At 69.0% G+C, this 52823-nt stretch carries 79 protein-coding genes (1 of these 79 running past the window's edge); 42 read left to right on the top strand and 37 right to left on the bottom strand.

Going from position 1 to position 52823, the window contains the following annotated elements:
• Positions 1-697 carry the 3' portion of an aldehyde dehydrogenase family protein gene (locus VET29_RS38065; RefSeq protein ID WP_324930175.1) on the top strand. Its footprint begins 662 nt before the window's first position, so 697 of the gene's 1359 nt are visible here — the last part of the coding sequence; its start codon lies off the left edge, out of view; it ends in the stop codon at positions 695-697.
• A gap of 26 nt (positions 698-723) precedes the next feature.
• Here VET29_RS38065 and VET29_RS38060 read toward each other — a convergent pair whose 3' ends face one another.
• Entirely contained in the window at positions 724-1821 is a 1098-nt protein-coding gene (locus tag VET29_RS38060; RefSeq protein WP_324930172.1) for a hypothetical protein, read from the bottom strand.
• A 433-nt stretch (positions 1822-2254) separates the two neighbouring features.
• On the opposite strand from VET29_RS38060, the gene VET29_RS38055 reads away from it, so the two are divergent.
• On the top strand, positions 2255-3469 hold the full coding sequence (locus tag VET29_RS38055; protein WP_324930169.1) for a hypothetical protein: 1215 nt from the start codon (positions 2255-2257) through the stop codon (positions 3467-3469).
• Here the strand turns inward: VET29_RS38055 and VET29_RS38050 are convergent.
• Positions 3427-4251 (bottom strand): tetratricopeptide repeat protein, encoded by an 825-nt coding sequence (locus tag VET29_RS38050; protein ID WP_324930166.1) that lies wholly within the window; start codon positions 4249-4251, stop codon positions 3427-3429. The two genes, VET29_RS38055 and VET29_RS38050, sit on opposite strands and share 43 nt — an antisense overlap.
• Positions 4252-4378: 127 nt before the next feature.
• Between VET29_RS38050 and VET29_RS38045 the strand changes: the two genes are divergently transcribed.
• Complete coding sequence (locus VET29_RS38045) at positions 4379-5383, top strand: Gfo/Idh/MocA family protein (RefSeq protein ID WP_324930164.1); 1005 nt, start codon at positions 4379-4381, stop codon at positions 5381-5383.
• 13 nt (positions 5384-5396) lie between these two features.
• Here VET29_RS38045 and VET29_RS38040 read toward each other — a convergent pair whose 3' ends face one another.
• Genes VET29_RS38040 through VET29_RS38030 form a run of 3 tightly spaced genes read right to left on the bottom strand, consistent with a single transcriptional unit; the run spans position 5397 to position 9080 of the window.
• Positions 5397-6788, bottom strand: a complete 1392-nt coding sequence (locus VET29_RS38040) for an alpha/beta hydrolase (protein ID WP_324930220.1) — start codon at positions 6786-6788, stop codon at positions 5397-5399.
• A gap of 12 nt (positions 6789-6800) precedes the next feature.
• Complete coding sequence (locus VET29_RS38035) at positions 6801-7754, bottom strand: sodium:proton exchanger (protein ID WP_324930161.1); 954 nt, start codon at positions 7752-7754, stop codon at positions 6801-6803.
• 3 nt (positions 7755-7757) lie between these two features.
• A complete protein-coding gene (locus VET29_RS38030; RefSeq protein ID WP_324930158.1) occupies positions 7758-9080 on the bottom strand; it encodes a DNA-binding protein in 1323 nt (440 codons plus the stop codon).
• A 133-nt stretch (positions 9081-9213) separates the two neighbouring features.
• Here VET29_RS38030 and VET29_RS38025 point away from each other — a divergent pair, with 133 nt between their 5' ends.
• Positions 9214-10110, top strand: coding sequence for an SMP-30/gluconolactonase/LRE family protein (locus VET29_RS38025; protein WP_324930155.1), 897 nt, complete (start codon positions 9214-9216; stop codon positions 10108-10110).
• On the opposite strand, the gene VET29_RS38020 is transcribed toward VET29_RS38025, so the two are convergent.
• Both VET29_RS38020 and VET29_RS38015 read right to left on the bottom strand, forming a co-directional pair.
• The gene (locus tag VET29_RS38020; protein ID WP_324930217.1) at positions 10063-10527 is read right to left on the bottom strand and encodes a nitroreductase/quinone reductase family protein; all 465 of its coding nucleotides are present in this window, start codon (positions 10525-10527) and stop codon (positions 10063-10065) included. The two genes, VET29_RS38025 and VET29_RS38020, sit on opposite strands and share 48 nt — an antisense overlap.
• A 1202-nt stretch (positions 10528-11729) precedes the next feature.
• Positions 11730-12269, bottom strand: a complete 540-nt coding sequence (locus VET29_RS38015; RefSeq protein WP_324930152.1) for a hypothetical protein — start codon at positions 12267-12269, stop codon at positions 11730-11732.
• Positions 12270-12515: 246 nt separating this feature from the next.
• Here VET29_RS38015 and VET29_RS38010 point away from each other — a divergent pair, with 246 nt between their 5' ends.
• The 26 genes from VET29_RS38010 (at position 12516) to VET29_RS37885 (ending at position 29694) form a co-directional block, all read left to right on the top strand.
• Positions 12516-12704 carry a hypothetical protein gene (locus tag VET29_RS38010; RefSeq protein WP_324930149.1) on the top strand — a complete coding sequence of 63 codons (189 nt, stop codon included), beginning with the start codon at positions 12516-12518 and terminating at the stop codon, positions 12702-12704.
• Positions 12701-13003 (top strand): hypothetical protein, encoded by a 303-nt coding sequence (locus VET29_RS38005; protein ID WP_324930146.1) that lies wholly within the window; start codon positions 12701-12703, stop codon positions 13001-13003. The genes VET29_RS38010 and VET29_RS38005 overlap by 4 nt, the downstream gene beginning before the upstream one ends.
• Before the next feature lie 54 nt (positions 13004-13057).
• Entirely contained in the window at positions 13058-13339 is a 282-nt protein-coding gene (locus VET29_RS38000; RefSeq protein WP_324930143.1) for a hypothetical protein, read from the top strand.
• 130 nt (positions 13340-13469) lie between these two features.
• Positions 13470-14564 (top strand): YqaJ viral recombinase family protein, encoded by a 1095-nt coding sequence (locus VET29_RS37995; protein ID WP_324930140.1) that lies wholly within the window; start codon positions 13470-13472, stop codon positions 14562-14564.
• A complete protein-coding gene (locus VET29_RS37990) occupies positions 14561-15376 on the top strand; it encodes a recombinase RecT (RefSeq protein ID WP_324930137.1) in 816 nt (271 codons plus the stop codon). Before VET29_RS37995 ends, VET29_RS37990 begins: the two co-directional genes overlap by 4 nt.
• Before the next feature lie 3 nt (positions 15377-15379).
• Entirely contained in the window at positions 15380-15673 is a 294-nt protein-coding gene (locus tag VET29_RS37985; RefSeq protein ID WP_324930134.1) for a hypothetical protein, read from the top strand.
• A complete protein-coding gene (locus VET29_RS37980; protein ID WP_324930131.1) occupies positions 15670-16008 on the top strand; it encodes a hypothetical protein in 339 nt (112 codons plus the stop codon). Before VET29_RS37985 ends, VET29_RS37980 begins: the two co-directional genes overlap by 4 nt.
• Positions 16008-16220, top strand: a complete 213-nt coding sequence (locus tag VET29_RS37975) for a hypothetical protein (protein ID WP_324930128.1) — start codon at positions 16008-16010, stop codon at positions 16218-16220. The genes VET29_RS37980 and VET29_RS37975 overlap by 1 nt, the downstream gene beginning before the upstream one ends.
• On the top strand, positions 16217-16747 hold the full coding sequence (locus VET29_RS37970) for a hypothetical protein (RefSeq protein ID WP_324930126.1): 531 nt from the start codon (positions 16217-16219) through the stop codon (positions 16745-16747). The genes VET29_RS37975 and VET29_RS37970 overlap by 4 nt, the downstream gene beginning before the upstream one ends.
• Positions 16744-16932 (top strand): hypothetical protein, encoded by a 189-nt coding sequence (locus VET29_RS37965; RefSeq protein ID WP_324930123.1) that lies wholly within the window; start codon positions 16744-16746, stop codon positions 16930-16932. Before VET29_RS37970 ends, VET29_RS37965 begins: the two co-directional genes overlap by 4 nt.
• Positions 16925-17167 (top strand): hypothetical protein, encoded by a 243-nt coding sequence (locus VET29_RS37960; protein WP_324930120.1) that lies wholly within the window; start codon positions 16925-16927, stop codon positions 17165-17167. Before VET29_RS37965 ends, VET29_RS37960 begins: the two co-directional genes overlap by 8 nt.
• Positions 17160-17669: a hypothetical protein gene (locus VET29_RS37955; protein WP_324930117.1), complete on the top strand. Its 510-nt coding sequence runs from the start codon at positions 17160-17162 to the stop codon at positions 17667-17669. Before VET29_RS37960 ends, VET29_RS37955 begins: the two co-directional genes overlap by 8 nt.
• A 1-nt stretch (position 17670) precedes the next feature.
• A complete protein-coding gene (locus VET29_RS37950; RefSeq protein ID WP_324930114.1) occupies positions 17671-17991 on the top strand; it encodes a hypothetical protein in 321 nt (106 codons plus the stop codon).
• A gap of 14 nt (positions 17992-18005) precedes the next feature.
• Positions 18006-18416 carry an Lsr2 family protein gene (locus tag VET29_RS37945; RefSeq protein WP_324930112.1) on the top strand — a complete coding sequence of 137 codons (411 nt, stop codon included), beginning with the start codon at positions 18006-18008 and terminating at the stop codon, positions 18414-18416.
• 32 nt (positions 18417-18448) lie between these two features.
• Positions 18449-19021: a hypothetical protein gene (locus tag VET29_RS37940; RefSeq protein WP_324930109.1), complete on the top strand. Its 573-nt coding sequence runs from the start codon at positions 18449-18451 to the stop codon at positions 19019-19021.
• 15 nt (positions 19022-19036) lie between these two features.
• Positions 19037-19318, top strand: coding sequence for a hypothetical protein (locus VET29_RS37935; protein WP_324930107.1), 282 nt, complete (start codon positions 19037-19039; stop codon positions 19316-19318).
• A gap of 11 nt (positions 19319-19329) precedes the next feature.
• Positions 19330-19788, top strand: a complete 459-nt coding sequence (locus VET29_RS37930; protein WP_324930104.1) for a hypothetical protein — start codon at positions 19330-19332, stop codon at positions 19786-19788.
• A gap of 490 nt (positions 19789-20278) precedes the next feature.
• Positions 20279-21421, top strand: coding sequence for a hypothetical protein (locus VET29_RS37925; protein WP_324930101.1), 1143 nt, complete (start codon positions 20279-20281; stop codon positions 21419-21421).
• 11 nt (positions 21422-21432) lie between these two features.
• Positions 21433-22137, top strand: a complete 705-nt coding sequence (locus tag VET29_RS37920) for an ATP-binding protein (RefSeq protein WP_324930098.1) — start codon at positions 21433-21435, stop codon at positions 22135-22137.
• Positions 22134-23588, top strand: coding sequence for a replicative DNA helicase (locus tag VET29_RS37915; RefSeq protein WP_324930095.1), 1455 nt, complete (start codon positions 22134-22136; stop codon positions 23586-23588). Before VET29_RS37920 ends, VET29_RS37915 begins: the two co-directional genes overlap by 4 nt.
• Positions 23589-23661: 73 nt before the next feature.
• Positions 23662-23904, top strand: a complete 243-nt coding sequence (locus VET29_RS37910; protein ID WP_324930092.1) for a hypothetical protein — start codon at positions 23662-23664, stop codon at positions 23902-23904.
• Between the two features lie 209 nt (positions 23905-24113).
• Positions 24114-25199 carry a hypothetical protein gene (locus tag VET29_RS37905; RefSeq protein WP_324930089.1) on the top strand — a complete coding sequence of 362 codons (1086 nt, stop codon included), beginning with the start codon at positions 24114-24116 and terminating at the stop codon, positions 25197-25199.
• A 22-nt stretch (positions 25200-25221) separates the two neighbouring features.
• Positions 25222-25407: a hypothetical protein gene (locus VET29_RS37900; RefSeq protein WP_324930086.1), complete on the top strand. Its 186-nt coding sequence runs from the start codon at positions 25222-25224 to the stop codon at positions 25405-25407.
• Between the two features lie 66 nt (positions 25408-25473).
• Positions 25474-25728, top strand: a complete 255-nt coding sequence (locus tag VET29_RS37895; RefSeq protein WP_324930083.1) for a hypothetical protein — start codon at positions 25474-25476, stop codon at positions 25726-25728.
• Positions 25725-27125 carry a hypothetical protein gene (locus VET29_RS37890; RefSeq protein ID WP_324930080.1) on the top strand — a complete coding sequence of 467 codons (1401 nt, stop codon included), beginning with the start codon at positions 25725-25727 and terminating at the stop codon, positions 27123-27125. Before VET29_RS37895 ends, VET29_RS37890 begins: the two co-directional genes overlap by 4 nt.
• 25 nt (positions 27126-27150) lie before the next feature.
• Positions 27151-29694: a hypothetical protein gene (locus VET29_RS37885; RefSeq protein WP_324930077.1), complete on the top strand. Its 2544-nt coding sequence runs from the start codon at positions 27151-27153 to the stop codon at positions 29692-29694.
• A gap of 542 nt (positions 29695-30236) precedes the next feature.
• On the opposite strand, the gene VET29_RS37880 is transcribed toward VET29_RS37885, so the two are convergent.
• From VET29_RS37880 to VET29_RS37850, 7 genes are all read right to left on the bottom strand, one after another.
• Complete coding sequence (locus VET29_RS37880) at positions 30237-30800, bottom strand: hypothetical protein (protein ID WP_324930074.1); 564 nt, start codon at positions 30798-30800, stop codon at positions 30237-30239.
• Complete coding sequence (locus VET29_RS37875) at positions 30797-31129, bottom strand: PadR family transcriptional regulator (RefSeq protein WP_324930071.1); 333 nt, start codon at positions 31127-31129, stop codon at positions 30797-30799. The genes VET29_RS37880 and VET29_RS37875 overlap by 4 nt, the downstream gene beginning before the upstream one ends.
• A 1351-nt stretch (positions 31130-32480) precedes the next feature.
• Entirely contained in the window at positions 32481-32900 is a 420-nt protein-coding gene (locus VET29_RS37870; RefSeq protein WP_324930068.1) for a hypothetical protein, read from the bottom strand.
• Positions 32901-32911: 11 nt separating this feature from the next.
• Entirely contained in the window at positions 32912-33241 is a 330-nt protein-coding gene (locus tag VET29_RS37865; RefSeq protein ID WP_324930066.1) for a PadR family transcriptional regulator, read from the bottom strand.
• Positions 33242-33357: 116 nt separating this feature from the next.
• Complete coding sequence (locus VET29_RS37860; protein ID WP_324930063.1) at positions 33358-33543, bottom strand: hypothetical protein; 186 nt, start codon at positions 33541-33543, stop codon at positions 33358-33360.
• Between the two features lie 221 nt (positions 33544-33764).
• Positions 33765-33890: a hypothetical protein gene (locus VET29_RS37855; RefSeq protein ID WP_324930060.1), complete on the bottom strand. Its 126-nt coding sequence runs from the start codon at positions 33888-33890 to the stop codon at positions 33765-33767.
• Positions 33891-34282: 392 nt separating this feature from the next.
• Positions 34283-34906, bottom strand: coding sequence for a hypothetical protein (locus tag VET29_RS37850; RefSeq protein ID WP_324930058.1), 624 nt, complete (start codon positions 34904-34906; stop codon positions 34283-34285).
• Between the two features lie 241 nt (positions 34907-35147).
• On the opposite strand from VET29_RS37850, the gene VET29_RS37845 reads away from it, so the two are divergent.
• The 8 genes from VET29_RS37845 (at position 35148) to VET29_RS37810 (ending at position 38352) form a co-directional block, all read left to right on the top strand.
• Positions 35148-35399 carry a hypothetical protein gene (locus VET29_RS37845; protein ID WP_324930055.1) on the top strand — a complete coding sequence of 84 codons (252 nt, stop codon included), beginning with the start codon at positions 35148-35150 and terminating at the stop codon, positions 35397-35399.
• Entirely contained in the window at positions 35396-36049 is a 654-nt protein-coding gene (locus VET29_RS37840; RefSeq protein WP_324930052.1) for a hypothetical protein, read from the top strand. The genes VET29_RS37845 and VET29_RS37840 overlap by 4 nt, the downstream gene beginning before the upstream one ends.
• An 88-nt stretch (positions 36050-36137) precedes the next feature.
• Positions 36138-36428, top strand: a complete 291-nt coding sequence (locus VET29_RS37835; protein WP_324930050.1) for a hypothetical protein — start codon at positions 36138-36140, stop codon at positions 36426-36428.
• Positions 36425-37039: a hypothetical protein gene (locus tag VET29_RS37830; protein WP_324930047.1), complete on the top strand. Its 615-nt coding sequence runs from the start codon at positions 36425-36427 to the stop codon at positions 37037-37039. The genes VET29_RS37835 and VET29_RS37830 overlap by 4 nt, the downstream gene beginning before the upstream one ends.
• Entirely contained in the window at positions 37036-37536 is a 501-nt protein-coding gene (locus tag VET29_RS37825; protein ID WP_324930044.1) for a hypothetical protein, read from the top strand. Before VET29_RS37830 ends, VET29_RS37825 begins: the two co-directional genes overlap by 4 nt.
• Positions 37533-37835 carry a Thoeris anti-defense Tad2 family protein gene (locus tag VET29_RS37820; RefSeq protein WP_324930041.1) on the top strand — a complete coding sequence of 101 codons (303 nt, stop codon included), beginning with the start codon at positions 37533-37535 and terminating at the stop codon, positions 37833-37835. The genes VET29_RS37825 and VET29_RS37820 overlap by 4 nt, the downstream gene beginning before the upstream one ends.
• Complete coding sequence (locus VET29_RS37815) at positions 37832-38053, top strand: hypothetical protein (RefSeq protein WP_324930038.1); 222 nt, start codon at positions 37832-37834, stop codon at positions 38051-38053. The genes VET29_RS37820 and VET29_RS37815 overlap by 4 nt, the downstream gene beginning before the upstream one ends.
• A complete protein-coding gene (locus tag VET29_RS37810) occupies positions 38050-38352 on the top strand; it encodes a hypothetical protein (RefSeq protein ID WP_324930035.1) in 303 nt (100 codons plus the stop codon). Before VET29_RS37815 ends, VET29_RS37810 begins: the two co-directional genes overlap by 4 nt.
• A gap of 63 nt (positions 38353-38415) precedes the next feature.
• Here the strand turns inward: VET29_RS37810 and VET29_RS37805 are convergent, their stop codons facing one another.
• The 5 genes from VET29_RS37805 to VET29_RS37785 form a co-directional block, all read right to left on the bottom strand.
• Positions 38416-38817 (bottom strand): hypothetical protein, encoded by a 402-nt coding sequence (locus VET29_RS37805; RefSeq protein WP_324930033.1) that lies wholly within the window; start codon positions 38815-38817, stop codon positions 38416-38418.
• Between the two features lie 238 nt (positions 38818-39055).
• On the bottom strand, positions 39056-39850 hold the full coding sequence (locus tag VET29_RS37800; RefSeq protein ID WP_324930030.1) for a hypothetical protein: 795 nt from the start codon (positions 39848-39850) through the stop codon (positions 39056-39058).
• 47 nt (positions 39851-39897) lie between these two features.
• Complete coding sequence (locus VET29_RS37795) at positions 39898-40212, bottom strand: hypothetical protein (RefSeq protein WP_324930027.1); 315 nt, start codon at positions 40210-40212, stop codon at positions 39898-39900.
• A gap of 369 nt (positions 40213-40581) precedes the next feature.
• Positions 40582-40953, bottom strand: a complete 372-nt coding sequence (locus tag VET29_RS37790; RefSeq protein WP_324930024.1) for a hypothetical protein — start codon at positions 40951-40953, stop codon at positions 40582-40584.
• A 153-nt stretch (positions 40954-41106) separates the two neighbouring features.
• Entirely contained in the window at positions 41107-41286 is a 180-nt protein-coding gene (locus VET29_RS37785; RefSeq protein WP_324930021.1) for a hypothetical protein, read from the bottom strand.
• 196 nt (positions 41287-41482) lie between these two features.
• Between VET29_RS37785 and VET29_RS37780 the strand changes: the two genes are divergently transcribed.
• The gene (locus VET29_RS37780; RefSeq protein WP_324930018.1) at positions 41483-42364 is read left to right on the top strand and encodes a helix-turn-helix transcriptional regulator; all 882 of its coding nucleotides are present in this window, start codon (positions 41483-41485) and stop codon (positions 42362-42364) included.
• Positions 42361-42558, top strand: coding sequence for a DUF397 domain-containing protein (locus VET29_RS37775; protein ID WP_324930015.1), 198 nt, complete (start codon positions 42361-42363; stop codon positions 42556-42558). The genes VET29_RS37780 and VET29_RS37775 overlap by 4 nt, the downstream gene beginning before the upstream one ends.
• A gap of 233 nt (positions 42559-42791) precedes the next feature.
• Here the strand turns inward: VET29_RS37775 and VET29_RS37770 are convergent, their stop codons facing one another.
• The 18 genes from VET29_RS37770 to VET29_RS37685 form a co-directional block, all read right to left on the bottom strand.
• The gene (locus VET29_RS37770; protein WP_324930012.1) at positions 42792-43217 is read right to left on the bottom strand and encodes a hypothetical protein; all 426 of its coding nucleotides are present in this window, start codon (positions 43215-43217) and stop codon (positions 42792-42794) included.
• A complete protein-coding gene (locus tag VET29_RS37765) occupies positions 43214-43369 on the bottom strand; it encodes a hypothetical protein (RefSeq protein WP_324930009.1) in 156 nt (51 codons plus the stop codon). The genes VET29_RS37770 and VET29_RS37765 overlap by 4 nt, the downstream gene beginning before the upstream one ends.
• Entirely contained in the window at positions 43366-43788 is a 423-nt protein-coding gene (locus VET29_RS37760; protein ID WP_324930006.1) for a hypothetical protein, read from the bottom strand. Before VET29_RS37760 ends, VET29_RS37765 begins: the two co-directional genes overlap by 4 nt.
• Positions 43785-44054, bottom strand: a complete 270-nt coding sequence (locus VET29_RS37755) for a hypothetical protein (RefSeq protein WP_324930003.1) — start codon at positions 44052-44054, stop codon at positions 43785-43787. The genes VET29_RS37760 and VET29_RS37755 overlap by 4 nt, the downstream gene beginning before the upstream one ends.
• Positions 44054-45721 carry a hypothetical protein gene (locus VET29_RS37750; RefSeq protein WP_324930000.1) on the bottom strand — a complete coding sequence of 556 codons (1668 nt, stop codon included), beginning with the start codon at positions 45719-45721 and terminating at the stop codon, positions 44054-44056. Before VET29_RS37750 ends, VET29_RS37755 begins: the two co-directional genes overlap by 1 nt.
• A gap of 326 nt (positions 45722-46047) precedes the next feature.
• Positions 46048-46542, bottom strand: coding sequence for a hypothetical protein (locus VET29_RS37745; RefSeq protein WP_324929997.1), 495 nt, complete (start codon positions 46540-46542; stop codon positions 46048-46050).
• Entirely contained in the window at positions 46539-46754 is a 216-nt protein-coding gene (locus tag VET29_RS37740; protein ID WP_324929994.1) for a hypothetical protein, read from the bottom strand. Before VET29_RS37740 ends, VET29_RS37745 begins: the two co-directional genes overlap by 4 nt.
• Before the next feature lies 1 nt (position 46755).
• Positions 46756-47007: a hypothetical protein gene (locus tag VET29_RS37735; RefSeq protein WP_324929991.1), complete on the bottom strand. Its 252-nt coding sequence runs from the start codon at positions 47005-47007 to the stop codon at positions 46756-46758.
• Positions 47008-47026: 19 nt separating this feature from the next.
• Positions 47027-47203: a hypothetical protein gene (locus VET29_RS37730; RefSeq protein ID WP_324929988.1), complete on the bottom strand. Its 177-nt coding sequence runs from the start codon at positions 47201-47203 to the stop codon at positions 47027-47029.
• A complete protein-coding gene (locus VET29_RS37725) occupies positions 47200-47994 on the bottom strand; it encodes a hypothetical protein (protein ID WP_324929985.1) in 795 nt (264 codons plus the stop codon). The genes VET29_RS37730 and VET29_RS37725 overlap by 4 nt, the downstream gene beginning before the upstream one ends.
• The gene (locus VET29_RS37720; protein ID WP_324929982.1) at positions 47991-48491 is read right to left on the bottom strand and encodes a hypothetical protein; all 501 of its coding nucleotides are present in this window, start codon (positions 48489-48491) and stop codon (positions 47991-47993) included. Before VET29_RS37720 ends, VET29_RS37725 begins: the two co-directional genes overlap by 4 nt.
• Entirely contained in the window at positions 48488-49363 is an 876-nt protein-coding gene (locus tag VET29_RS37715) for a DUF7221 family queuine tRNA-ribosyltransferase-like protein (protein ID WP_324929980.1), read from the bottom strand. The genes VET29_RS37720 and VET29_RS37715 overlap by 4 nt, the downstream gene beginning before the upstream one ends.
• An 11-nt stretch (positions 49364-49374) precedes the next feature.
• Entirely contained in the window at positions 49375-49668 is a 294-nt protein-coding gene (locus VET29_RS37710; protein ID WP_324929977.1) for a hypothetical protein, read from the bottom strand.
• Between the two features lie 95 nt (positions 49669-49763).
• Complete coding sequence (locus tag VET29_RS37705) at positions 49764-49952, bottom strand: hypothetical protein (RefSeq protein ID WP_324929974.1); 189 nt, start codon at positions 49950-49952, stop codon at positions 49764-49766.
• Positions 49949-50320: a hypothetical protein gene (locus tag VET29_RS37700; RefSeq protein WP_324929972.1), complete on the bottom strand. Its 372-nt coding sequence runs from the start codon at positions 50318-50320 to the stop codon at positions 49949-49951. Before VET29_RS37700 ends, VET29_RS37705 begins: the two co-directional genes overlap by 4 nt.
• A gap of 251 nt (positions 50321-50571) precedes the next feature.
• Positions 50572-50808, bottom strand: coding sequence for a hypothetical protein (locus VET29_RS37695; RefSeq protein WP_324929970.1), 237 nt, complete (start codon positions 50806-50808; stop codon positions 50572-50574).
• Positions 50805-51071, bottom strand: a complete 267-nt coding sequence (locus VET29_RS37690) for a hypothetical protein (RefSeq protein ID WP_324929967.1) — start codon at positions 51069-51071, stop codon at positions 50805-50807. The genes VET29_RS37695 and VET29_RS37690 overlap by 4 nt, the downstream gene beginning before the upstream one ends.
• Positions 51061-51462: a hypothetical protein gene (locus tag VET29_RS37685; RefSeq protein ID WP_324929964.1), complete on the bottom strand. Its 402-nt coding sequence runs from the start codon at positions 51460-51462 to the stop codon at positions 51061-51063. The genes VET29_RS37690 and VET29_RS37685 overlap by 11 nt, the downstream gene beginning before the upstream one ends.
• 182 nt (positions 51463-51644) lie before the next feature.
• On the opposite strand from VET29_RS37685, the gene VET29_RS37680 reads away from it, so the two are divergent.
• Entirely contained in the window at positions 51645-52556 is a 912-nt protein-coding gene (locus VET29_RS37680) for a hypothetical protein (RefSeq protein WP_324929961.1), read from the top strand.
• 72 nt (positions 52557-52628) lie between these two features.
• On the top strand, positions 52629-52823 hold a 195-nt coding region (locus VET29_RS37675; protein ID WP_324929958.1), incomplete at its 3' end, for a hypothetical protein.

The following is a 52823-nucleotide window of genomic DNA, read 5'->3' as shown; positions in this document are numbered from 1 at the left end:
GGTGTACGGCGGCCAGGAGGTCATCGACAAGTACGCGGCCGACCCCACGATCCTGCCGAACGGACCGGGCCGCTCGAAGATCCTGGTCACGGGCGACTGGCGGGACCACGTCGACCTGATCGTCGACTCGGTGAGCGCACAGGGCGGCACGGCCTGCGTCAACACGACGGCCGTGTTCGTCCAGGGCGACCCGGGCCCGGCCGCTGCGGCCATCGCCGAGCGGCTGGCGGCGATCCCCAGCCTGCCACCGGAGGACGACAAGGCGGTGCTTCCGGTGTACCCGCTGGCGACGGCACGGGTCATGGAGAGCTACCTGCTGGCGAAGGCGTCCGGCGCGCGGGCGCACCTCGGCGGTGACGGGGTGGTCGACGAGCTGAGCACCGGCGGCGCGCTGCTGCGGCCCGCGGTGTTCGAGCTGGCCGACCCGTCCGCGGCACAGGCGCGGGTCGAGCTGGGTTTCCCGTGCGTGTGGGTGGTGCCGTGGACGCGCGAGGCCGGCGTCGCGCCGCTGCGGGACACTCTCGTGCTGACCGCGGTCACCGAGGACGAGGGTCTCCTCGACGAGCTCATGGCCGAACCGACCATCCGCAACCTCTACATCGGCGACCACCCGACGTACCTCATGGCCCCGGGCGTCCCCCACGACGGCTACCTTGGCGAGTTCCTCATGCGCAGCAAGGGTGTCATCCGCGACTGAGGCGGGGTGCCGGGCCGGCACCCCGCTCAGCTCAGCTGTTGGGTCTTCGCGCCGCCGGGGTCGGGAGCCGAGCCCGACCGGGTGACCAGGTTCCTTGCCCACACCTCGTTGAAGCCACCGAGGAAACCGACGCCGCCCCAGAAGAAGAAGGCCTTCACACCGGTGTCGTCGTCCGGCACGTTGAACACCGTGACGATGCTTCCGTCGATGAGGAAGAGCAGCGCGGCGGCGAACAGCCAGCCGAGGACGATGCGGAACGCCGCGGTCCGCAGGGTGACGACCCGGTAGTCGATCCTGTCCGTGTTGCTCACCCGCAGGATCGTGCTGACCACCGCGCCCGCGGCGCCGCCACCGATACACACCAGCACGTCCCGCAATGCCGACAATGTCTCGGACGGAATCTCCTGGTTGTCACCGCGCAGGGAAAGGAACAGGCGGATGACGGCAATCGCTATCAGTGCGACCGCGGTGAGCACCACCGCGCTGATGGCGACCCCGAGGTACAGGCCGGTCGCGTAAAGCCTGCGCGCGGTCTGCTCGGCGCGTTCGTTCAGGAAGCGCTTGACCCTGCCCGCCTCCTTTTCGAGCATCTGCTGCGTGTTCTCCGGTTTGTCCTCCGCCACGTGGATGGTGCTGCGAATCATTTCCAGACAGGTGTCCAGATCCCGGCCGCGCAGGTAGAGCTGCGCCTCCAGATAGGCCTTGTTCAGCTCCCCGACGGGCCCCGGGTATGTCTTCCAGAGGGTACTGAGCCGGCCGTCGTGCACGAGTGAGTCCTCACGCAACGGCGTGATCCGCGACCTGCCACCCCAATGGGTCTGCCATTCCGCGCGCTCCTGGAGAAACGCCCGTGCACGATCCTCGGCCGCGGTGACGATGTCCGCCGTCTTCGCCGTGTCGGTCGCCCCGAGTGCCGCGCCGACCGCATCGACGATGATCTTCTGGCAGTCGTTCCTGTCCTGCCGGTGCAGGTACAGCCGCGCCTCGACATAAATCGTGTTGAGCCGTTCGAATATCGGCCGATGTGCCCGGGAAAGCTCGTCGTACTCGGGCAGCCGGCTGCGTAACCGGGAATCGTCGCGCAACGGCTTCGCCGTGCGCCAACGCAGCAACCTTCGCCTCATGCTGGCACGTTCGGGCAGAATCATTTCGCACCCCCACGGTCGACGTTGCCGTCGTTGTGTGTCGTGTACGGGGCTGAAACGGTTACGGTTCGATCGAATTGAGGATCGCGGTGTGTTCGGCCGCCGCCCGCCGCCGCGGCTCCCGTTCCGGTCCCGCCGCCTGCCGCGGCCTCGAACCCGCATCGCCGGCTCAGGTCACCCGGTCACGCCTTGACATCAGCTCGAACGTTTGTTCGACTATGGGGGGAGCCCGACGGTGAGTCCGCGGAGGGGAGGGCCGACTCGTTGTGGGCGATTTCGTCATGAAGTCGTTTTGGAGGTGAATCACCCCGGGCCTCGCCCTCTAATTGCTGAGGATGCCCGGGATGGTGATCTTGCGTGTGCGCTTTGAAAGGTTTGCCGATTTCTGGTCGGGTCGGCCAGTCTTTCCGCCATGCCTGACGCAATGCCCGCCGAGACGGGCCGGTGGTTCCTCGCAGAAGGCATTGACGACCTGCCCGCACATGTGCGCCTTGCCGGGGCGTTCCTGCCGCGCCCTTTACCGTCAATGGTGCGGCTGCAACCGCAGACCTACCGGATTCTCGCGGAGGCGGAACAGGCGATCGGCCGGTTGGACGAGGCCGCGGCACGACTGCCCAACCGTGCCGGTCTCGTGCGGTTGGCACAGCTTCGCGACGTGCACGGCTCCGGCGAGCTCGGCGGCGTCTTCGCGGCATTGCGGGAACTGCTGCTCGCCGATCTGCCGGGCTCGGCCGGCGAGCCTGCGGTCGACCTGAACCTGGCGCGGCACCTACGCGCGAACGACGAGGCGGTGACGTGGGTCCGCGCGGGCGGCTCGCTCAACCTCGCACTGCTGAGCCAACTCGGCGCGATCATCGACGGCTCGCTCGACTCACTGGGCTTCATCGACGGCGAGGACGTGAGCGAGGTCAGCTGGCGCACGTGGCCAGGTCGGCTTGGTGGTCCCGAACCACACGACGCCTACCTGCTGACCGTCCCACCCGGCGCGGAGCTGCAGACCAGCGGCATGCAGTGGTCCGCGTGGGTCGACTCCGGCTGCGAGGCGCCGCTGCTGGCGAGGGTCGGGTTGGGCCACTACCAGCTGTCGGTCCTGTCGCCGGTGGCACACGCCGGCCATCTTTCCCGGCTCTACATCACGCTCGCGCTGATTCGGGAAGGCGCGCTGCGCGACCCGCTGCTGCCCGTGTCCGAATGGCTGAGCCGGCACCGCGACGAATACCGCGACCGTATTCTGGACATGGTGCACAAGGGTGACCTGGACGGATTCCTGGTGTTCTTCGCGTCCGGCATCGCGGCCCTGTGCCACGGCCAACTGCGATTCATCGAGCGCGCGGAGCGAATCAGCGAGGAACACCTCGGCAAGCTGGGCAAACGCATGGACGGAATCGTGCGGGTCACGCGCGACCTGGCCGCCACCCCGCTCACCACGAACCTGCAGATCTCCCGGCGCAACGGCATCACCGTGCAACAGGCCGCCGCCCTGACGAAACAGCTCGTGCGGCTGGGCGTGATCCGCGGCATGAACGGCCGGAACCATCCCCAGGTGTTCACCGTGCCGGAGGTCATGAGCCTGTTCGAGCTGAGCTACCCGACCCCGCCGGACGGCGACGACGACGTGTTCGAGTAGGTCGGCTCGGTCGCCAGCAGCTCCCGGACCTCGTCGGCGGCGGCCTCGTCGACGTCGACGAGAATGGCGAGGGCCTGGCTCCACCGGCGGCGGGCGGCGCCGTGCTGTCCCTGCTCCCACCTGGTGCGCCCACACCACACCAGGACGCGGGCATGGGCCTCCCGCGCGCCAGCGACCTCGCTCAGCACCTCGTCGGCGCGGTCGAAGTACTCCGTCGCCGACCGCGGCCGGCCGGCGGCGTGCATCGTGGCGCCGACACTGGACAGGGCGTCCGCGATGCCGGCGGGGTCGCCGGCATCTTCGCGCAGGTCCACCAGACCCAGGTAGGCGTCGAGCGCCTTGCTCAACCGGCCCCAGTCGCGGTAGAGGTCGCCGAGTGCGCGGAGCACCGCCTGGCCGAGGTCGTCGAGCCCCTCCCGGCGGGTGATCGCCAGCGCGCGCACCCACCGTTCCTCGGCCCGCAACCGGTCACCACCCTCGGCGAACGTGGTGGCGCCCCGGTGCAGCAGGTCGACCAGCGCCACGGGGTCCCGGTCGGCGATGGCGAGCACCTCGCCGGCCTCGGCCAGCTCCGTCCACCAGGCCGGATCCCGCACCAGACCGGCGGCCGGCCAGACCGCGGCCGCGAGCCGGGTCCCGTGCCCGCGCCGCCCGTCCCGGTCACACGCCAGCACCGCGGCCACGACCTCCGCACCGTGCCCGGCCAGCCACGCGCCGACCCGCGCCGGCCCGTGCCGGTCGAGGCTCACCGCCTGAATGAGCTCGCGCGTGTGGTCCGACATGTCGGGTGTCACCACCTCCGTCGGCACCATAATGACCTACGGGCCCGACAAGGGGTTCACGCGACACGGCTGAGGGCCCCATCGCCGGTCCGTTGCCCGAGTACGTCGACCCTGGCAGGTTGCTGGTATGAGTCCACTGAGGACGGCGGTCATCGGCTTCGGGACCGCCGGGCGCGTGTTCCACTCGCCGTTCATCGCCGCGGATCCCGACTACACGCTCCACGCGGTCATGACGAGCCGCCGCGACGAGGTGCGCGCCCGCTACCCCGAGGCCCTCGTGGTGGACAGCGCCGACGCGCTGCTCGACCAGGGGCTGGACCTGGTGATCATCGGCTCGCCGCCGGCCACCCACGCGGAGCTGGCGGACAGGTTCCTCGACGCCGGGGTCGCCGTGGTGGTCGACAAGCCGTTCACCGTCACCTCGGGCGAGGGCCGGGCACTCGTCGAGAAGGCCGACCGCCTCAGCGTGCCGCTGACCGTGTTCCAGAACCGCCGCTGGGACGGGGACTTCCGCACGCTCCAACGCCTGCTGGCCGAGAAGGCGCTCGGCGACGTGTGGCGGTTCGAGTCCCGGTTCGAGTGGTGGAAGCCCGACCGCGGCTCGTCGTGGAAGACGTCGACGCCGGTGACCGAGGGCGGCGGCATCCTGTACGACCTCGGCACGCACGTCATCGACCAGGCAGTGCGGCTGTTCGGCACGGCGGTCCCCGTCTACCAGGAGGTGGCCGGTCGCAGGAGCCTTGGCGGCGACGACGCCTTCGTGGTGCTGGAGCACGAGTCGGGTGTCCGCTCGCACCTGTGGATGAACGGCCTCGCGGCCCAGGTCGGACCGCGGTTCCGGGTGCTGGGCTCCCAGGCTGGCTTCACCAAGCACGGCCTGGACCCGCAGGAGGCCGCACTCCGCGCCGGCGCCCGGCCCACCGACCAGGACTTCGGCCACGAGCCGGCGTCCGCCTGGGGCAGGGTCGGCATCGACGGGGCGACCAGGGCGGTGCCGACGGAGGCCGGCCGCTACGCCGAGTTCTACGTGCTGCTGGCACGCGCCCTGCGGTCCGGTGACCCAATGCCAGTCGACCCGCGGGACTCGGTGCGGGTCGTCGAGCTGGTCGAACGGATCCTGGCGGCGGCGTGACCGCTCGTCGCGGCTACGCGGCCGGACAGCGGGCGCCGGGCCGGGGAACCGTCAGTGCGAGCAGGTAGTCGTCCGCGTAGGCGCGGGTGCAGGCGCTGCGCTGGTACACCGCGTGGCCGGCGCCCTCGTAGGTCACGAGTGCGGTGTTCCGCGGAGCCTGTCGATGGATGTCGAGCGCCCACGCGTACGGCGTAGCCGGGTCGTGCAGTGAGTTCAGCAGCAGGATCGTCGGCGCGTGCGGGATGTTCAGCCGGTGCGGCGGGTTCACCGGTGGCCCGGAGACCCCCATGCACGTCACCGCCTCGTCGTGGCCCAGGGAGCCGCCGAGCATGAGTGGCCCGCGCCGCAGCTCCTCGGCCCGCAGCGCCGAGTACTGCCGGTAGTCCCTGATCCGCAGGGCGAAGTCCTGGCACACGGTCGCCAGCCGGACCGAGTCGTAGTTGTACTCGAACTGTGCCGAGAACGGCGGTTGGCCCGCCGCCGTGTCGGCGATCAGCCGCGCGATGTAGTCGTAGTCCGGGCCGTACAGCTCGCCGAACACCCAGTCCCGCAACCAGTTGCGGGACAACGGTTGCAGGTCGGCGGCGGCGAGCGCCCGCTGCCACGTCGCCAGGACGTCCTGGCCGTGCAGCACGCAGGTGGCCGTGCGGTCGCACCAGCGCACGAACGCCATGAACGCGTCGTCCGCGGCGGCGGCCCGGTCGACCATGAAGTGCCGGAGATCGACGCTGTGGTCGATGTTGCTGTCCAGCACCATCGCACGCACGTGGTCGCCGAACTGCTCGGCGTACTGCTGGCCGAGCAGCGTCCCGTAGGAGATCCCGTGGTAGCTGATCTTCCGCTCGCCGAGCGCGCGGCGGACGGCGTCCATGTCCCGCGCGCCGGTCCCGGTGTCGGCATGGTCGAAGATCGGGCTGTTCTGCGCCCGGCAGCCCGCGATCAGCTGCTTGTCGTAGGCCCGGAAGGCGTCGAACTCGGCCCGGTCGACCGGTTCGCCGCTCGGCCGTGGTCCGGTCGGGTCCGGGCACCGGATGAACTCGCTGCCGCCCGTGCCGCGCATGTCGAAGCCGACGAGGTCGAACCTGGCCAGGACCGCCGGGCTGAAGTAGGTGGTGGTGAGCGCGAACTCCGCGTTCGATGTGCCGGGACCGCCCGGGTTGACCAGCAGCACACCGATTCGGTGCGCCGGGTCGGTGGCCCGGTGCCGCGCCACCGCGAGGTCGACCGTCGCGCCCCGCGGCCGGTCCCAGTCCAGCGGCACCCGCAGGGTTCCGCACTCCCCGTCCGGGAAGTCGATGCACGGGCCCCAGCCGATCGGCTCCGGCGACCACGCCGGCTCCGCCGCCGCGGTGACCGTGCCGGCCGAGAGGAACGCACTGGTCAGGACTGCCGCGAACATCCGCATGGCACGCAAGGCCTAATCCACCTCCGTTGGTACCCCGTCGAATACCCCGTAGCTGACCACCCAGTACGCGACGTAGAGCCCGAGCAACACCCAGCCGTGCCACCGCCGCAGCCGCCCGGTCGACAGGAAGACGGCGGCGGCCCCGGTCAGCACGACCAACACCGGCAGGTGCCAGGAAAGCACATACCGGCCGACCGTGAGACCGCCGGTCAGCAGAATGATCCCGAGCTTTCCGGTGACCGAGAAGACCACACTGCCGATGACGTTCCCGACCCCGATCTCCGGCGCCCCCCTGCGGACCGGCTCGACGGTCAGGAACACGTCCTCGACCGTCAGCACGAGCGTGGCGATGGTCGCGCCGAAGAGCGTGCCGTCGAGCCCGTAGGTCGCCAGGATCCCGCCGGTGCCGATGCCGACGGTCGCGGATCCGACGACGAGCCCGCAGACCGCGAGCACCGCGAACCCGATCCCGGCCCACCCGGCCCGCCTTCCGGTGCTCTCCAACACCTCCGTGTCCCGGAAGACGGGCTTGTCCCGCCGGGGCTCCCGCACGGCGACATAGCCGATGAAGAGCACGAACAGCGCGAGCAGCACGATCCCGTCGACGAGACCGAGCGGCGTCAACGCGAACACGACCATCACCAGCGGCGCGGCGGCGAAGATGACGAGGTAGTCGCGCGGCACCCGCACCTCGGTCGGCGTGAGGATGGCCGCGAGCGCGAGCACGATCCCGACCAGCGAGAGCGCCGTCCCGAACACGGTCCCGAGCGCCACGTCGCCGAGGTCCTCGACGTTGAGCGCGACGCCGAGGAAGACGTCGTCGAACTCGATCCCGGTGAAGACGACGGCGAGCAGGAACAGCGAGATCCGCAGACCGCGGGCGATCGTGACGAGCTGGTCGATCAGCTTCTCCGCGCTGTAGACCAACAGCACCGCGCCGGAGATGAAGACGAAGACGTAGTCCATGGGTCACACGCCGAGCAGCCGTCGTACTTCGGGCGCGTGCCGCCGCGACACCGGGATGAGCTCCGGCGCCCGCGGATCGGTGATGAGGAACAGCTCGCCCTTGCCCCCACGCTCCACCTCGGCGACCCGCCCGAGGTTGACCAGGAACCGCCGGTGCACCCGGCAGAACCCGTGCGCGCGCAGGAGCTGGTCGACGTTGTCCAGCCCGCGAACGGCCGCCTGCAACCGGCCCCGGTCCGTGCTCAGCCACACGGTGTTCCGGTCGGCCTCCGCGTAGCGGATCTCCGACGGCACGAGCACGACCAGCCGGTTGTCCCGCACCCCGATGACCCGCTTCGGCCCGCCGGCGGCCATGCCGGCGGGGTCGGTGTACTCCTCCCCGTCCTGCATCCCGAACTCACAGCACATCCCGACCAGCCGGTTGTCCGCGAACAGTGGCCGCAACCCCACCGCAACCGGGCCGTCCCGCACGACGACCCGCGCGAACCCGCGCCACCGCGGCTGTTCGAGCGACCGCCCGGTGGCCCACCGCACCACCTCGGACAGTCCCGGCACGTCCGGCCGCCACCGCCGCAGCGGCGCGACCACGGGACCGTCGAACGGCATCCCCAGCAGCGACACGGCCGCGGAGTTCGCGACGATCACCCGCCCGCCGAGGTCGAGACACACGTACGGCCCGTCGCCCGCCTCGGCGGCGAACCCGGCGACGACGCTTTGTCCGTCCAGCACCGCCCGCCGGTGCAGGTCAGACTCGACGCTGGCCGCGGCCTTCTCGAGCCAGACCGGCACCTGCTGGGGCAGCCCCGCACCCCACCGCGAGACATCGATCGTCGCGAGCGGGGTGCCGGTGACGACGTCGCGGATCGCGATCCCGGCACAGGCCCAGTCGTGGAAGCCCGCACACCAGTGCTCCGGCCCCGTCACCGTCACCGCGCCACGTTCCTCGAGGGCGGTGCCCATCCCGTTGGTGCCGGTGGTCCGCTCGGACCAGGCCGACCGCGGCGCGAGGTTGCTGTGCTCGGCGCGCCTGCGTGCCTCGGGTGCGCCGTAGGAGGCGAGGATCCGGCCCCATCCGTCGCTGACCGCGACGATCCCGCCCTCGTCGGCCATCTCCCGCCCGGCGAGCGCGGCCAGCCCGCCGACTTTGGTCAGGACCACGTCCTGGTCGAGGCGGTGCTCGTGGCGCTCGACCGCGCCGGGCGCGGACGTCAGCCGCGGGTCGACGTCGTACTGGTCGCGGCACCGCCACCAGGAGGCCAGGATCGCCGGCCGGACGCCGGCGACGGTGTTCTCGCCGGTCGTGAAGCTCTCCCAGGCGCGAGCCACGGTGTGTCGCGTAGATCCCCGGCCTCGCCCACCCGCCGCGCCGATAGCCAACGGAGGCTCCTATGATCAAAGACGTCGTTGTCACAGGGAGTAGCTGTCCAACTATGCCGTGTTTCCGGCCCGTGGGGAAGACATGGAACTGGTCAAGACCGATTTCCTGATACTTGACGAGCGGTTCGCCGGCGTGAACGGCGACGGCCTCATGCGGCGCCTGCACACCGGCTGCCGCTGGACCGAGGGCCCGGTGTACTTCCCCGCCGGCCGGTATCTGCTGTTCAGCGACATCCCGAACGACCGCATGCTCCGCTGGGACGAGACGACGGACCAGGTGGGCGTGTTCCGTCAGCCGTCCGGCTACGCCAACGGGCACACAAGAGACCGCGCGGGCCGGCTGGTGAGCTGCGAGCACGGCAACCGGCGGGTCACCCGCACCGAGCACGACGGCACGGTGACCGTCATCGCGGACCGCTACCAGGGCAAACGCCTGAACAGCCCGAACGACGTGGTCGAACACTCCGACGGCTCGATCTGGTTCACCGACCCGGCCTACGGCATCGACACCGACTACGAGGGCTACCAGGCCGAGAGCGAGATCGGCGCCTGCCACGTCTACCGCGCGGACCCCACGACCGGCGAGGTCAGAATCGTCGCCGACGACTTCGAACGCCCCAACGGCCTGGCCTTCTCCGCGGACGAGACAAGGTTGTACATCGCCGACACCAGACAGACCCCGAGCCACCTCAGGGTCTTCGAGGTGGCCGAGAACGGCACCCTGAGCGGCGGCGAGATCTTCGGCACCAGCGACGCGGGCGGCTTCGACGGCGTCCGAGTCGACACGGCAGGCCGGGTCTGGACCGCCGCCCACGACGGCCTGCACTGTTTCGCCCCCGACGGCACCCTGATCGGCAAGCTCCGGGTCCCGGAGACCTGCTCGAACCTCACGTTCGGCGGCCCCCGCCGCAACGAGCTGTTCGTGACGGCGTCAAGCTCCGTCTACACCCTCCGGGTCAACTTCAACGGCGTCCACTGACCGTTCGCTGAGCACGAAGACCCGGAACTCACGCCCGGCCGCGAGCCGCTTCTCCATCTCGTACCCGGGCCAGATACGCACGGCCAGCTCCCAGAGCTTCGCCAGCTCGTCCTCCCGCGCCCGCCGCGCGACCACGGGCACAACCCGCCCACGGACAAGAATCGTGGCCTCGGGATGCGCCATCAGGTTGAGCGTCCACATCGGATGCTTCGGCCGCCCCCACCCGGACCCGATCAGCACGTACTGGTCCCCGTAGGGCGTGTAAAGCAGGTCACTGGCCCGAGGCAGCCCAGTCTTCCGCCCGGTGGTAACCAACCGCAACGAAGGCATCCCCGCAACCCGAAGCAAACTGACCCGCCCCGAACTGACCCGATGCAACCTGTGGTCGATCCAAATGATCACCGGCGCAAGTTTCATCACCCTGGGGAAACGCCCCAACCACCGAGCCACCGGCGTCAAGAAATTCACGCCAAGACTCTAGATCCGACCGCCCCCACCCCCACCACCGCCCGACGGCACCCAAACCACCACCAAGCCAAACCTAAACCACCGCCTGGGGCACCCAAACCATCACCAAGCAGAGCCCAACCATCGCCTGGGGGCGCCTGAACCATCACCGAGCCGCGCCGCGCCGACACCGCGCACCGTGGGGGGCATGGGGGGCTCGGCCCCCCAACATCATGACGAACCCTCACCTGGAAGGTGCCCCGAAGGGCACCGAACAGGCTTCGCCGAGGGTGAGTGACGGGACTTGAACCCGCCACATCGGCGTGTCGGACCTGCATTTTGCCTGGTCGCCCTTTCTCGATCGCGCGTTTCAGTGCGTTTCGATCCAGCAGATTACGTCTCGGTACGCGGCCTGCATCCCCGCGGGGGATGCGTCGGGGGATGCCTCGGGGGATGCGCGCCAGGGCGCTCACAGAACTGCTCTGGAACGGTTCCGAAATGGCCCGCGGGAACGCGCCGGCGGAAGCGATGCAGAAACGTGGCGCGTTTCCGGCGGTGTCCCGGTCGCATCCCGGCGGCGGCTTCGCGGCAGGCTCGTGCGGTCTCAGGCGGGTCCACGGCAGGTACACCCGGGGGTATCGACTGGGTGAGCAGACCGTACCCGGTTGGGCGTTGTGGCGAGCGCAGGTGTCCTGTTGTTCCAGCTTGTGGGCGCTTGGCTCTACTCACGGTGTCGCGCACCGTCTTGTGATGTCACCTGCTCGGGTGAATATCTGGCGTGGCCTCTGGTCGTTAGCTCCGCGCGTCCGCCACTTGCGGTAGATCGACTGCACTTGCAAGTTCACCCGCATGTCACGCACTCGAAGCGTTAAAGTCGGCATCTGGGGACAGTCCATATTGAATCGCTGCATGGAAAGGACTGGGGGCGGGTCAATGTTAGTCCGACGGAAAAACTTATGGGGAATTGCGACTATGATTGTCGCGCTGCTTTGTGTTGCGAATCGAATTGCTGTTATTCGATTGCGAAAGCGCTTGAGTGAAGTCGAGAAAGACACCCGCGAGATGCGGCCGAAGGTCACGGCCGTGTATGACGTCGAGCGCATGCGCACGGCGTTCAGGTCTTCGGGTCCGCAGACCTCAGTCCCGGTCACGGCAGACGGGGAGTCGTGATGCTAGGGGGCCGAGGTGTCGGCCGCCTGCTGTCGCATCCCTTCCTTGTAACCAGCTTGGTAGCTCATGATCACGTCGCGCGCCAACTGCGGATACTCGGTCCGCCGCAGCACCGTCTGCCACCGCGCGAGCACTTCTACCAGGGACTTAGGCAGGTCGTTGACGTCTTCTCGGGGGAGATGCAGCACGTCTTCGGCCAGCTGGGCGTAGTCGGACTGTCTCAGTTCGCGCGCCCAGCTGGCGAGGAGTTCGACCAGGCTGGTCGGGGAGCCCGCGGCGTGTGCGGGGAGGGGGGTCGCTTCGCCGCCTTCGAGCACAGCGAGCGTGCTGCCGTGCTCCCAGTCCAGGGCGTCGTCGATGGCTCTGGCGACCTCGTCGGTGACGTTCGTGCCCTCGAAGTCCTTGCGGATGTTGCGGAACAGGGTTGTGGAATAACCCGACCGCTCGGCGACAGCCTCCCACGTGATACGCAACTCTTTCACACGGCGTTCCATGCGAACCGCAAGTCGCTCGCGGTTTCGACGGCTGTGCCTGATTTCCATGCGCCGGAGGATATCTGCGCGTGAGGTAATCCTTAACTCTGACAGCCCTTCTGTATCGATTCGGTTGTCCACCTTTTGTCCCGACTGGTGACACCTGGCGCAGACTTGTCCCAACTTGCGACAGCTTGCGATGACTTGCGATATAGTCGCAACGTGACCGCAAGCAGTACCACACCTGCACCCGCGCAGTTACGCACTGTCCCGTTCGTTGGTGCTCGCGTCCGCCAGTGGCGGCACGAGCTGGGCTTGACCGCTGAAGAGTTCGTCGAGCTGGTCAGGGAGCAGGGCAGGCAGTTGTCAGCCTCCGGTCTGACCGCGATCGAGCGCGAGGACAACGGGCCCTTGCCGGGTACCGCGCGGGCCATCGCCGCGGCGCTCGGTCGCAAGGTCCGCGACTTCCATCCCGACGTGACCCCGGAGGAGGTTCGGCCATGACGACAGCACCTGAGCGCTGCCTGACGATCGAGGAGCTGCGCGAGTTCCTGGGGTTCGAGAAGGACCGCGTGATCCGGGAGAACGTGCGGAACAGGTTATGGCCGCACCTGCGGATCGGGCGCAAGATCCGGTTCTCGCCGGACCACGTGTCGGCCATCTTGGCGATGCACGAGCAGGGGCCGGGGGAGTCGGGACCGGCCCGGTCGCCTCGGCGTCGCCGGCCGACGCCCCCTGGGGTCGATCTGTCGTCTCTCCCTATCACGCAGCGGTCCCGAGCAGCGCGAACAGTCCCGGGTTGATTCACACACTACAAATGATGTAGTGTTTGAAACAGCAAGAAGGGAGGCAGGCAGATGCAGTACAACCGAGTGGACAAAGAGACGCCGAGCGACGAGCACGGCCTCGACTGCCTGATCTGCGAGACCGGCCGCTGTGTCACCGACATCTACATCGTCAACCCGGACGGGTACGGCACTACCGAGCACACCTGCGACTACGAGGGCTGCATCCAGCACGTCATCGCCACCAAGCACCACGGCGACGCTGACGTGCTAGTCGAGTTCAGCACCGCGCCGCTGCCCGTCGCCGAGGTCGCCGAGCTGCCCACTGCGCACCCGCAGGTGGTGGCGGCGTGAACGTCTTCTTCTGGGTAGCGGTCGCCGTGGCCGCTGCGAGCGCGCTTGGGCCGCACCTGTGGGGGCTGGCTACCTACCAGCTCCCACGCCTGGTTCGCGCCGTCCACCGCCGTATCACCGGCGGTGGGCAGTGAGCACGCCGATCCTGGACCGCGAGAACCGGCCGAGCACTGCCCGGCCGGTTCCGTCCGAGCTGTTCCCCGGCGTGGTCATCGTGTGCCCCGCGGACGCGCCCGAGGACGTCTGGCTGCGCGAGCGGCTGAACGGCATCGGCGGCAGCGACGTCGCCGCCGCCGTGGGCATCTCGCGCTACTCCAGCCCGTACCGGGTGTGGGCCGAGAAGACCGGTCGCAGCGACCCCGAGCCTGACGAGGCATCCCGCGAGCGCATGCTCTGGGGCCACCTGCTGGAGCCCGTTATCCGCGCTGAGTTCGCGCGCCGCCACCCGGAGTTCATCGTCGTCCCCGGCGAAGGCACCTACGCCCGCGTCGGCGCGCTGTGGCAGCGCGTCAACGTCGACGGATTGGTGTTCGACCGCAAGACCGGCGCACTGCTCGGCGTGCTGGAGATCAAGACCGGCACGCACTGGCAGCTCGACGCCTGGGAGGGCGAGGAGATCCCCGTCTCCTACACCGCACAGGGGCAGTGGGCGAACTGGGTCCTCGGGGAGGAAGCGCAGCGCACGTTCTACGCCGCGCTGCTGGACACCTCGACGTACGTGGAGAAGGTCAATCCGCGTGACGACGAGCTGATTGCCGACCTCGTGGATCTCGCCAGCGACCTGTGGCGGCACGTCGAAGACGACACGTTGCCGCCGATCGACGGGAGCGCAGCCACCACCGAGACGCTGCGCCGGATCAAGGCCCTCGTCGGCGAGCGCGTCGACCTCGACCCGTCCTGGCGCAAGGGCGTCGCACGGCGCGACGAGCTGTCCGAAGAGATCAAGGCTCTCAAGAAGGAACGCGACGAGATCGACAACCAGCTACGCGAAGCCATGGGCACCGCGACCGAGGCGTACCTCGACGGCGAGCCCGTGTTCACCAACCGGCCGACCGCCGGTGGCCGGTCGACCGACTACGACGGCTTCCAGCTCGCCGCGCCTGACCTGTACGAGCAGTTCGTGACCGTGGGCGAGCCCGGCCGGACCCTGCGGCGCAAGACCACCAAGAAGAAGAACACCCGCACCACCACCACCACGCAAGCAGCAGGAGAGAACGCAGCATGAGCAACGCCACCGCACGCAACGAACTCGCCGCCGTCCGAGAGCAGCGCGAGCAGTCCAAGGCCCCGGCCCTGGTGCAGATGCTCGAAAACCCCAGGTGGGCACAGGCGTTCGCCGACGCGTCCCCGAAGGGCGCGGAGGCAACCCAGGTCATCCGCGACGTGATGACCGTCGCCCGCAAGACGCCGAAGTTGCTGGAGTGCAACGCGATGAGCGTCATCGGCGCGGCCATGACCTGCGCGCAGCTCGGGCTGCGGGTCGCGGTCATGGGCCACGCCTGGATCTTGCCGTTCAAGCAGCAGGCGCAGCTGGTCATTGGGTACCAGGGTTACCGCGAGCTGGCGTTCCGCTCGGGCATCGTCGAATCGATGATGGCCCGCCCGGTGCACGAACACGACTTCTTCGAGGTGCACTACGGCGTCGAAGACACGCTGCTGCACCGGCCGCCGAAGCGCGGGACGGAGCGCGGCGAGATCACCGACTACTACGCCATCGTGAAGTACACCAATGGCGGTCACGCGTTCTGGACGATGTCCAAGCAGGAAGTCGAGCGGCACCGCGACCGGTTCGCGTTGCAGAAGGACTTCAAGACCGGCGAGGTCAAGGGGCCGTGGAAGGACCACTTCGACCAGATGGCCGCGAAGACGTGCTTCCTCCAGCTCGCCCGCTGGATGCCCAAGTCCACCGAGATGGCGATGGCGATCGAGGCCGACAACAAGGTCCGCGTCGACACCAGCCCGGACGGCATCCACTCGGGCTACGTGCCCAACCCGGACGGCAGCGAGCCGATCGAAGCCGACGTGGTGGAGGAGTAGCCCATGGACATCACCCGTACGCACGTGTCCATCCTGCGCAAGGTCCAGGACGGACACGTCGGGTGGGAGCCCAACCCGAAGGCGCGGGGCTTCACCCGACGCATGTCCAGCGGCATCCAGCGCCGGTACCAGCCGACCGGCGAGCACCTGCACGAGCTGATCGCGCTGTGGCAGCTCAAGTTCGGCGGGTTCATCGCGCCAGCCAAAGCGGACGTCCCCGGCCCGGTCGTGTTGACCGGGCTCGGGGTGGCCGAGCTGCACGGCTCGGAACCCAGCGACGACAGGAGATCGGCATGACGACGGCTCGTGTGGACATGATCCCCGCCCAGGCGCTCGAACTCGCGGCCCACTCACCGCACGAACTGACCCGGTTCCTCGACAGCCTCGACGACTCCACGCTAGCGCTCGTCGGCGAGCTGGCGCACCGGGTAGACCTCGCGGTCGGCCGCGAGCAGCTGCACCGCGAGTTCGTCGCGCTGTGGGACCGGGTCGGGCTCAAGCACAAGCGCTCGCGGCTCTGGCCGGACGCTGAGCCCGCCCCCGTCGAGGAGCCCGCCGAGCGCACGCAGGTCCCGCCGGCCGATGCCGTCGCCGCTCAGGACCCGCCCCCCGACGAGCAGGCAGTCAGTTGATGGCGCGACGACTCAAGCTCTCCAAAGAGATCCGTCCCCTGATCAACGCCGCCGAGGCCGCAGGCTGGACCACAGCCCGCACACGCTCGAACCACCTGCGACTGCTCGCCCCGAACGGCGTAGACGCGGTCCTGGTGTCCCACACCGCAAGCGACTGGCGCGCCCGCAACAACCTGCGCGCAGACCTGAAACGACACGGAGTTGCCCTGTGAACATCGCCTACCCGGACGCCATCCCCGTCATCACCACGGCCGGGAAGCCTCTCGGGTACGTCTACCCGGCCGCCGCCGTGCACGAGCACTGGTGGGTAGTCGGCGCAGACGGCTACCGGTCCCCGTTCCCGCACCGCAGCCGCGCCGCTGCCGTGATGCAGCTCTGCCGGTTGTCCAACCACGACCCGATGGAGATCGTCGACCCGCAGCTAACCGCCGCCCTGGCGCACCTGGGCGGGCAGTTCGGGGCGCTCGCGGTCGCGCTCACCGCCGCGCGCCTGACCGACCCGGCCGCGGTCGTCGGGCAGTTGCTCGCCGAGCAGCCGGGCGACCTCGAGGAGAGCCCGCAGCCGGGTCCGACGCTGGAACGCGACGTCCTGCGACGGGTGATCACCGGCCTGCTGGGCCCGCACACCGCGCGGGAAGTCCTCACCGCCTACGACAGCGTGGCGGGCTGCGTCGTGCCAGTCGAGCTGGTCACCGCGGCCCCCGTGCGCGTCGAGATCACCCGTGGCGGTGACTCGTGACCGCTGTCGAAGAGGTCGACCTGCGATCGGTCGCCGGGCACAGGGCCGTGTACCAGCGGGAGACCTGCCACGAAGGACACCCCGAGGTGCTGGTGTGCGCGGTGTGCGACCAGCTGTGGCCGTGCCGGTTCGTGGCCCGGCTGCGCGACGTCGGCCCGGACGGGGAGGCGGGACGCCGTGGGTGAGGACGAGCCCGTGCCGCCGACGAACGTGCAGCTGGTCTACGACGGGGACCGCCGCCGCCCAGTCGACTGCGTGTACCGCGGCCGCGACCGCGAAGGGCTGGCCGTGTGGCAGATCGTCGGCCCTGAGAGCCAGTACGAAGGCGTACGCGCGTTCGTGATCGAGCGCATGCCGCCACACACGCGGATCTGCGCGGAGTGGGACGGCGACCAGCGGGCCGGGGGCAGCCATGACTGACACAGCGCCGGCCGCGGTGCTCGTGCGCCTGAGCGACCAGGAACGTGCCGTGATCGGCGAGCACGCCGACGCGCTGACGGTGCCGGTGTCCACAGTGCTCAAGCGCATGGCGCTCGCCGGTGTCCGCGCGACCCGCGCCGCAGGTGTGACTGCGCAGCAGCTCGTCAACGGCGCGGCTGCGGCGCTCGGCCGCGACTTCCCCACCTGGGGCGAAGGGTCGCGCCGCCGGACCGCGGAGTCGGTGATGCGGTGGCTTCTCGCCCGCTGCGCGGTCGTGCCGCTGCCCGCGCCGCTCACTGCCAAAGGCGTGTGGGCAGTGCAGCTCGCTGACGGGCAGGTGATGGAGGTCCGCGCCGGAGAAGACCACGGCCACGGCACGGTCACAGTCCACTTCGCAGACGGCTACCTGACCTTCCAGGCCGGCGAGTTCCGCGCGCTGGCTGCGGCCGGACTCGCTGCGGCGGGGCTGGCTGAGCAGCAACCCGAAGGCGGGAGGTCGTGACGTGGCGAGCTGCACGCGATCGAACATGTCCGGCGGCACGGGCTGGAAAGACCCGACCCCTGGCTGGTTCGACGACGTGGCCGTGTGGCTGGCGCTGCGCGGCCGACGTGACCAGATCGGCCGGCCGCTGCACCGCGCCGAGCGCCACGAAGTCGCCCGCCGCGTGATCGCAGCCGGGGGCGACGTCGAAGCAGTCGCGCAGGCGGCAGGCTGCCGCCACGGCGACGCCAAGAAGCTCGTCGAGGAGGTGATGACCACCGCACCCAAGCCACGCATGCACACCTTGCTCGACGTACTCGATTCACTACACCGCCGCACTTGACAGGAGAACACCCAGTGGCACAACAGACCCTCGTAGAGCTGGTCGACGACCTGGACCCCACCGGCGAGACCATCGCTGCTGAGACAGTCCGGTTCGGACTCGACGGCGCTGAGTTCGAGATCGACCTCTCCGAGGACAACGCCGGACGACTGCGCGACGTCTTCGACGAGTTCATCCCGCACGCACGTCGCACGGGCGGCCGCAAGCAGCGCAAGCTGCTCGGCGCACCGGCGGCGGCCGGGGGCAAGCCCAAGGCGTCGCCCGAAGCGGCGCAGATCCGGGAGTGGGCGAACGCCAACGGATACGGGCTGCCTGAGCGCGGACGCATCGCCGCTCACATCGTCGAGGCGTACCGGCAGGCGCAGGTCGCCGAGCCCGCGAAGGCCCCGCGCCGCCGCAAGCCCGCGGCGAAGGCCCGCAAGTAGTAGTTCCAGCAACACCAGTCCAGGAGAAGACGATGACCATTGCCCCGCCCAGCGCTGATGTCCGGACGTGGCCGCCCGAGCGGATCGAGTGCGGGATCGTCGCCGCGCTGCGCCGCCGCGAGTTCAGCACGGCAGGCAGTCTGCTCGCGCTGCTCAGCGACCGCGACCGCGAGCGCGCCCACGCCATCGAAGGCGCGGTGACGATCGGCACGACGTTCGCCCAGCGGGCCCGCGAGCTGGTCGACGTGCACACGTTCGGGATCGAGTTCGACGGCCCGATCCGGGATCCGCGCCGGGACTGCTCGCAACCGGGCGCGTTGTGCTCGCTGTGGGCGCTCACGCAGGTTGCTGCGGTGTGGGTGTCGACGGCCGGAGACGTCGCGCAGGCGGCGTCGTGGCTGTCCAACCGCGGGGTGCCGGTCGCACGCGACGACACCCCGCGGGTTGGTCTCGTCTCCTCCTGGACTGACCGGTCACGCGTGCTCGTGACCGATCGCCAGCTGCCCGCGCTGCGCGTGCTCACCCGCCGCGCGGTCGCGTTCGACTGCTGGGAGCAGTCGCTCCAGGACCTCGAGTTCGCCGCGCTCGGTCTCGGGACGCGGTAGGGAAGGAGGTCGGCAGTGGACGTTCCTGACCTCGACCGGTACCAGCCGGAACAGGTGGTCGAGCAGCTGACTGGCGAGCAGCGCGCCATGCTCGCCGCCGCAGCGCCAGCGTCTGAGCGGGGGCGACGGCTGCGGTTGGGCATGCACGGGCGCAGCGAGCGCGACGCGCAGGCGCTGGTGCGGCTCGGGCTGGTCGACCCGCTCGGCGAGTACCGCGACGGCCCGTACGCGCTGACCCGGCAGGGCGTCGCAGTGCGGCGGGCGCTCGTCGCGATGACAGGGGAGGCGCGCCGGTGACAGTGCGGGTAGTGACCGGCCCGCGGCGTCGTCCCCGGCGGCCGGCCGCGAAATCCGGCAAGACGCTCCTGGTCCGCGGCGTCGGCAAGCTCGCGGATGTCGGCGACTACAACGCGCTGGTGTCGGCGACGATGACCGAAGACGTCTGGCAGGCGCAGGTGATCAAGGAAGCCATGGAGCAGGGCTGGATGGTCGTGCACTACCGGAAGGCGTTGCGCCAGTCAGGCGGCTACTCGACGCCCGTGCAGGGCCACAAGGGCGCGCCGGACCTGCTGATGGCCCGCGCTGGTGTGGTGCTGCACGTCGAGTTGAAGACCGACACCGGCAGGTTGTCGAAGGAACAGAAGCGGTGGCGGGACGAGATCGGGCCTGCGCAGTGGCGGCTGTGGCGTCCTCGTGACCGCGACGCTGTGTGGGCTGAACTCGCTGCGAGCCCGCCGCCGCCAGGCCGTCGCGCTGCTGCGGCGTAACTGCTTCGTGGGGCGTGACACCCGCCTGTCCAAGGGGGGTGTCACGCCCCGCTGTCGTCTGTCCGAGTGAGACTGCACGCTGTTACCCGACTGGTATCGCAACCCGTCGCAAGTCGAGACTAGGTTGGGGCACGTGAATCGCAAGCCGAACTGGACACGTGTTGTAGTGTGTGTGACGAGTGATCAACGAGCCGCCCAGGTCAGCGCGTTATGTACCCGCAGCTGGGGCCGGGGACACGCGGAGCGGTGATCACTATCGCGACACCCAGACCTGTCGCAACCTGATCGCAAGGTGACGTCATGACGGAGAGTCGCTGAAGTCGCAAAAAGGCCCCGCGCGGGGTGTGCACCCGCCGGGGCCCAGACACAGAACCGAATACCGCAAGGAGTTGGTCTGCGTGACCGCCATTCTGCCACACCGAGGCAGCCAGCCATACCCCGCCGTGAACCTGTTCGCGGCAGTGAACGCCCTGGTTAAGGGGGTCTGAGGATGCCTCGCACGCACGGCAAGACCAAGTGCGCCACCTGGTCAGATGACGACTTCCTCGCCCTCTCGCCCGCCGAGAAAGTGCTCTACATGGCGCTGTACTCGCACAAGGGCACGTCCTACGCCGGGGTGCACGACTACCGGCCGACGCGGCTGGCGAAGCTGATCGCGCCGAACGCCACGCCCGTCGACGCTCGACGCGTCGCCCAGCGACTCGCCGACAAGCGGTACCTCGTGATCGACGAGGAGACCGAAGAGGTGTTCGTGCGCTCGTTCGTGCGCCACGACGAGCTGTACAAGGCCCCGAAGATCATGGTCGCGTCAGTGTCGGCGTTCGACGAGATCCACTCACCGGTGATCCGCCGGGCCTACCTGATCGAGCTGCGCCGCCTGCGCGAGGAGTTCCCCGAGGCGAACGGCTGGAACGACTCGCGCGTCACTGGCCTACTGCGTCGCCCGCTGCCCCCGACCGGCGGGCAGGACACCGACGAGCTGGCCAGCTTCGACGCCCTCGACGGGCTCGACGCCACCCCCGCCCGCCAGCAAGCCGCCGTGGTCCCTGAGCAGGGCAGGAAGGGTACGGGAAACCCTTCCGGAAAGGGTTTCCCCAAGGGTTCCGCAGACCCTTCCGGTGACTCTTTTTTTGACCCTTCGGGCAAGGGTTTCCCTACTACAACTTCAACAACAACAACAACTACGAGAGCTAAAGCTCTCGACGCGCCTGGCGGCGCGGCGGCGGCGAGCGATGACCCGACGTCGACCCCGACCCCGATCGACGGCGGGTTGTTCCCTGCCCCAGCCGACAGCGGCGAGAAGCCCGACCCGGAAAGCGCGCAGACCGTGCTGGCCTGGTGGCTCGACCGCTGCAAGGTCCGCCCGCCGAAGCCGACCATCGGGCACGTCGCCAAGGAAGTGAAGTCCCTCCTCGACGAAGGCATCCCGGCCGAGCACGTCTACCGCGGGCTGGCCCGCTGGATGGAGAAGGGCCTCGGGCACCCGTCGCAGATCCCGAACGAGGTCAACGCCGCGATGAACGGCAGCGAGCAGTCCCGCTTCCCGCTGCGCGCCGTGTCCGGCGGCTACTCGACCGGCCCGACGCTCTACCGCAACCCGTCTCGCGACGCCTACGCCGACAACACCCTGTGAGCACACACCCCATGACCACCACAAACGTCCCGGCCCCGTTCCCCGAGCCGGACCCGATGAGACTCGCCGTCGTCCGTGAAGCCGCCCTGCGCCGCTGGGCGACTAAGACCCCCGCCCGGTGGCGCAACGCCCCCGTCACCGACACCCACCCGGCCATCGAAGCCTGGGTGCGCCACCTGTTCGAGAGCGCGTGCCGCAGCTCGTCCGGCAAGATCGAGACCGGCCCGTCGCTAGTGCTCAACGGCTGGACCGGTACCGGGAAGACCCACGCCGCGTGGTGGGCCATCGGCCGACTCGCCCGCGCTGGTGTGCTCGCCACCTGGGAGTTCGTGACCGCCGCGAAGATGTACGAGGAGCTGCGCCCCCAACCAGGTCGCGACACCCGCGCCCGGTTCGAACAGCTCGCGAACACGCCGCTGCTCGTGCTCGACGACGTGGGCGCGGGCTACAAGCAGTCCGAGTGGACCGTGTCGGTCGACTACCAGCTGGTGAGCGAGCGCTACGACCACATGCGCCCGACCATCATCACCACCAACCTGCCGACCAAACGCCCACCGCGCCGCGACGACGAGCCGCTGGACGAGTACGAACGCAAGTACAAGCGCGTGCTGACCGACGTCCTCGAGGACCGGGTGCTGTCCCGGCTCGCAGAGATGTCGGGCGGCCCGGCAGTGTGGTTCGACGGCCCGGACCGCAGGCGGGGCGAGTCGCGATGACCGCCGCTGTCGAAGACGTCGAGCCGGTGAGCGACGTCGAGCTGGACGCCGAACGCGCGGTGCTCGGCGCGATGATGACCCCGCTGTACGTGACCAGCCGCGACGGCGAGCCCGAAGCGCTCTCCTCGCCGGTGATCGCCGAGGTCCGGCGCACGCTCTCGGCCGAGCACTTCTACCAGCCCCGCCACCAGGCCGTCATGCGCGCCATCTGCGACCTCGCCGACTCCGGCCGCAAGGGCATCGAGCCCGTGCAGGTCGCCGAGGAGCTGCGTCGGCGCGGCGAGCTGACCCGCATGGGCAGCCCGACCTACCTGCACGACCTGCTCGCAGCCTCACGCCAGGTGGCCGCGACCGGCCAGGCTTCCCACCTGGCTGAGATCGTCCGTGCTGGCGCGAACCGGCGCGCCACGCTCGTCTACTCCCAGCGGGTCGCGCAGGCCGCACAGGCGCTGCCCGAGCCCGAGCGGCTGCCCGAGATCATCGCCGGGCTGCACACCAAGTTCCTCGCCGACGTCGCCACCACGAGCGAGGAAGAGTTCCACTCGATCGGCAACAGCGAAGACCTGATCCAAGGCGTCCTCGACTCGTGGGGCCACCCGCAAGAGTCCGCGATGACGACCGGGATCCGCGACGTCGACCGGGCCCTGAACGTCGACCTCGGCGCGCTCGTCGTCGCGGCCGGCCGACCCGGCTCCGGGAAGTCGGTGTTCGGCGCGCAGGTGGCCGGGCACTACGCGATGGAGCGCGGCGAGCCGGTCGTGTTCTTCTCTGCGGAGATGACCCGCGCCGAGCTGGTGCAGCGCGACCTTGCCCGCCAGGCCGGGGTGCGGCTCGACTCCGCGTCCGGCAAAACCCACCTGATCGACTCCGAGAAGATCAAGCTCGCCAAGGCGGCCCAGGACTACAAGCTGCTCGGGACGCTGCTGTGGTACGACGACACCCCGCACCTGTCCCTGCCCTACATCCGGGCCAGGGTCGCAGACGTCGCCTCGATCGCGGGCCCGCCCCGGCTGATCGTGATCGACTACCTCCAGCTGATGCAGCTGCCCAAGGCCGACCGCAAGGATCTCGCGCTGGGTGAGGTGACGCGCCAGCTCAAGATCATGGCGCAGGAGCTGAACTGCATCGTCCTGTTGCTGTGCCAGCTCAACCGCGGCCCCGAGTCGCGGCCGGGCGGGCTGCCGATGCTGTCGGACCTGCGCGAGTCGGGCGCGATCGAGCAGGACGCCGACGTGGTCATGCTGATTCACGACGTCGCGAAGTACACCGACGAGCGGCCCGGCGAAATCGACCTGATCCTGGCCAAGCAGCGCAAGGGCTCCAACCCCACCATCACGCTCGCGGACTACCGCGCGTTCGCCGCGTTCCGGGACCTGTCCAGGCAGTCCGCGCCGTCCACGCACGGGGTCACGAACCTGGACGACCCGAACGCAGGCTGGTGGCAGAACTAGCCCGCCTGAACTCCGGTCCCGGCACGACCGCCCTCGTGCCGGGACCGGCCCCGCACCCAAGGAGGCACCCGCGATGACGACCCGATCCACCCGTCGTGTCGAGAAGACCGTGCGCGACGGCCTCACGCTCGACGACCTCGCCGAGTTCGTCTCCCGCGCCTACGCCGAGGGCGCAGCCGGCCGCGAGAACGTCGCCGGGCTCGTCCGGTTCAACGGCAACGTCAAGCAGGTGCGCGTCACGATCACCGACGACGGGGACGACGACACCGCAACCAACGCGGAAACCGAGACTGCTGCCGGCCGCACCAGCGGGTAGCGCTCGCACGTAGCGCAACCCCCGCAACACACCGCAACTCGCTTTGCAGTGTGTGAAACAGACCTGTACTCTGTGGATCGCGAACGCAACTCTGTCGCAAGTTGATAGCGCAACTCTCGACAGGCGTTCGACACCCGCCACCACCACAGCGGGCGCGACCTCACCGGCGAAGCCGCACCCCCCGCAACCACAGGAGCAGGAATCTGTCCATGGCACGCATCCGTCCCAAGCTCGCGACGCCGCTACCCGTCGGGGTGCTCGTCGGCGTCGGCGTGGTCGCGCTCTGCGCCGCGGCGCTCTCGTTCGACAGCCTCGACGCCCTCGGCCAGCGCATCGGCTGGACCAGCGTCCTGGTCGAAGACCTGCCCGTCATCGGCGAGTTCAAGTTGTCCATGCTGCTGCCGCTCACCATCGACGCCCAGGCCGCCGTCGCCACCTACGCCTGGCTGCACCCCGCGATCAGCAAGCGCGGCCAGGACCACGCGCAGATCATCGCCATCGGGTCACTCGTCGTCTCGATCATCGGCAACGCCGCAGAGCACGTCATGGCCGCCTACGACGTCCGGATCTCCTGGTGGGGCATCGCGCTCGTCGGCGCGATCCCGGCCGTGTCGCTGTTCGCCACCGTGCACCTGTGCTCGCTGCTCGTCACCGACTTCCAGGTAGCGCGGGCCGCCGCCGTCAAGCAGCACGCCGCCGAAACCAGCGTCGTCGAGCAGGCACTCGCCCGCCCCGAGCCGCGCAAGCCCCGCCGCGAGCGCGCTACCGGTAGCGCAGAAGGTCGCGCAACCGGTAGCGCAGCACCCGAGCCCTTCGACCAGCCCCGCGACGTCGAGCCCGCTACCGACACCCCGGCAGACGACACCGCAACCGGCGAGCCCGCGCACGACACCGACACCGACACCGACACCGACACCGACACCGACACCGGTAGCGGTAGCGACACGAGCGCCACCGGCAGCGGCGAGAACGCGACCACGGCAGTCGAGAACGCCATCGCCCACGCCGTCGCCACCGGCACGCCGTGGCGCGACCTCAACGCCGCCGACATCGCCCGCGCCGTCCGCGGGCAGGGCATCAAGTGCTCCGACCCGCTCGCCCGCCGCATCGTCGCCGCCCGCCGGGTCGACGAGATGCGCCGCTACGTCGCCGCAGCGCTCGCCCAGGGCCGCCAGCTCGGCAGCCTCCACCCCCAGGAACTCGTCGACCACGCAGGCGGCAAGTCGCTCGACGCGGCGTCCGGCGTGCTCGACGAGCTGCGCGCCGCAGCCGCCCGCGCAGCCACCCACAACTGACCAGAGAGGAGGAGACACCCCCGTGCTCGCACAGGCCAAAGCCGCCGTCATGTGGCTGTTCATGGCAGGCGTCGTCATCGGCCTGCTGTCCTGGTTCGTCGCCAACCCGACGCAGGTCGCAGACGCCGTCGTCTGGGTCATCGACCTCGGCCGCGACGTCGTGATGGCCATGATCACCACTGTCCGCTCGATCGCCAACAGCTTCTAGTTGATCAAGCAAGACCCAACATTCACACCCGCACCACCACCACGCACCGGAAGGACTTCCACACCCGTGAGCACCACCACCCCGCAGGACCTGCGCCAGATCGCCGACCGCGCCGTCGCGTTCGGCCGCCAGGTCACCACCTACCTGGTCGACCTCGAACTGCCCGTTGACCCCGCCGACCAGCGCGACGACCAGTACACCGCCGAGTACCGCGAGCAGGTCCTCGCCGCGATCAAGAGCGCCCGCGAAGCAGCCGATGGCATCTTCGGGACCGCCATGCGGCTGCTCGGCGACACCGCCGGGAGTGACCCGCGGCCGTGACAACCACAGCCACCGCGCCGCCCGACACGCCCACCAAGGGCAAGCCGGACGCCAAGACACCCGACACCGGCGCGCCCACCACGGCGCGTCGGCGGGTGCCGCGCGAAGTGTGGCTGCTGGCAGCTCCGGTCGCGGTCGGGCTCGTCACGCTCGCCAGCATGACGCTCGGCCCGACCGGAGCAGTCATCGCCGTGGTGGCCCTCGTCGTGCTCGCAGCGCTCGTGTGGTGGCTACGCCGCCGCCACGCTGCCCGTAACGGCGACACCAACGGCAAGGCCACCGACACCGGCAAGCTCCCCCCGAAGCTCGCACGAGCACTCGCCCGCATCCCCAAGAAGCTCATGCCCAAGGGCCTCGCCGCCCGGCTCGCACCCCGCGGGCGCGGACTGCCCGGCCTGTCCGTGTTCAGCTCGAGGACGCCCCGCGGAGCACGCGGCGGGATGCCCCGCACCGTGCTCGGCCGGTCCCGCGCCGCCCGCGCAGCCAAGGCAGCCGGGCTCAGCAAGGCCCCGTCGACCGTGCTCGGCCGCTCACGGGCGCAGCGCTCCGGCGCAGGCACCCAGACCGGCAGCACCCGGCGCGGGCTGTTCGGCCGCAAGCCCGACAGCAAGGCAGGGGCGTCGCTGCTCGGCCGCTCGACCAAGGGCAGTGCACCCGGCGGCCGGCCGTCCCCGTCGGGTCCAGCGGGCAGCGCGTCTCGACCCGGCAGCAGGCCCGGCAGCGGCGGCGGCCGGTCGGGCAGCCGGTTCGGGAAGCTGTTCGGCGCCGGCAGCTCGGGCGGCGGCCGGTCCGGTGGGCGCGGCTCGTCGAGCAGCGGCGGCTCGGGTCGCAGGTTCAGCTGGTTCCCCCGCCGGGACAAGTCCAAAGGCGACAAGCACGACCCGTGGACGACCCCCGAAGCCGCGAAGTACATCGCCGAGTTCTTGCCCGGCGGCAAGCCCAAACCCCCGCCAGAGCCCGACCCGGACGACACCCAGCCGGTTCCCCGCAAGTACATCGACCCCCCGACCCTGCCCGAGATCACCCCTGTCTCACCCCGCAAACCCTTACCTGACACACCCCGAGGAGGAGAGATGACGGCCGACTACAAGGCGGCGGTCACCGATGTCACGTCCGCCACCGAAGCGCGGCAGATCATGAAGACCAAGCTCCCCGAGCACCTGTCGCAGGAGAGCGAGTACCTGCGCAAGAAGCTGGGCGGGATCTTGGACGGCGTGAACCTGAGCCCGGAGTACGCCGACGCGGTGCACACCTGGCTCAACCAGCGCGAGCTGAACAACATCGCGATCACGGACGTCACCGACACCTTCGACCGCACCCACGCCGATCGGATCGAGCGCCTGGAGAGCGGACTCCCGCAGGAGAAGGCGTGGGACTTCTCGGCTAACGAGGGATGACCTGACGATGAGAGGAGGCAGACCGGTGGCCACCACCACCGACCGCGACGACACCCCGCTGGCCGGTCTCGACGACGACAGGCCCTGGCTCAACCCTGCGTGGTTCCACCCGGTGCTGGCCGCGCTGTGGCTGCTCGCCATGTCACTCGTCACCGCGGCCACCGGTCTATCGCCGTGGTGGTGGCTGCTGGTCGGGCCTGCGCTGACGTTGCTGGCCCGCACCGTGGTGTCGATGTGGGTCGGAGCGAACACTCACGGCGAGGCCCACTACGACCACGCCCGCGCGTTCGCGCTCGGCGCGGGCCTGACTGCTACCGCGTGGCTGGTCTACGCCGGGCTGACCGACAAGGCCGGCCGCGCGCTGGGCCTGCTGGCGTTGTGGACAGTGCTCACCGGGTCGGTATACGCGGTGCTGCGCTACCAGGCACCGCGCAAGGCCGAGGAGATCCGGCAGGAAGAGCGTGAGCGCGTCGAGGCAGTGCAGCGGCACGAACAGTACGTCGAGCTGAAAGAGCTGTGGGAAGGCTGGTTCGAGAAGATGGACCTCGGCGGGGTCGAGGTCGAGGACGTCGCCGACACCCGCGCCGGGTACACGCTGCATCTCGCCTCCGGGTCGGACGGCTCGGAGAAGGTGCCGCAGTTCTCGCAGCTCAACTCCGCCCTGGAGGGGCTGGCGCTTCGAGCCTCGCGCTACTACAAGAAGCGGGGCATCACGATCGCGCCGGACCAGGTGCGCGCCGAGGAGACCGACACCGCGCACGAGTGGCTGCTCCACGTCGACACCCGCCAGCCGCTCAAGGCGTCTGTGCCTTACCCCGGTGACATGGGCGCGGGCTCGATCCTGAACCCGGTGCAGATCGGCGTCTACCAGGACGCCAGCCCGCTGCGGGTGAACCTGTTCGGGGTGCACTCGCTGATGGTGGGCGCGACCGGCTCAGGCAAGTCCGTGTGCCTGAACTGCGTCATCGCCGGAGTCACCCGCTGCCCCGACCTGGAGCTGTGGATCGGCACAACGTCGAAGCTGATGCCGATCATCTGGCCGTGGCTGGCCCCGTGGCTCAGCGGCGAGACCGCCAAGCCGGTGATCGAGCGCGTCGCCGGGGAGAACCTGGACGAAGTCCTGCTGATGCTCGCCGACCTCTACAAGGTCGCGAAGCTGCGCAACCGCCGCCTCGGCCCGCTCGGGTCAAAGCACAAGCCGACCCGGCTGGACCCCGCGATCCTGTGCATCCTCGACGAGGCAACCGACGTCGCGGAGAACAAGACGCAGAAGGTCCGCACGTTCGACGGCCGCGAGTGGACGACCAGCGCGCTGTTCAAGGCGATTTGCCAGATGGCGCGCTCTGCCGGGATCGGCATGTTCTTCCTGACCCAGTACGGCCTGATCGACGCCCTCGGCGACGACGGCCCGAAGGTCATGCGCAACATCACCTGCCGCATCGCCGGGCGCACCGAACGCGCCTACGACGGGCAGGCCACGCTGTCGGGGATCAAGCACGTCGACACCACGCAGCTGCGGGACTACAAGCTGCTGGTGCAGCCCAACAACGAAGTCCCGCGCGTGATCCCCGGCAAGACCTACGACCTGGACAGCGACCGGCCCGAGGAGATCCGCCCGATTGCCATCGCGCACACCCGCTACCGCGGCGAAGGCCTGCCGCAGTGGCTCCAGGACGAGCTGGGCGGCAGCTACACCGAGCGGTGGTTGCCGTTCCGGCAGCCGACGCTGGTCGAGGCGTGCGAGTTCGCAGGCATCCCGTACCCGGTCCCGGAGCTGCGCGACGGCGACGACCCGACCGGCGACGCCGCGGCCGGGGATGCGGCGCCGGGGCAAAGGAGCCCGCAGGCCGACGAAACCGGCCCGGCCGGGGGCACGTCCCCGACCGGTGAGCCCTTGCCCGCAGAGGCTGGCACAGGGACACTGCCCCTCGTGACCACCACCATGAGCCCGCGCGACACGCTCGCCGCGTTCCAGGCCGCCACCGAGCAGTTGCAGGCGGCCAACGCAGAGCAGCGCGACTACCCGCTGGGCAAGGCGTTCACGCTGATCTGGGAGGCGTTCCGCGCGAAGGACGCACCTGAGTTCGGGCCGCTGGACAAGCTCGTGATGGCAGCGAAGCTCGTCGCTCCGGGCGCGAGCGGCGAGGAGTTCGACGCGGCGATGGCCAAGGCGCGCAGGCACCTCGATCACTATGGTGTCGAGCCTGCCAGCGGTGACGGGGTGCCCGTGGCGGACTTCCCGGTGTACCGGCGCGTAGACGTCCTGTCGGCATGGGACCGGGCGAAGGTGCGCTTCCTCGCTGAACTCGCCGAGCACCAGCGCAAGCAGGACCCTGTGCTAGCCGCGCTCGACGGGCTCGACGACCCGCAGTGGATCGGCGTCGGCGAGCTGGGGAAGCGGGCCGGGCAGGTTCTCGAGGGCGACGTGCGCGAGCAGGCCCGGCGGTTCTCCGCGGAGCTGCGCGAGCGCTACCGGCTCGACGACAACGCATTCAAGCGCACGAGCGCGGGTACGGCAGTCAACATCGGCGCCATCCGGGCCGCGGCGAGCGCGGCCGCCAGCGCCTGACGCAGAACACTATGCGAGCGGGGAGTCCTCGCAGGATAGGTCTCCCCGCTCGCTGTCGTGAGGAAGACCCCAGCGTGACGATCTTCGTCATATGACTTGCGCTCGCCATCGATCCCTATCTCGATTTTTGGCACGGATGCGCTCTATTCGTCGTATCTTTCGGCAGAATCGTCTGGCGTTCTTCAATCGAACCCGAAGACTTTGCGAAGCTGTAGACGGAAGAGCTTTCCCAATAAAGCTTGAATACAGCCATATCTCACTATAGAACTCTGCCAATTGCATTTTCTGGTGAATAGTGCGCTTAGTGCGACGATCCTGGAGAGAGGAGGGTATGCCTTCGCGCAAGCAATGTACGAGCACGCCGGCAGCCCAGAACAGGCGCTTGCGAGGCGGAACTGTGGGCAGTTCGGCCATGAACTCCTGGCGACGCTTGTGACCCTTCGGGTAGAGCAGCACGCCGAGGCGCAGGAACACGCCAGGTGCGAGGACGTGCAGCAGTAGCGCAGTAGGGACTGTTGCGATGAGCCCAACCCACCATGGGTTCATGTGTCAGTCTCCCTGGCGTTCACGCGAACGAATGTAAGGCCTTCAAAGACAACGCCGAGGGACCTGCGATGACGCAGGTTGCGTGGGGAAACGATCCAGGCCCTACCCTCTTTATCGGTAAATGACCATGAGATGTTTCTAATGACCTCACCTTCTCGTATCATGTATCGCACGCGTCGCACCTGCTGCACTGCGTCTTTGTGCATGTCCTGATACTCATTGGTGGTTATGCCCAATTCACGGAGAATCTCCTGTTCATGGAAACGCTCCTGGTCCACGTGGTCCGCACGTGCAACTCGTCGCCGGCCACGGGACCGTTCCGGGATTCCCTCGAACATGCACCGCACGAGCGCGCTGGCAACCCAGAACGGCCGCTTCACGTACGGCACCGCGTACAACTCGGCGGTGAACTCCTGACGACGAGCATGCCCCTTCGGGTAGATCAGCACCCCGAGGTGCAGCAGCACCCCAGGAGCGAACACGAACGTGAGTGCGAGGAGTCCCACCGAGGCAGGGATCGTGTACCACGGGGAGATCGGCGCGCTCACGAGGTCGTTCACTGGGCTAGCCCAGGGTTGAGGTTGAGGCCAGCAAACCTCCGGTCCTGTCTGGCGTGGGCAAGTATCGCGCCCAAGCGGGCCAAGCCGTCCGGAGTGATCGTGTAGTAGCGGCGGGGTGGGCGCTTCTCGGCTGGGTCCACGTCCTCCCAGCCGTCAGCGAGGTAGCCGCGCTCGTAGAACCGGCCGAGGACCTGGTAAAGGGCGTTCGAGCTGACGCCGGCGCGCTGGGCCACGTCGTAGCCCCACTGCCGCTCATCTGCCTTGTCAAGCAGGGCCTGAGCTACGAGCACGACGGCTCGGGTGATCCGTAAAGGCTTTTCCTCCTGCATGCTCATGAGGTTACATGACATAGGTCATGCATGCCATCAAGTGGTAATTTTGCAGCTGAGTGAGGTCCTGTGCTGCCCAGATTGTGGCCTCTCGTGTCCGGGCTACTCGGCTACTCGGCTGCTCGCGCCCACGCCGGCGACGTGCGCAGCGTGTCCGCCCTGACGATCGGTTGCTCGTTCCACTTCCCGTCCGGCCACTGGTAGACGACGGTGTCGTCAGCGCGCGCACCAGGTGTCGTAGCTGTCGGGGGCGTCAACGCGCACGTAGCGCTCGGCGCCATCCAGGCCGGGCGGGGCGCTCTCGGCTTCGGGGGTGGCGGCCACCGATCCACCCTACGGTCCGACTCGCGATCCGGTAGTTCGGTACGGCGTTGTCTACTGATGACTGCCGGTTGCCTTCGGTAGTCCACAGTGTTGTCTATCAACGCCAGGACGCGAGAGAGGCCCCGCACCCCATCCCGGTGGGCCGCTCTCGCGCCGCCGTCAGGGGCCGCCGCGCCGGTCTTTCTCCTTGTGGCCTCGGCGGATGCCCCAAATCTTCAGCTTGCGCTACACGATCGGGTGTAGAGGTCCCGTCACTCATCCAGTCCCGTGGAGTAGGTGGAACGCGGTGTGACCTGGGCGGATGTGCACAACAAGCACTCCAAGATCATGGGACCACAGCCGCAAGCGCTGACTAGAGTGCCTCAGAATGCAAACGTACGTCCGACCAGAAAGCGGCGGCCTCCCTGCTCCAACAGGAAGGCCGCCTGACACCCAACACACACCCAGTCGCAGGGTTGAGGAGAGCGTCCACATGAAGATAGTCCGTCGTTGGCAGCAGACACGAACGCGCAGAGCGCAAAGTGACCGTTCGGGTGCATCCGTCGCCTCGACCGCGCAGCCAGAGGCGTCGCCCGATCGGGTGGTCGCCGTTGTCCAGGCCGTGACCGAGATGGCCAAGAGTTGGGGCGCAACGCTCCGACTGGTGACCATCCTCCTCGTCGCTGGCACCGTGGTGTTGGTGCTCGCCCAGGCGGTCCCGTGGGATGTACTGGCGGGCCGCTAGCCCCTCCACGACGGGTCGCCTGACGTGAGGTCCCGCACCCATCTCGGTGCGGGACCTCCGTCACGTGTCCGACGTGCGCAGCGTCAGCGCCCGAAGCCGTCGCGCAGATCGCGTTCGATCGTCTCAGCGATGCTCGTGCCGTCGCCCGGTGCGGAGCCGAAGAAAAAGCGGCTAAGGCTGGCCGTTCGAGTCGTCTGCTCGCGCCCATATCTGGTCAGGGCGCGGAGTTAGGTCTACTCCCCTGACCTACCCCAGCAGTCAGGCCCCGTACCGGGATGGTGCGAGGCACGTGTCATGTCTGGTTCAGCGGTCGTCACGACGCAGCCACCGTCTCAACTTCTGAACCGTATTCTCTTCCCTCCGCTGCATGTCCATGAAATCTTTAGTCACTATGATGGCTAATACTGATCCTCCTTGCTCCAGTGCAAGCGACAAGCTCTGTCGCGCTTCCTTCTCAACCTTCAGCGCCCGGCGTTGCCGTAGCCGTGCTGACGGGCCCTCGAACAGGCAGTGCGGCAGCATCCCCGCTACCCACTTCGGTCGTTCGCGCCAGGGTATGGTGGCTAGCTCGGCGATGAACTCGGCGCGCCGTGGATGGTCCTTCGGATAGAACAGAAGTCCAACGCGCAGAACGAACGTAGGTAGGAACCCGAGCAGCATGGGCGGGCAGGTCACGATACACACGAATCCCACGACCCAATGAGTTCGCACGAACTCGATCATCCCCGCGATGTTCACTGGGCGATCCCCGGCCTGAGGTAAAGCCGCGCGAAGCGGCGATCTTGGCTGGCTTGCGCGAGTAGCGCGCCCAGTCGGGCGAGCCCGAGTGGCGTGACCTGGTAGTAGCGGCGCGGCGGGCGTTTCTCTTCTGCGGGGACCTCTTCCCACCCGTCGCTCAACCAGTCCCGCTCATGGAGTCGGGTGAGGACGCCGTACAGCGCGTTGGGTTTGACGTTGGTGCGTTTGGCCAGTTCGTAGCCCCAGTGCCGCTCTTCGTGCTTCTCCACGAGAGCGGCGGCCACCTCGACGAGGGCGTTGGTGAGCCGCAGCGGCTTGTGTTCCACGCCCCAACCATACATGACCTATACCAGTTATGGTCACGGTGCGTGTGACGCCGGGAAACAACGAGGCCCCGCACCAAGTCGCGGCGCAGGGCCTCGCTCACGTCGTAGGCCGCGACCTACTTGTACTTCGTGACGATCTTCTTGCGTGGCCCGAACTTGTGCCACATGACTATAGGCAGCCACACCAGTAGACCCCAGACACCTGCGGTGATGATGGTCATCACCAGGTGGAACGTGTGGCTGGTGTTCTTCCGGACCTTGGTCACAGACTTGCGTGCGGACAGTGGTGGTACGTCGGTCAACGCGGGCTCCTTTCCGTCCGATCCATCGCGGACGGTCACAGCGGCGTTTCACCTGTGCTCACCCAACAGGGGTGATTCCTGACCGCGCCGGGGTTGGCCGCCAGTTACGAGGCGCGCTTCCACACGGACGAGCTGCGCAGCTTCTCTGCGGTGACGATCAGGTTCTCGATCCACTGGCCGCCCGGCTGGTGGTAGACCACGCTGTCGTCACGCCGCAGGTATCAGGTGTTCCAGATATCCGGGGCGTCTGCGCGCACGTAGACATCGGCGTCGTCCAGGCCGGTCGGGATGGGTGTGGTGGTCACCACCTCAACCTGCGTCTGCGGCGGAACGGCTTGAAACGTCACCTGGCCACTTTCAGTGGCATCATGATGTCGTGGCACGGCGGACTGGGTATGCGGGAGCGGCGATTGTCGTGCTGTCCGCAAGTGCCATGACAGCGGTTGCTGGCGGATTTTCGCAGGATCCCACTCCTGCTCAGATGGGCTTCATGATCACAACGGGCCTCCTTACCGCTCTCGGATTGACGTTGTCCGAACTCGGTGTCGAGAAGGTGGGGTCGCAGTTAAAAAAATGCTGCAGAATCACAGGGGTCCCTGTTAGGGGCATAGTTAGGGTCATAGGTATAGGTCCTGATAAGCGATGCGTTGACCAGGGCTGACCAGGGCAGGTGGCAGGGCGCAAGACGCGAGGTCCGGCACCGGATGCCGATGCGGGGCCTCGCTGCTTCTCTAGCCAGCTACTGACCGGCCGGGTAGGCCCATTCCCAGCCGCGCTGCCCGTCCTCCTCGGCCGCGCCGAGCTGGAGCGCGATCGTGCCGGAGGCTTCCGGTACCTCTAGGTCCATGACGCCCTGGTACTGCTGGTTGGGGCCGAAGGTGTCCGGCAGGCCCGCGCTGGAGTCCGAGCAGGTACCGAACTGGGCGTCGCGGGTGATGCCGTCCTTGCCGATCTCCACGAAGCTGAATGGGTTGATCACCCCGCTGATGCGGTCGGCCATTTTGGCGTCCGCGCCGGTGGCGATGCGCAGGTGCAGCACGATGGCGTGGGCGCCGTTGGACGGGGCGAGCATCGGGCACTGCGGGTCCACGTCCACACTGTCGATGGCGAAGGACACGCCGCCGTCGCAGTCCTTTCCCGCGCCGCCGAAGCAGGCCATCTCCCCGAGCTGCTTGACGATGAACCCGCGTTCGTTGGTGGTCTGCTTGGCCGGCGCGGTGTCGGCGACGCTGCTGCTGGTGTCGGCGGCGGGTAGCTCGGGTGCGTTGTCCCCGTCGTGGCCGGTGTCGGTGTTCGAGCCGCAGGCGGCGAGGGCGAGCAGGGTGCATGCGGCGAGCGCAAGACGCGCGAGGGTGTTGGTCACGATCCCCAGTCCTAATCGGTCAGTCAGATTCCCGGTGTGCATCGGCCCGCATGGGCTGGGTGTTTCGCCTGGCGTTGGCCCGTTTGGGTGATTGCGACAAGGGGACGTGCTGCGGGATTGGTCGGCATGACGCGGTCGTAGTGAGCTTCCTCAGCATCTGAATCGATTAAGGTGTTGTGCGAGAAGCGAACGGGAGCCGCCATGTCGATCACCCACGCACCAGCCCCGACCGGGGGTGTAGGTGAGTGACCTCGCTGACCTCATTACCGCCATCGCGGCACTCCTGGGCGCACTCACCTCGGCTGGCGTGCTCGTCTGGGCGATCCTCCGCTCAGACCGCAAACCCGAGCGGGCAGCCAAAGCAGCCGCGGACAACGCCGCCGCCGCGATCGTCGAAGCGCTCGCCGATGGACAGATCACCCCGGACGAGGTCAACACCATCCGCGGCACCCTCCAGCCTCCCGCGCCCGACGAGAACGGCGGCACGCCATGACTGGTGACCACGTCCGCGAGATCGCCGAGACCGCCGCCCGCCGCGCGGTCGCCCAGGTCGACCCCGAGCCAGCCCGCGAACGCCGCCGCACCCTCGTGGCCGTGGCTGTCGCGGTGCTGCTCGTGTGCCTGGTCGGCGGCGGCTCCTGGGTGGTGTGGCGCATCGCCACCCTCCAGGACCAGGTGGACACCTACGGGGACGCGGCGCGCGTGCTCGGCGACCAGGTCCGCGACCTCGGCGGTACCCCGCGCGTCGACCCGCCGCCGGTCGACAATCCCGACCCCGACGACGCCGACCCGGACGACCTGGACCCCGACGACCCCGAGCGTCAGGACCCGGAAGTGCAGGACCCCGAGCTGCAAGACAGCGAACTGCCCGACAGCGAAGTCCAGGACCCCGAGATCCAGGACCCGGAGACCCAAGACCCGGAGATCGACGACCCCGACCCGAACGACCCCGCGATCCCCGGCCCGCCAGGACCGGCCGGGCCGCCCCCGGCCGGGTGGTCCTGGGTCGACGGTGACGGCCGCACGCAGTCCTGCACGCGCGACGGCGGCCCCGACACCGCACCCACCTACACCTGCACCGCCTTGCCCCCGCCCGAGTCCGTGCCGGGCGGCGGGCTCGACGGCTACGCGATGGGCCGCTGACCATGGCCGTCACGATCGGACTGAACATCTCCCATCACCAGAACACCGCGCTGGATCTCGCACGGTGCCGCCGCGAGGGACGCGCCGCGTGACTACCGACGCGACCGCCAGTTACGGGCTGGTGATGCGGTTCGTCACCGTCGCCAGCAAAGGCGGTCCGCACGACGACCAGTCCTACGTCTCGGGCTGGCACATGGGCGCGCTCGACCTGCGGCTGGCCGAGTTCAAACCCGCGCACCACGTCGAGACGATCCGCACCGCTGACGTGGTGCAAGCCGACCTCGTGGCGATGCGCCACGGCTACTGCTTCCGCGTCGAGCCGACCGAGGTCGACGGCTGGGAGTTCGCAGAGTTCACAAGGAAAAGGGCCCAGTCATGAGGCTGACCGACATCAACATCGACGACCGGCCGCGCCCGATCAAGGACGCCGCCGACAAGCTCACGAAGTGGCTGGGGGTCGCGGGCTCGCTCGTGATCGCGCTCGTCGGCTGGGGCGTGCTCTCGGCCGCGCAGGGCGACGCCGTCATCGGCCTGCTCGGGGTCATCCCCGGCGTGGTCTCCGCAGTCACCACGGCGCTGACCGCGTTCGGTATCCACCGCTCGGCCGAGCCGAAGGTGACGCCACTGTCGGACCCGCGTGACAACGAGCTGCGGGCGCTGGTCGTGCTGCCGCCGAACTCGAAGATCGTGCCCAAGACCGAGCAGGGCGACAGCGGGTACGCCGGCGGGAACCTGACCGGCGGCGCGGGCCTGGCCGGTCTCGCCGCGCGTGAGGACGCCGTCCGTGGTGCGCGGTCGCGCCGGGACGACGACGAGTCCTACGAGATCCGCACCGTGGGCGGGGACGTGATCGCGTTCGGCAACTCCAGGGCGATTCTCGACGACCCGGCCCCGGCAGTGACTGCCGACTATGACTGCGGGTCCGGCCCGGCGGCCTCGAGTCCGGCCGACACGGGCAGCGGCGGCGACTGCGGGACGGTCGGATCGTGACCACGCTCGTCGACCACGCGCGCCGCGAACTCGCGCTGTCCGGGCAGATCGACGAAGACCCGGCGTATGCCGCGGCGGTGACTGCCACCGTCGCGGCGTTCTCCTCGTACGGACACTCGGGCGGGTCGGCAGAGGCCGCGGTCGCGCAGCTGGTGCGGCTGCTCAACTTCGAGCACCTGGCGCCGCTCACCACTGACCCCGACGAGTGGGAAGACCAGTCCGAGCGCTCGGGGGTGCCGATGTGGCAGAACCGGCGTAACCCCCGCGCGATCTCCATCGACCGGGGCCGCACCTACCGGCTCGTGGACGACGAGACCGGCACTATGCACGTGTCGCAGGACATGGCGTACTGCAAGTGCCCCGAGGGGCAGTGCCTGTGCCTGTACCCGATGCCGGATCTCGCGGTGCAGCGTGGCCCGGTCGACTACGCAGCCGCTGCGCCGGTCGACGTCGCCGAGGCCGTGTCGGTGCGGCGCTGCTGCCAGGAAGCGCGGTGAACTTCGCCGGTGCGCTCGACGCGCTCACCCGCGGCCTGCGGGTGAGCCGGGACGCGCGGGTGCGGGACTGGGCACGGGCCTATCAGGCGGACCCCGGTGGCGCGCCGGTGCTCGTGCTGGTGCCCGGATCCACCATCACCGTCACCGCCGGTCGCCCGCTCGGGGAAGCGGTGCCGGAGCTGGTCGGCCGCGCGGTCGAGTACGCCCCGCACATCGACATCGTGCAGGGCCTGCGGGTGCAGGTGTGGACACCGCGCCAGGCCGACCTGCTCGTCGAGGACTGGATGGTGGTGCCGTGACCGAGTCCTACCCGGAGCCAGACCTGCTGACGGTGACTCTGCATCCGGACCCGCTGGACAGCGACGAGGTGCTGGTGACTGCGCAGATCGGCGACGTCGAGCTGGCCCGCGTCGCCGTCCACCCCTGCGCGATGCCTGACGGGTACACAGACCGCGTAGTGGACCTGGTGTCCATGCTGATGGGGGACGCCTTGCGGGCGCGGGCAGGCACCACGTGACCGCGATCCCGTTCTTCGACCCCACGGACGAGCGGTACCGGTGGTGCTTCTACTGCAAGGCCGACTGCTGGCCGGAGCCGGAGAACCAACGCCACACCGAGGACTGCCCCAGCGTGACGGGGTTGTGGCCCATCGATCAGGCCGACGTAGACAACGGGGCGCGGTGCGGGCGCGGCTGCGGGCACGTGTTCGAGGTCGGGGAGGTGTACATGGACACGGAAGTGATCGAGCATGGCCGGGACAAGATCACCACCGTGACCTGTGTCGGGTGCGCCGCCGGGGACATGCTCGCCCCCTGACGCGGGGAACGGTCCCGCCGATGTCATCCGGACGGGACCGTTCTCGTCGTGCGATGACGTCCGTCAGGTCCCTGCTGCCGGATCGTCACCGCGTTCCCGGCCCGCAGGGTTCCCCTGCTCGTAGTGGGCCACGGCCTGATCGACAAGCTTGCGGGGCACCTTGCCGCGCATGTGCTTCCCCACCTGCTGCCACACCGAAGCCAGCGAGTCGAACATTCCATTCAGGTCGCCGGCCACTTCGAGCACATGTCGAGTGTCCACAGCCGCGGCACTGTAGTTGTGCCCCAGTGTGGACAGCCACATCTGGATCATGTCGATCTCGGCGAGCATCCCTTGACGCAGCTGCCGTAAGTCGTAGGACTGGCCTTCGTCGGTCGTCAACGTGACTACCCCCAGGGCGTCGTGTCGTGCGAGGTCTGCAAGGTGACAGTCGACCGGGTGCTTCATGACGTCGAACCTGATCATGTTTCGTTTCTGCAGGGCGCCCGCCTTCCACCCCTGACTACCAGCCCTAACAGACATCCCCCTCTACTGTGAACCTGCCCGCCCAAGCAGCCGGGGTCGGACGCGATCACCTGCACTCCGTCCGGATTGTGTGCCGTGCAGAAATGCCCGACTCGGCCGCGAGCGCCACGAAGTTGACCTCCCGATCGCGAGGGGTCTCGCCCATGATCTCCATCGTTTTCGGTGATGCACAACAGGTTCAGGGCTTGATCCCGAACAAGTCTCTGGCCGCCTTGGCTAGCCCGCCTTCCCCGTCCACCCGCATCCAGCGGCACATGGTCATCAGGTGGCGGTCCATCGTGTGCACGTGGACTTGCTGCCAGTTCGCTACCGCTGCCACGGATTTTCCGCACGCCAGCCCGGCCATCGCGGCCTGCTGGAGCGGGGTCATCATGTTGTAGACCCGCAGGTGGAACGGGTCGGCGTCCTCGGCCGGCTTGAGTTCGCGGGCCAAGTCCTGCCACCTCTTGACAGGCTTGGGTTCCGGCTGGTGTGGCAGGGCAGGAGGCGGCTTGTCAGCCAGCGCAGGCCCGGGCGGCTCGTGTGGGCGCTCGGAAACCCGATGCCTCAGCTCGGCGTGCTCACGGATCAGCCGCTGGACGTACTGGGCGTGCTTCTCCTCGGCGGCCACGACCGTGGCCCGCGCGTCCTGCCGTGCCTCCCGCAGCGCTTTCGTATAGTCGGCTCGCAACGACTCGATCTCACTGTTGTGAGTGGTCTTGGCGACAACGAGGGCCTTGCGCAGCTTGCCGACTCTGGTCTCCGCCTCGACGGCTCGCTTCTCGTTGAGGTCCGCGCGCTGCCTCTCCTCGGACAGTGTCACCTTCACGTGGGCCAATTCGTCCTCGACGCCGACCTTCTTGGACAGGGCCCGCCGGAGCTTGGTCAGCTCGGCGCGGGCCTGCTCCAACTTCTCGGCAGTCTCGCTCGCGGTCAAGGCCTGCGCGATTGCCGCTACCGTCTCGGCTTCCTCGTGCTTGTCTGGAACAGACACCCTCGCCAGTCCTTCGCTGTCGACACCACGGCTGCTCGCTGGGGCGGCTACTCCTCGCGGCGGTGTCGTCGGGGCTCGGGGTGGGGCCGCGACTGAGACCACTGCACCATCTGGGACTGGCTGGGGTGCTGGGCGATGCCTTCTATAGCCTGCTGGGCGATGTCGAGCACGTCCCGCAGGCGAGGCACCACGATCAGCCCGTCGTAGAAGTACAGGTGGACGCTGGACCCGCCACGACCGTCACCCTGCCCGCCACGCCCGATGATGAGCTGGAGCGCGTTCGGGGTGGCCTCGAACGCGAATTCGGTGCGCTGGTTGCAGGTGACAATCGTTCGCGTGTGGATGGTCGGGTCGTTGCACATGGCAGCTCCTGCCCTGGTCGGAGGGTTGGCACAGCAGACAAAGGGCCGCCGACCGCCCTCCTACCTCGTGCGCTCGCTGGGGTGAGCGTGAACCGCGTCGAGGACGGTCCGAGAAGGAGAGCAGTCGGCGGCGGGAGCGGCCACCAGAGCCGTGGGGAGTGCGGCTGCGGTGACCGGCCCTGGCCGGGGTACTCACGAGAAGCCGCTAGCTTCTGGCTCTCGTGACCTGCTGGGGCAACCCCCGGCCAGGGGATCAGGTGATGGGGTATCTGCTCGGCAGGTACGCGGCGATGTCGCAGGCCTGCGCGAGCAGCCAGAGCGCGGCGACGACGAGCAGGAGAACGGCGCTGTCGGTCATCGTCCGCCGCCTTACTGCGCGCGGGGCAAGCCGCGCAGGTGGTGCAACTCGTGCACGCTGCCCGCGATGGCCAGGTGCGGTGCGTTCTGCTGGCCGGGGGCCGGCAGGGCGGCAAGCTCGTCGAGCACCACGGCGAGCGTGTCGGTGGACTTCCACACCTTCTCGCCGTTCGGGTTCACCCGAAGGGCTTGCACGTCCTCTTGGCCGAGTATGCCCATCGAGTCCGCATAGCCATCAGACCAGACCCGGACGCCGACCACGGCGTGCACCTCGCCGTCCGGGCCGAGCGTCTGGGTGAAATGCCATGCGGGCGGGGTGGAGCGCATCTCGAACAGCCGTGCGAGCTGCGGATATGTCTGGACTGCCTGTCCTGGAGTGATCATCAGAGCTGCCTTCACCGCTGGCGCTGCTGTGGTGGGAGCGTCGCGGGTTCTCGTGGGGGCGGGTGTGATGCTGGAGCCCCACGGGCGAGGAGCGTGGGGGCACTTTCGCGTCCCCGCCCGCAGGGTGTTCGTGGTGGGAGGTCTCGACGGAACTCATGCCGATGGCTCCTCGCAGGCCGCGATGATCTGCTCAGCCGCCTCGTAGGCGGCCCTTGCCCTCGCGGACTGCTCGGCGGTGTAGTACATCCCGTCGCCAGGCGCGGGAACGATCGTCACCACTCGGTTGCCCTCGATGCCGATGCCGATCTCGGCGGGCACACCGAGCGGTGTCATGCACATGACGCGCCACCGGATGCGGCTATCAGCTTCCAGCGCGCCCGACATATGCTTGTTCCCGTCCTTCTAGCGACGTGTCCTGCGACCGTGTTGCCGGCTGTTGCCACCCTATGGAAACACGTGGCAACAGATCACGCAAGGGCACGGCCGTGGGAGCCATTTATTACGCACGGTGGCGTGTAGCCTCTCGGTCATGCCTGCCAGCAGCAGCCCAACAGGGCGCGGCGTCAACCTGGGTGAGGGCCTGCGCAAGGCCCGAAAGGACACCCCAGGTTCGCCGACGGTCCGCGAGGTCGCGCTCGCGCTGAACCTGTCGCCTGGCGCACTGTCTCGCTACGAAAACGGGCGCCGGCTCGCCAGCCCGGAAGTAGTCACCCGCCTGCTGGACTACTACGTCGGCCGCGGACTCACCATCTCCGAGCGGACCCGCGAGACACTGATGGGCCTGGCGCGCGGCACCGAGAGTTCGCCGTGGGTCGCGCTGTCGCTGCCCGAGCAGCAACGCCAGCTGTCGACCATGCTGCGGTTCGAGCAGACCGCCACACGCATCATCGACGTGGCGCAGTTCCTGATCCCCGGCCTGTTGCAGACCGAGGAGTACGCGCGAGCGATCATGGTCCGCGCCGAGGTACCCGACCACCAGATCGACACGCGTGTGGCGGTACGGATCGGCCGGCAACACGCGATCTCGCGGCCGGACAAGCCCGCGAAGATCCTCGCGGTGATCCACCAGGCCGCACTGGAGGAACGCATCGGCGGCCCCGAGGTCATGGCCCGCCAGCTGCGTCACCTGCTCACGATCGGCAAGAAGCCGAACGTAGAACTGCGAGTCGTGCCGAAGGGGCTCGACTGGCACCCCGGCCTGGAGACGGCCTTTGTCCTGGACGAGTTCGACGACCGCACACCGGTGGTGCACATCGAGATCCGCGACACCGGCCTGTTCTTCGACCAGCCGGAAGATGTGGCCCCGTACCAAGCGGCGGTCCAGAAGGTGCTCCGCGAAGCGATGAGCAAGGCCGACACGCTCACGCTCATCGCCCGCGAAGCAGAGCAGATCGAGGAGACGATCCGATGACGACGGTATCCGACGAGTCCGACTACAGGAAGTCGAGCTTCAGCGGCACGAACAGCTCGTGCGTGGAGGTGCGCCGCGACCTGCAATCGGTGCGGACCACGATGAACCGGACCTACGGTGATGTGCCGGTGCCCCGGCCCGCGTGGGCAACGTTCATGGGGTACGTCAAGGAGGGCAACGCTGACCTAGTCTGAGCCGACCCCAACGAAAACGGCCCCCGGCGCGAGGACTGCGCCGGGGGCCGTTCGCTGTTCTGTTCGTGTAGGTGGGCGGTCGACCGGCCGAAGCCTGGGACCGCCCACCCGGCGCTGGCGCTCCCACCACGAAGCTGCTCAGCATCTACACCCGCGAAACAGGAGAGTGGATCTCCTGGACACGCGAGGCAAGTATGCCAGTCCCTGCCGAGTGCCGACACTCGGAGTGACCGTCAGCTCTGAACGCACATGCCTTGTGCCACTAGGGAACCGGCGAGATCGAGCAGCGCAAGCAGATGCACGTGCATACTCCGCGTGTCGTCCAAGTCGGCCCACAGCGCTTCGAACGTCAAATCGTCCCCGCGAGCGTGCGCAGTGACGAGCGCGCCCGCCCAGCGAGCCTCACTGCCGGGGTCGCTGCCATCCGGGGTGAACGGCTCGAACTTCACCTGGTCGTGGCCGCCGGTGAACACCTGCCCGGCCTGCACCGCCATCGCACACCACACCCGCGCCGCCGAGACCAGCACGTACGGCCGGGCTGCGTTCTCGTCGATCAGCTCGACCAGCAGCTGGTCGACGCATTCCTGGTCGCCGAGCGCGTCAGCGACGAGCATGCGCGCCGCGATCGACGCCCACCGGTTCCGCTGCATCGCTCTCACCTGTCGTTCTCCTCGTGCTGGGTGGTTCGCGGGCGGGCGTACTCGCGTTGCATCAACCGATCGGCTACCTGCTGCCCGTACCGCCAGGCCCCCACGACCAGCCCGGCCACGAACGCCACGACTGCGACCAGGGCCACGACCAGCGCGATCACGCGACCACCGCCCGCGGGAGGTGCCCGAGCGCGTCGACCACGTGGCCGGCGGGGAACTCGCGCACCGCAGGCCCGTGCACCGGCGCGTCGAGCAGCTGGCACACCTGCCGGTAGAGGTCGAGCGGCAGCGGGGCGAACACCTGCAAGTCGAACTCGCCGGAGAGCGGGACGGTGGCGTACGCCTCGCGCAGCGCAGACGCACCGGACGCGAGGACGAACGCGCGCCCGAACCGCTCAGCCCACACGGCGACGCCGAGCACCGCGCGCAGGGTGTAGCTGGTCTCGACCCAGCCGGTGACGCGGTCGCTGTGGGACACGGTGAGCTGTTCGAGCCGCGGCAAGGTGTCGTCGAGCGCGGCGAGTTCGACGGCGACGCTCGCGGCGCGGTGCGCGAGCTGGCGCACGGGTGGCACGGTCACGCGCTTTTCCTTTCCTGGTGGGGGATCTTTGGCTCTGTGGCCCGCAGAGCGGCGTTGTGGAGCAGCCCGACGACGGTCCCTGCCGTGAGCTGGTTGCGGTCGCGTGCGGCCCGCTCAGCGGTCGCGGCGTAGTCCTTGGCGAGCACGGCGCGCGGGATGCACGTGTACGGCTCGACGCGGGTCGGGTCGGGGGCGGGCAGGCCGTCCGGCCGGGGCTCCGCGTAGGAGACCGCCGACCGGACGGGCGTCCCGTGTGGCTCGTTCATCAGGCCACGTCGAGATCGATGATGTTGCCGGTGGTGCGCCACTCCCCGAACGCGCTAGACACTTCCTGGGTGCTGTACGGGTTGGCGACGTAGAACGCCTCGTACGCGGCGGCGAACGACTGCACGTCGGCCTCGGTGTCGATCCCGTAGCGGACACCCTGGGTGCCGGACAGGTGCAGCACGGCGAGCGCGTAGCCGTAGGCCAGCTGGTACTGCTCGTGCGGGGTCGGCGCGGTGACGACGTCGACCGGCTTGCCGCCCGCGTTGCACCACTGCGGGTGCCGGTGGGGGTTGCGGTGGCACACGAACGTTAGGGAGCCGTCCTGCTGGCGTGCGGTGTCGGTGGTCTCGCCGCAGGCCGGGCATGGCACCCGGACGTGCGGGGGCTCCTCGGGCTGGCGCACGATGATCTGCTGGGGCTGCTCGTCCGCGGTCTGCTGCTGCGGCTGCTGACGCATCGGCGAGGGCTGCTTGAGCACGGCGTTCACGGCGCGGCCGAGGTCTGTGACTTCGGCGAAGTCGTAGCGCGGATGCCCGCACAGTCCTCGACGGCCGAGCGCGCGGAGGGTGTCGCGGCGGCCCACTACGTAACCTGCCGCGTCGATGTCGCTCATGACGTCGCACATGGTCGGGGTCAGTGTGCGGGCGATCTCCGCCGGGTCGGTGTCACTGGCCGGGCGGCTGATGTCGGCGGCCTGGTGCTGTAGCTGCGGCTGCTGCCGGGGCTCGGGGTCGGGGTCGGGCGTGGGCGCAGCGAGGATCGCGCCGGTCTCGAGGTCGGCGACGGTCTTGCCCCGGCGGGTCTCCCGGTCGAGCCACTTGGCGATCTCGGAGTGGAACACCTGCCCGCGCGTGCCGATCTCGTCGCAGCGCGGGCCGACGTTGTTGTCCAGCCAGTAGGCCATGAACTGGCGGCGGCCGAAGTCGTCGGGCTTCTCGTCGTCGAAGCGCACGAGGATCAGGTCTGGGTCGGTGATGGTCGGGATGCCTCGGGCGTTGACCGGGACGCGTCCGGTCAGCGGGAGGCGCGCGAGCCCGTCAGCGTGCGGGTTGACCGGCTCGGCCGGGGCGATCTCGACGACCTCGGCTGCGGCCGGGGCGGGCTGCTCGTCGGCGTACGTCCAGGCGGCCCACGACGGGTCGACCAGCTCGGCGTGCAGGCGCTGGCCAAGGCGGGTCAGCATGTGGCGGCCGTCGACTAGCTCGACGAGCCCGGCGGCCAGCAGTTCGTCGGCGGCGTCGGCGTCGGGGGTGTCGAGGTACATGACGTGGTCGACGTCGGCGGGCAGTGCGCCGGTAAGGGTGTCGCAGGCGACGATGGACAGGTACCCGGCGACGTGCTCCAGGATGTCGTCGTCGCTGGCGGGCTGGCGCTCGACGACCTCGGCGGCCGGGGCGGCGGGCTGCTCGGCCGGGGCGGCGTACAGGGTGTACCAGCGGTTGTCGTGCACGTGCACGGTCCACTTCTCACCGGGCACGTCCTCGGTGAGACGCGAGAACGCGTGGCCCTGCCACTCGGTGATGACAGCCTGCGGGTCGGCGACCTCGACGCCCGAGAACCCGTTGTCCAGCGTCGAGACCGTGGCGCGCTTGATGGCAGCGCGGACAGTGGCGATGCGGCGGGTGTGGTTACGGGCGATGGTCTTGCGGGCCGTGGTGGTGGTCACGGTGCGTGTCCTTTCAACATCGGGCTGTTGTTTCAAACACTACAACTTGCGATGGACTTGCGCCAGTTCTCGACAGATATCGCAACACGAACGGAGCAGTAGCGCATAGCAGACGGCCGTGGACGAAACGTGGACTAAGCGTGGATGTGCAGGTCAGAGCACACGCGACAGTGCACAGAGAGCGCCCGCGAGAACTTCCCAGAACTCACCCACAAGGGGGATGACCCGGCCGGCCGCAGGGCACGAGAAAGGCCCCGTCTCAACCAGCCTGGGGGTCACTGGGAGACGGGGCCCGCAACGAGGGTAACTCGCCGCAGACGGCCGGGCTATGCCCCATCCGGAGGAGAAGCCGCAGCCGCCAACGCAGAGATCCCTTGCACCGCAAGGGAAGCAGCCTCACGCAACCCATCGAGCGCAGCCCGCAGCCCCTCGGACACCGGCAGGATGTGCGTCGTATGGTTGAACAGGTAGACCCGGCGGCCGTCCTCACGCGTGACGAGCAGGTACACCGCCCACCCGGCACCCTGCACTGGGTCGACCGCGAACCGGCTGAGATGCGCCGGGACTTCCGCTCGCGCGTCCCGCGGCGCGCCCACCGCGATGTAGTCGCCGTGCGCCGGGCCGTTCTCAAACCGGATGATCTCCAGCGAGAACCCGCGCAGCACCACCAGCTCACCGCTGGGAAGCGGGTGCACGTGCGCGGCGTGCCACGCTGATTGGCACTCCTCGCAGCAGAAGTCGCTAGACGGCGACTCGCCCAGCGGTGCTTCGCAGTGCTGGCAACCGATCGCTGCGTCGATCGCGGCCACAACGTCACTCATCGCGTCCCCTTCGACCGTCCATCCCGCACACTACCTGCGTGCTCGGGGCACAAGGCGTGCTCAGGCTCGCCGTTGCGAGCAGGCCGGTAGTACCAGCCCAGCTCGCGGGCCCGCGTCACCGCGGCCTCGACGCCGCCCGCGTGCCAGGACTGCGCCGGGCAGACCCCGTACGGGATCTGCCGGTCGCAGGACAACTGCACGATCACGCCCATGTCAGCAGACGAACAGGATGTGCCGGTGGGTGTCCGGCTTCCGCTCGCACGGCCGCGGGTTCGGGTACCCGCCGTGGAACTTGTCGCTGGACTTCGTCCACCTCGAGGAGATCCCTGTGGGCCACTCCATGTTCAGCCGCGCGGTGGCCTGCTCGTCATCCAGGCTCGTGCACACCGACGCGTACACCAGGCCGTAGCCGATCAGAACGAAGTCGGGCGTGGTGTCGGTCGGCTGGTCGGTTGTCGTGTTCACTCGATCCCTTTCGTTGCAGCTAGAGGAAAAGCAGCCACACCGGCAGCGTGCCGGTGGCGACGAGCACGAGCACCACGACCGCGCCGATCACGCACACCGCGACCCACACAGGCCACCACCGGTCGAACCGGGCGCGGTCGCGCTCGAACTTGCGCCGCCACTCCGACGAACCCGGCCGCAGCTGCTGCCGAGTCACTGCGCGCTCGCTTTCAGGACGTAGCGGATGTGCTCGGGCGCGGGGTAGTGACCGTGCACGCAGCGGCCCACGTCGTCGATCCTCGACCGGCACGGCGTGCGGTCGACGTAGCCGACCGGCACCCGGCACACCCGGTAGTCCACCGTGGACGGGTCGGGCTCGACCGGCACGGCGTCGTGGTCGCTGTAGCAACCCACCGCGTCGCAGTCGAGGTCGAGGTGCGCGAGCACATGCCCGACCGCGCAACAGTCCTCGCAGTGCCCCGGCAGCCCGGCCCGCTCGCGCTCCTCGCTCTCCCCGCACAGCGGGTGCGGAATCTGCCGGAACAGGAACCCGCCCGGCGTGCGCCGCGGCTGGCGTGGCGGCGTGGCGTGCCGGGCCGCAGCGAGCAGCATCAGCGCCACCTGCTCGGCGCGACGCTCGACCATCCGGGTCGTGGCGAACAGCCATCCCATGTCGACCCCGGTCAGGAAGTCGTCAGCATCGCGGGCCGCGCTGGCTGAGACGAACCCGCCGCTGTCGACGTCGCCCCAGTAAGCGACGTTCTCTCTGTCGACCACGTCCGGGGCGGGCAGGCAGGTCAGCCGCTCCAGCCGGATGTCGGGCAGCGTGCAGGCGTCGTGCTCGCCGTCGCGCGGTGTGCGGCAGTCCGGGGCGGACACCGGGCAGTTGGTCTGCGGGCCCATGAGCAGGTCGACGAGTTCGCTGGCGGCCTGCGCGATGTCGCCTCCGTTGCTGTGCTCGTCGCGGACAGCGTGCACCAGCTCGGCCAGCTCGCGAACGGCCTTCACGCTGTCACCTCCGGGCCGTGGTGGGCGTTGCAGCCGACGTCGGCGCACCCGTAGTCGGAGTGAGCGCGCACGTGCCCCACCGAGCAGCACAGCTCGCAGTGCCCCGGCTGGCCCACGGACTGCCGGTCGGAGTCCGAGCCGCAGAAGCTGTGCGGGTGCTGTCGGTAGGGGAACTCGTCGCCGCACGTCCCGCACATCCACGCGCGGAGCGGGTGCGCCCACGCGAGCGGCTTGTGACAGCGCGGGCACTCCAGCTCGTCGTCGTCGTCGTCGAGGTTGGCGGGCTCGGCCGGCCGCAGGGTCGAAGTGGTCTGCGGGCGCAGCCGGTTCGGCCAGCGCTGCGCGACTTCCTCCGGGGTGATCCCGGTCAGCAGGGCCTTGTTCACGCGCGAGGCGAGGAACTGCACCTCGACCATGGCGGCGTCGGGGTCGTGGACGTTGCCGTCGAGGTAGGCGCGGATCAGGGCGTTGGTGGCGTTGGCTTCGCGGATGTTCACGCAGTCACCTCCAGGATGACGTCGTCAGATTGGGTTGCTGTGCAACGGATCGGAGTTGCGACCAGGTGGCGGCGGGTGATCTCGTCGTGCCAGTCCTGCGCGTATACAGCGCAGTTGCGGCAGTCGCGATGGAACTGGGTACAGCGCGGGCTCTTGATGTGGCGGATGCGGGCGGCCTTGCTCCAGGCTTGCGAGTCGATGGAGTCGAGCAGGTGTCCGTACAGCGCGAGCCCGCCGGTCTTGACGCCGTAGCCGTGGAGCTGGATGCCCGGCACCGCTTCGGTGATGGCGGTGACGACTTCCACGATCTCGCGTGTGGACTCGCGCATGCACACCCCGCCCAGCCCCACTACACCGACAGTGAGGTCTACTCCGGCGCGGCGGTACATGTCCACGCACCGCAGGTAGCTGTCCGCGTCAGCGCCGCCCTGCAAGGCAGGCCGGAACGGGTTAGGGCGGTGGCTGCGGCCTCGCCTCACCCGTTCAGCCCAGATGGCGGACAGCTCCAGGTAGGAGGCGACAGAGCGGCGTTGGTGCTCGACTTCGGACAGGCCGGTCGCGGCGACCACTTGCGCCTCCGCGGGGTAGTCCTGCACTGAGGCCCACGCGAGATGGCCGATCCGCAGGTCGTAGCGGTGCACCATGTCGGCGTAGCGCTCCGGGCTGATCGGGTAGGGGTTGACGTCTTCGTCGTCGGCGGTGGTGCGCTGGTAGTCGAAGACCCACGTGATGCCGGAGTCCAGGAACCACGGGTGTTCGGCGGCTGGCAGGTTGAACGAGCCGAGCCGGATCAACCGGCGCATGGACAGGCAGGCAGGCCGGTCGATGTAGTTGAGCATCGACGGGGAGGGCAGTCCCACGTAGACAGTCATGGCCTGTCCTCTCAGGCGGTCTGCGCGTCGGGCACGACGATCTCGCCGTCGCGGTAGCGGTGGCGCTGGTGTCCGGCGCGGGCGCGGGAGCCGGGCGTGACCGTGTACGTGGGCACGACCTCCCCTGCGGCGCGGGCGGCGCGGCGGGTGGCCTGGTGGCGCTCGAACACGATGCGCCGGGCTTCGACCATGTCACGCGCGCCGGTGTCGAACGTCTCGTCGCCATCGGTGTAGACGTACGTCGCGTTCCAGCCGTGGCGGGCGTAGGTGGCGCTGCCGTCCTGGACGGTGTGGATCTCGTTCACGGTGTCCCCTGTGGTGGTGTAGCGGGTGTTCGTTTCACACCCTACACAAGATGTAGTGTCCGAAACAAGCGGTCTCTTGGGACGCAGCTCACGAACTACGCCGAGCCTGCCCGGCTGTCCTGCCCGTCGACCTCATCCGCGGTGCGGTTGCTCGCGAGCCAGTCCTCGGGTGGGAAGTCGAGAAGATCCGCGAGCCCACGCACCAGCTCGGTCGGCTCGACGGCTGCGGCGCGGCGGTGGGCTTCGCGGATCTGGTCCCGCAGGTTCGGGTCCTCGTCGGTCACTGCCTGGCCTGCACGGGTGGTTCGCAGTCGGAGTGATCGAGCCCGCCCTCGCAGTCCGGGTCGTGGACCGGGCAGTCCTCCGGGAAGGTGCGAGCGGGCTCGTCGCTGGGCGTCAGCGTCGCCAGGTGGCGGCGCAGCTGGTCGAGCTGCGACGACGACGCGGCCACGATCCGGTCCGCCAGCTCGACCTTGCGCGCCAGCCACTGCGGGTCGACGACCCGGCGGCCGGCCAGCGCGCAGGCGAGGACGTGCTCGACGATCGGGGCGTAATCGGCGAGCGGGTCAGCGAGCGTCATGCGCCAGGTGGACAGCGCGTCGACCCCGGCCGCCACCATGTCGCGGGTGATGTCCCGTCCGATCTCGGACACCGTCAGTTCTCCTCTGGTTCGGGGGTGAGTCGCTGCGCGAGCCCGAGCGCCAGCAGTTCGTCGACCAGCTCGCGGCAGGCGGGCAGAACTCCTCGCCCGCGTCGGTGTGGCGCTGCAAGCCGACGTTCGTGCCGTGGAAGTCCGGCCGGTCGTCGTCGAGGAACCCGTCACCGAAGGGCAGGAACGCCTGCCGGGCCTGCGCACGCTCGCGCTCGCGCCGGTAGTCGTGAATGGCTCGCGCAGTGTTGACGTCAGACACGGGGCGGCACCAGCCACATCTTGTGACCTGGACGCGGTTCATGCGCGGGGCAGTAAACGCGTCGAGTTCGGCCCGCATAAACCCGCCACCCTGCCGCGTTGGCGCGAATCATGAACCGCTCCTGCTCCTTGCCGTGGAAGGGCAACGGCTCGGTGGTCAGACGTTCGTCGCACCGAGGGGTGTCGCACGAGATGCCGATGAACTCCGGGGCGGTGTAGTGCTCGGTCACCTCGGGTCCTTCCTTTGACCGGTCACGAAGTGCTCGCGGGCGTCGGGGGTGCTGAGGTCCCAGCCGTCGCGGTGGATCAGGTGCGCCGGGGTGCCCCGGTACTCGGCCATGGCGCGTCGCGCAGTGGCGAGCGCCACGGTGAGGTAACCGACCAGCTCGGCGTGGCCGTTGCGGCGGGCCTGGCTGAGGTTGACGACGATCCCCGCGCGGTTGGCGGCGAGCGCGAACAGGCCAGGGGCGGGCTGGTAGACGTCATGCGACACGTGCGACCTCCGCGACCGGCAGGGCGGGCCGGAACCCGGCAGCGAACGCGCGGGCGAACTGCTCGTCGAGGGGCGCGGTTTGCGTGAACGGGGCGAGGCCGGTGCGGATCTCGCGCAGCGCGGCCAGCTGCTCGTCGACCGGCAAGCCCTGGCGCTTGCGCTCGCCGATCGCGACCAGGGTTGCGTCTTCGGCCAGCAGCCACCGCAAGGCGAGCGGCGCGGTGTAGGCGAGGACGCGCCAGGCGTCGGCGCAGACCTTGGCCCGCGCCTCGTAGCGCAAGCGCTCTATCCAGGTCATCTGGCTGCGGGGCTTGCTGCTCAGGCGGCGCAGCTGGCGCGACGTCGCGCGGTAGGTAGCGATGGTGCGCAACGTGTACGTGGTGATGTCCACAGGTGGTCTCCCTGCTCGGGGGGTGGTGGTCGCCGTTCGGGGATGGGGTTCGGGCCGCCATCCCCGAACGGCTGTTTCAGACACTACGTAGCTTGCGGAGTTGGCGCAAGAGCTGGCGCAACTCGATCGCAAGTTGTAGTGTGTGAAACAACAGAGTGAACGGACACCACGAAGGACCCGCGATGACCACCACCGCAATGCCGCTGATCTCGATCCCCACCGCCTACTACCTGGGCGTGTGCGAGCCCTGCCGACGCCCCACCCGCGAGCGGGTCGAGGACGTCCAGGAGCCCGGCTTCCGGTACGCACGGGTCACCTGCCGCGAGTGCGGCAACTCGGTCCGCGTCGAGCGCCTTCACGCCACCATCACCTACGACGTCTGCGACCCCCGCTGCATGGGCGCGACCGGCCCGTCCTGCTCGTGCAGCTGCGGCGGCGCGAACCACGGCGACGCCTACGGCACGAAGGTCGAAGGCGAGATGCTGGAAAGCGCCGTCGAGGCGTACCGAGCCCGCATGGCGCAGCTCGACGCCAAGCGAGAGGCCAAGGCCGCCAAGGCGCGCAAGTCCAAGCAGGACGCGTTCGACGCCTGGGCCGCTGACCACCGCGACGTCCTCGACTACCTGGACGGCGACGTGTCCTGGTCCGGGTTCTTCATGGACCTGCGCGACCAGGCCGACCGACTCAAGCCGTTGTCGGACCGTCAGGTGGCCGCCGTGCGCAAGGCCATCGCGAGCAAGGCTGCCCGCGACGCCGAGCGCGCCGAGCGCGACACCCGCCTGAACTCCACCCCGCGCGTCGCTGCCCCGCTGGGCAAGCGCACCGGCCTGGAGGGCGAGATCGTGGAGTACAAGCAGTACAACACCGCGTACGGCCTCGACGAGAAGATCACCGTCGAGTGCGGCGGCTACCGAGTGCGGATGTCCCTGCCCCGCTCGATCAGGCCCGCCCAGTTCAGCCACGACGAGTACCAGGCGTTCACGAAGTCGCTGGCCGGTAAGCGCATCCGGTTCAACGCCACCCTGGAGCCCGGCCGCGACGGCGACCCCGCGTTCGTCAAGGGCCTGCGCCCGGCCAAGGCCGAGCTGGTCTGACATCTCCGCGGGGGCGGGCAGTCGAGCCCGTCCCCGCCCCCTCCATCCGCACCACCCGAGAGAGAGCACGCCATGACCACGACCACTGTCGACCCGGCCCCCGCCCCGACCGGCCGCTGCATCGTCTGCCAGCGCGACGACCTGCCCATCCTCGTCAGCCGCCACGAGGACTCGGCGAACGTGATCGCCGGGCACTCGGCCGCGGACATGCCTGACGTCGAGTGCACCGGTTCGCGACTGCCGGTGCTGCCCGCGAACGCCGGCGAC

The organism is Actinophytocola sp. (genome assembly GCF_035634895.1).
Classification (GTDB): domain Bacteria; phylum Actinomycetota; class Actinomycetes; order Mycobacteriales; family Pseudonocardiaceae; genus Actinophytocola.
This window is presented reverse-complemented; position numbering and strand designations above follow the sequence as displayed.

Excerpts from the sequence above, each read along its gene's own strand:
- VET29_RS37740 (WP_324929994.1), bottom strand. The coding sequence starts at position 46,754 with ATGGGCGTGATCGTGCAGTTGTCCTGCGACCGGCAGATCCCGTACGGG.
- VET29_RS38060 (WP_324930172.1), bottom strand. The coding sequence starts at position 1,821 with ATGAGGCGAAGGTTGCTGCGTTGGCGCACGGCGAAGCCGTTGCGCGAC.
- VET29_RS37875 (WP_324930071.1), bottom strand. The coding sequence starts at position 31,129 with ATGCAGGAGGAAAAGCCTTTACGGATCACCCGAGCCGTCGTGCTCGTA.
- VET29_RS37790 (WP_324930024.1), bottom strand. The coding sequence starts at position 40,953 with ATGATCACTCCAGGACAGGCAGTCCAGACATATCCGCAGCTCGCACGG.
- VET29_RS37920 (WP_324930098.1), top strand. The coding sequence starts at position 21,433 with ATGACCACCACAAACGTCCCGGCCCCGTTCCCCGAGCCGGACCCGATG.
- VET29_RS38040 (WP_324930220.1), bottom strand. The coding sequence starts at position 6,788 with ATGCGGATGTTCGCGGCAGTCCTGACCAGTGCGTTCCTCTCGGCCGGC.
- VET29_RS38035 (WP_324930161.1), bottom strand. The coding sequence starts at position 7,754 with ATGGACTACGTCTTCGTCTTCATCTCCGGCGCGGTGCTGTTGGTCTAC.
- VET29_RS37805 (WP_324930033.1), bottom strand. The coding sequence starts at position 38,817 with ATGATCAGGTTCGACGTCATGAAGCACCCGGTCGACTGTCACCTTGCA.
- VET29_RS37840 (WP_324930052.1), top strand. The coding sequence starts at position 35,396 with ATGACTGGTGACCACGTCCGCGAGATCGCCGAGACCGCCGCCCGCCGC.
- VET29_RS38000 (WP_324930143.1), top strand. The coding sequence starts at position 13,058 with ATGCAGTACAACCGAGTGGACAAAGAGACGCCGAGCGACGAGCACGGC.
- VET29_RS37905 (WP_324930089.1), top strand. The coding sequence starts at position 24,114 with ATGGCACGCATCCGTCCCAAGCTCGCGACGCCGCTACCCGTCGGGGTG.
- VET29_RS37955 (WP_324930117.1), top strand. The coding sequence starts at position 17,160 with ATGACTGACACAGCGCCGGCCGCGGTGCTCGTGCGCCTGAGCGACCAG.
- VET29_RS38015 (WP_324930152.1), bottom strand. The coding sequence starts at position 12,269 with ATGGAAATCAGGCACAGCCGTCGAAACCGCGAGCGACTTGCGGTTCGC.
- VET29_RS37915 (WP_324930095.1), top strand. The coding sequence starts at position 22,134 with ATGACCGCCGCTGTCGAAGACGTCGAGCCGGTGAGCGACGTCGAGCTG.
- VET29_RS38025 (WP_324930155.1), top strand. The coding sequence starts at position 9,214 with ATGGAACTGGTCAAGACCGATTTCCTGATACTTGACGAGCGGTTCGCC.
- VET29_RS37715 (WP_324929980.1), bottom strand. The coding sequence starts at position 49,363 with ATGACTGTCTACGTGGGACTGCCCTCCCCGTCGATGCTCAACTACATC.
- VET29_RS38005 (WP_324930146.1), top strand. The coding sequence starts at position 12,701 with ATGACGACAGCACCTGAGCGCTGCCTGACGATCGAGGAGCTGCGCGAG.
- VET29_RS38045 (WP_324930164.1), top strand. The coding sequence starts at position 4,379 with ATGAGTCCACTGAGGACGGCGGTCATCGGCTTCGGGACCGCCGGGCGC.
- VET29_RS38020 (WP_324930217.1), bottom strand. The coding sequence starts at position 10,527 with ATGAAACTTGCGCCGGTGATCATTTGGATCGACCACAGGTTGCATCGG.
- VET29_RS37775 (WP_324930015.1), top strand. The coding sequence starts at position 42,361 with ATGACGACGGTATCCGACGAGTCCGACTACAGGAAGTCGAGCTTCAGC.
- VET29_RS37990 (WP_324930137.1), top strand. The coding sequence starts at position 14,561 with ATGAGCAACGCCACCGCACGCAACGAACTCGCCGCCGTCCGAGAGCAG.
- VET29_RS37910 (WP_324930092.1), top strand. The coding sequence starts at position 23,662 with ATGACGACCCGATCCACCCGTCGTGTCGAGAAGACCGTGCGCGACGGC.
- VET29_RS37925 (WP_324930101.1), top strand. The coding sequence starts at position 20,279 with ATGCCTCGCACGCACGGCAAGACCAAGTGCGCCACCTGGTCAGATGAC.
- VET29_RS37830 (WP_324930047.1), top strand. The coding sequence starts at position 36,425 with ATGAGGCTGACCGACATCAACATCGACGACCGGCCGCGCCCGATCAAG.
- VET29_RS37980 (WP_324930131.1), top strand. The coding sequence starts at position 15,670 with ATGACGACGGCTCGTGTGGACATGATCCCCGCCCAGGCGCTCGAACTC.
- VET29_RS37745 (WP_324929997.1), bottom strand. The coding sequence starts at position 46,542 with ATGAGTGACGTTGTGGCCGCGATCGACGCAGCGATCGGTTGCCAGCAC.
- VET29_RS37985 (WP_324930134.1), top strand. The coding sequence starts at position 15,380 with ATGGACATCACCCGTACGCACGTGTCCATCCTGCGCAAGGTCCAGGAC.
- VET29_RS37755 (WP_324930003.1), bottom strand. The coding sequence starts at position 44,054 with ATGAACGAGCCACACGGGACGCCCGTCCGGTCGGCGGTCTCCTACGCG.
- VET29_RS37680 (WP_324929961.1), top strand. The coding sequence starts at position 51,645 with ATGACCACCACCGCAATGCCGCTGATCTCGATCCCCACCGCCTACTAC.
- VET29_RS37870 (WP_324930068.1), bottom strand. The coding sequence starts at position 32,900 with ATGATCGAGTTCGTGCGAACTCATTGGGTCGTGGGATTCGTGTGTATC.
- VET29_RS38055 (WP_324930169.1), top strand. The coding sequence starts at position 2,255 with ATGCCTGACGCAATGCCCGCCGAGACGGGCCGGTGGTTCCTCGCAGAA.
- VET29_RS37780 (WP_324930018.1), top strand. The coding sequence starts at position 41,483 with ATGCCTGCCAGCAGCAGCCCAACAGGGCGCGGCGTCAACCTGGGTGAG.
- VET29_RS37795 (WP_324930027.1), bottom strand. The coding sequence starts at position 40,212 with ATGTGCAACGACCCGACCATCCACACGCGAACGATTGTCACCTGCAAC.
- VET29_RS38050 (WP_324930166.1), bottom strand. The coding sequence starts at position 4,251 with ATGTCGGACCACACGCGCGAGCTCATTCAGGCGGTGAGCCTCGACCGG.
- VET29_RS37975 (WP_324930128.1), top strand. The coding sequence starts at position 16,008 with ATGGCGCGACGACTCAAGCTCTCCAAAGAGATCCGTCCCCTGATCAAC.
- VET29_RS37785 (WP_324930021.1), bottom strand. The coding sequence starts at position 41,286 with ATGACACCGCTCGGTGTGCCCGCCGAGATCGGCATCGGCATCGAGGGC.
- VET29_RS37940 (WP_324930109.1), top strand. The coding sequence starts at position 18,449 with ATGACCATTGCCCCGCCCAGCGCTGATGTCCGGACGTGGCCGCCCGAG.